Here is a 56,915-nt window from a genome sequence, read left to right as displayed (position 1 = left end):
CGAGGACAACGAGGTCACCGGCGTGATCGACTGGTCAGAGGCGAGCCGGGGCGACGGCCTGTTCGACCTGGCCATCCTGACGCTCGGGCACGAGGAGCACCTGGACGACGTCGTTGCCGGCTACGGCGCCGCCGTCAACCTCGAGGTGGTCCGCGCGTGGTGGTCGTTGCGGAGCCTGCTGGCGATCCGCTGGCTCGTCGAGCACGGCTTCGACCCGGCCGCGCCGGGCTGCGAGGTCGACGTGCTGCGTGCCGCTACTCGACGGCGTACGGCGTGAAGAGCGCCTCGCGGTCCATCCACGACTCGTCCAGCAGCTCACTCTCCAGCTCGCCCTGGACAGCCGCGAGGAGAAGGTCGGTGCTGAGCTGGTCGCACCTCTCCCACAGATCGCCGTTCCGGTCCGAGACCCGGATCGGGTACGAACCGGCAGCCGCCTCGGGTGAGACCTCCCAGTAGAGCGTGACCCCCGAGCCGGTCGAGGCCCAGGGCAGCAGCCGGACACCGGGGTCGAGATCGTCCGGTGGTTCCACGACCTCGTCCTCGAACAGGTCCTGGAGCTGTTCCCACTCCAGCCCTGACCGCTCGAGATCAACGTGCTTGAGACCAGGGCCGGGCACCGGAACGAAGAGCCTCAGGTAGTCCAGCCAGAGTCCGCCACCACCTGCGTCGAGGAGCTCACGGTAGTCCTGAGGCACGGCCGCCCCGAGCTGGCGCTCGACCTGTTCCCAGTCGAGCGGGCCGGCCGGCGGCGTGAGAGGTGCCATCTCGATCAGTTGCTGAGCGCTTGTCACGTAGTTGCGTTCCTCCGGGTCGTTGGTCGAGGCCACGCTCGAGGTCGTCGAGCCACACGCACTGAGGAGCGTCCTTCGCCGTCCAGCCCCTGCCCGTCGACGACGATCACGTCCGGCATCCGCAGCCCGCGCCACCGGTCCAGGTCCGGCTCCGCCCCGGTGAGCTCCGTGACCAGCACCGTCCATGCGGTCCCGTGCCCCACCAGCACCACGTCCCGACCGGCCTGCTCGGCGAGGATGCGCCGGACGACGGCGCCCACCCGCGCCCGCGTGCGGGTCAGCGGCTCCCAGCCGTCGTGCACGACGTCGTCGGGCCGGGCGAACGCCTCCGCGACGGCCGCCGGGAAGTCCTCGACCCGGCCGGCCGCGCGCTCGTGCTCGCGCAGCTCCTGCACGATGTCGACGGGCCGGCCCGCCAACAGCTCCGCGGTGCGGGCGGCCTTGGGCTCGGGCGAGGTGAACCACGCCGCGTCTTCGGGCAGCCTGCCTGCGGCGCCGAACCTGACGATGTCGTCCTCGTGGGCGGGATCCAGCGCCCACTCCGAAGCCGGCACGGAATGGTCAGGGGCGGGGCGCCCGTGGCGCACCAGATACAGGTTCACGACGGCCCCACCCCCTGGGAACCAGTGACGTCGAAGGTCAACCGCGTGCCGTGCGGAAGGTGCGCCGGTAAGCGTCGGGTGCGACGCCCACCGCTCGCTGGAAGTGGCGGCGCAGCGTGGTCGCCGTCCCCATGCCCGCCGCGGACGCAACCGTGTCGATCCCGTCGTCCGTCGTCTCCAGAAGCTCCCGTGCCCGCCCGATCCGCTGCGTGAGCAGCCACTGCAGCGGCGTCGTTCCGGTGACGGCGTGGAAGTTGCGGGCCAGGTGGCGCGAGCTCATGTTCGCTTGGCGGGCGAGGTCCTCGACCGTGAGCGGCTGATCGAGCCGCTGCACGATCCAGGGCAGCAGGCCCGCCAGAGCGTGCCCGTCCCGCGCGGGCACCGGCGTGGCGACGTACTGCGCCTGGCCGCCCGGCCGGTGCGGAGGTACGACCAGGCGACGGGCGACCACGTTGGCGACCGTCGACCCGTGGTCGCGGCGGACGATGTGGAGCGACAGGTCCATCGCCGCAGCCTTGCCGGCTGACGTCAGGACGGTGCCCTCGTCGACGTAGAGCACGCTGGGATCGACCGTCACCCGGGGATAGCGGTTGGCGAGGTCCTGAGCGTGGGCCCAGTGGGTGGTCGCGCGCCGCCCGTCCAGCAGTCCCGCGGCGGCCAGGACGAACGCGCCCGTGCACAGGGACGCGACGCGTGCACCGGCCCGGTGAGCCGCGCGTACGGCCTCGACGAGGTCGTCCGGCGGCGCCTGGTCGACGTCGGCCACCGCGGGCACGATCACCGTCTCTGCCTGCGCAAGCCGGTCGAGCCCAGAGTCCGGCTCGATCATGAAGTGTCCGGCCCGCACGGTGCGCGACCCGCACACGGCGACGTCGTACCAGGGGCCGGGGACGGCGCCCGGCGCGGAACCGAAGACCTCGAAGGCGATGGCCAGCTCGAAGTGGAGCATCCCGTTGGTGGCGGCGATCGCGACGGAGCGTGGTGCGGTCGTCATGTCCGAAAGTGTACGCATCACGTCGTTCTGGACACTGGGCAGCGGCCGGCCCCCGCGACAGGATCGTCCACATGACAACGAACCTGAACGTGGCCGTCTTCGGGGCCTACGGACACACCGGACGCTTTGTGGTCGCCGAGCTGCTGGAGCGGGGATACGCCCCGGTCCTGATCGGCCGCGATCCCGCCAAGCTGTCGGCGCTGTCCTCCGCCCTGCCGGGTCTCGAGAGCCGCTAGGCCTCGGCCGACGACCCAGCCTCGCTCGACCGGGCGCTCGCCGGCGCGGTCGCCGTGATCAACTGCGCTGGGCCGTTCGCGACGACCGCCGCGCCGGTGGTCGAGGCGGCACCCGGGCGCGGATCCCGTACGTGGACGTCGCAGCCGAGATCGAGGCCAACGTCGACACGTTCGAGCACTTCGCGGGGCGCGCCCGCGAAGCGGGCACCGTCGTGGTCCCGGCGATGGCCTTCTTCGGCGGGCTGGGCGACCTGCTCGTGACGGCAGCGGCGGGCTCCTGGACGGCAGTCGACGAGGTGCACGTCGCCTACGGCCTCAGCAGGTGGCACCCGACGGCGGGCACGCTCGCCGCGGGAACGGTCTCGGGCGGCCGTCGCGGCGGTCGCGGGGTCCGTTTCGCCCAAGGGCGGCTGCAGTACCACGACGACGCACGCCCGACCCTCGAGTGGCCGTTCCCCGAACCGCTGGGACCCCAGCAGGTCATCGGCGAGTTCACCATGGCCGACGTCGTGACCGTCCCGAGCCACCTGGCGGTACGTGAGGTGCGTACCTACATGACCACGATCGCCGCCGCGGACCTCGCCGCGCCGAACGCGGCCGCCCCGGCAGCCGTGGACGACCGGGGCCGGTCCGCACAGACCTTCGTCGTCGACGTCGTCGTCCGCTCCGGTGGGGCAGAACGCCGGTTGACCGCGTCCGGCCAGGACATCTACGCCATCAGCGCCCCGCTCGCGGTGGAAGCCGTCGACCGCATCCTCACCGGGCGCGCCCGGACCACCGGTGTCGTCTCGGCTGGCGCGGCCTTCGACGCCCGCGACTTCCTCGGCGCGCTGGCCCCGCACCTCACGGTGGGGCTGCCGCTCGACGCCGGGTGACCGTCAGGGCACCCGGAACGTCACCGTCCGCACCGGGTTGTCGAACTCCGTGGTGCGCATCGAGACCTGCACCTCCCACTCACCCCCTGTCGGCAGCACGACCTCGCCGGCATAGACGCCCGGACCGAGCGAGGCGACCTCCACCTCACCGAGATCCACCTCGGCGGACTTCAGGCTGAGCCGGGGCGCCTCGTAGCCCTCGGCGGGCTCCCCGAGCGCGTCGGTCATGGTGATGGTGAGGGTCGCCGGTCCGACGGCTGGCGGATCCAGGGCGATCCGCGCGGAGATCTGGCCCAGCACCACCGGCTCCCCCGCACTCGACGCCGACTCCTCGACGGAGGTGGCGGCCGTGTCGGTCTCAGGGCTCCGGTCCACCAGGAAGCCGGTGACGACCAGGACCACGATCAGCACACCCGCCTCCGCGAGCGCCGCACGGATCAGCAGCGTGGTGGCCGGGGAGCTCTGGTCCCGGCGACGGGGCGCCGTGCGGAGGCGTGGCAGCAGGGAGCACCTGTTCCAGGCGGCGATGGCGACGGCGACCAGCGCGGCGAGGACCTTGACGAGCAGGAGGTTCCCGTAGCCGGAGCCGACGAGGGCGTCCCAGCTCCCGGCGACCCGCCAGGCCAGGAAGGATCCGGCGAGCACGAGCACGGCCAGCAGGACGGCCGCCCAGGTGGAGAACCTGGCAAGCGCGACGATGCCGGAGTCGCCGCGGGCGAGGTCGCCCAGCACCAGGGCGATCGCGACCAGGCCGCCGAGCCAGAGGGATCCGGCAGCGAGGTGCAGCACGTCCACGCCCATCACCAGCGCCTCGGGCGTGGCGGCCCGCGTGTGGCCGGTGAACGCGGGTGCGGCGACCGCCAGGGCGCAGCCGGCCAGCACCAGGGCGACCCTCGTCCGGCCCGCGGCGGCTGCCCTCGGGAGCGACCCCGCGGCCAGCGCGAGCCCCGCGACCACCGCCGCGGGAACCACGTATTCGGTCGGCGCGAGCGACGACCAGGTGGAGCCGTCGGTGATCGCCGACGCCGGCAGGCCGAGCTGGTAGAGCGCGACCAGCGGCACGGCCGTCACCCAGCCGAGCGCGGCGGCACCGGCCGCGACGCGCGCGACCGGACGGATCCGGGCGCGCGAGCGGTCGGCGGCGCGGTCCCGCGGGAGGAACAGGACGGCGAAGGCGGCCACGCCCGCGGCCAGGAGGAGGCCCACGTAGCCGAGCCCGCGAACCAGGCTGAGACCCAGGGGCGCGTCGGTAGGGGCGTCCGCTCCGTCCGTCGATACGTCGACGACGTCGCTGGGGGCGCCGACCGCGAAGCTCAGCGAGCCACCGATCGGGTGCCCGTCCTCCGACACGAGGCGCCACACGACCACGAGCGTGCCGTCCCCAACCTCCTCGTCGAGGTCGACGAACAGCTGCGACGCGCTCACCGAGGCCGAAGACGCCACCTCGTCCCCTGCCGCGTCGAACACCTTGATACCCGCCGGAACACCGATCACCGACTCGTTGAAGCTGAAGGTGATCCGTTCGGGGGCGGTCTCCAGCACCTCGCCCTGCGCCGGATCCGTGCGCACGAGGGTCGCGTGGGCCGCCGCGCTGCCGGCCGAGCCGAGGAGGAGCACCCAGACGACGGCGACCAGGAGCAGCAGGCCGGTCGTACGCCGCCCCGCATCCCGGTACGTCATCACGTCGAGGCGCGTCACCGGTTCCGGCGGCGCCGCAGCAGGACCGCCCCTCCCGCCAGGATGCCCGCGGCCAGGATGCCTGCCGCACCGTAGGTGATCAGGGGGCCGCGGTCCGCGGCGCCGTCGGCCGCGCTCGCCGGCTCCGGTTCGCGGGAGCTGCTGCCGTCGGCGTCGGCGGCGACCTTGCCGGCGTTGTCACCAGCAGTCACGACGAGGACCGGCGCCGGCCGGTCGAGCTCCTCGTGCCCCGCGCCGTGCTCATCACCCTCCAAATGCTCGGCACCCTCGCCGTGCTCGGCAACCTCGGTCCAGGCCGCCTCACCGTCCTCGCACTTCTGGATCACCGGGAAGACGAGCGTCGCGCCGGTGTCGTCGGGCAGGCGCACGGTGAGCTCGACCTCTGCATGCTCCCCGTCCGGGAGGGGCTCGTCGGTCGTCCAGGTCAGGGCATCGGGAGCCTGGTCGACCGTCCAGCGGTCGGTGCCGGAGGCGGTCACGTCCGCGACGTCCTCGGGCATCCGGACGGAGACCGCGGTCGTCGCCGAGCCCTCGCACCCGTGCGGGATCTCGAGCCGGAGCACGGCGGTGGCGCCCGCGGCGGTGGTCGACGGCGTGATGGTCACGTGGGCCGCCGCCGTCACCGACCCGAGGGTCACGAGGACGGCGGCCGCGAGCCCGGACAGGGTCACGCGTCGGGTGATGGTCGTGCGCTGCATGGGGCTCCCCGCCTGTGGAGATGGCCAGCACACCGAATCAGCATGCCGAACCGCTGTCAAGAATGTGAACCGAAGTCTCGAAATCATGGACGGCGCGGCCATCGCGCCCGTACGGTGGTTCATGTCACCGAATCGAGGTCGCACCCGTGAACACGTGGAGGTGTGCGGAGCGGCCAACCCCCGGAGGGAAAAGATGCCCAACATCACCGTCGAGCTGCTGCGTGGCCGCACCGTCGAGCAGCGTCGCGAGTTCGCCAAGGCCGTGGCCGACAGCGCCGTCGAGATCCTGGGCGCCCGGCGCCAGGACGTCCGCATGGTCTTCAGCGAGATCACCCCCGACATCGTCGCCAACGGCGGTGTGCTGGCCAGCGAGGACGAGAGCCGCGCCGGTGTGGTCGCCGCGCTGGCCGACGACTGACCGGCAGCACCACCGAAGCGGGGCGTGGGCCCGGAGGATCCGTCCTCCGGGCCCACGCCTTTCCTGCTACCGCACCCTGACCGTCACCTTGGTCTCGGCCGCGAGCGCGAGCTCGCTGCCCAGGTAGGACGCGGTCAGCGTCAGGTCACCCTTCTTCGGCCTCGGCACCTCGAAGAGGGCGCGACCGTTCTGCACGGTCCCGAGGAGCGTCTGACCGCCCTGGACCGCGAGCCGCACCTCGCCGGTCACCCGGACGTCGTTCGCCGCGGTGAGCGACACGGTGACCACCGCCTTGTTCCCCGAGGCCTTCGTCGCCGAGATCTCCATGGTCGGCACCACCTTCTCCACCACGACCCGGACTCGCGACGACGACGCCCGGTGATCGGCGTCGCCCCCGTAGCGGAGGGTCAGGTCGTACACCCCCGGCGCCAACGAGGTGGCCGGGAGAACCAGGGTTCCTCGCCCGTCCGCGATCGTGGCCTCCGCGAGTGCCGTCTCGCCGTCGGACAGCTCGACCCGGCCCGTGGCCGTGGCCGGTGAGACCGCCACCGAGACCGTGCCCGCCGTGCCGTAGGTGATCGGCAGCGCCACTCCGGCCACCGCCGTCACCGCGGGCGACCGCACCGTGATGGTCACCGTCGCCGGCGCGGAGCGGTCCTCCCCGTCGTCGGCGCGGTAGGTGAAGACGTCCTTGCCGGAGAACCCGGCGTCGGAGGTGTACGTGAAGGACCCGTCCGCCTCCAGCGTGACCTTGCCGTTGGCGGGCTGGGTCACCCCGGTCGCGGTCAGCACGTTGCCGTCGGCGTCGGTGTCGTTGGCGAGGACGCCTGGCGCCGGGAGCGTGAGCGGCTCGCCGCCCACGGCGGCGTAGGCGTCAGGAACCGCCTCCGGAGCGGTGTTGACCGGCGGCTGCTCCCCCTCCTCCACGGTGAGCGTCACCGTCGTGGCCGCCGATGTCGCGGTCCCGTCGGAGGCCTTGTAGGTGAACGTGTCGGTACCTGCGAACCCGCTGTCTGGCGTGTAGGTGAACGAACCGTCCGCGGCCAGGTCGACCGCACCGTGGGCGGGCTGCGTGAGCCCCGTCGCGGTCAGGTCGTCGCCGTCGGCGTCCGTGTCGTTGGCCAGGACGCCGGGGGCGTCCACGGTCAGCGGCTCGTCCTCGACGGTCCCGTAGGCGTCGGCGGCGCCCACGGGGGCCACGTTGGCCGCCGGGCCGGCATGGAGCTGGGCCACCTGCTCGCCGGTCAGCTCGTACCCGAACATCCGGAAGTCGTCGACCAGGCCGTCCCAGCGGGCGTCCGGCCAGCTCGTGCCGCCGATGAGGTTGGTCGTCGTCTGGCCGCCCACCCCGATGTCACCGATGTTGATGGTGAAGTCCTCGCGGGTGGCCTGCAGCTCGCCGTCGAAGTAGATCTTCCCGACCGAGCCGCTCTGGGTGAACACCACGTGCGTCCACTCGTTCAGCGCCAGGTCGTTGTCCTGGCCCAGGACCAGACGCTCCTGGGCGCTGCCCGGGGTGCCCGGCGCCTTGAACGTCGCGGCGAAGCCGGTGGCTCCGCTGGTCTGGGTGTTGGACTGCAGCAGGAAGAACGTGTCGGTGCTGCTCCCGATCTGGAGCAGCGGCACCCAGGTGGGCAGCGCGTCCGGGCGGGCCCAGACCGAGACGCTGAACTGGTCGTCCATGCCCGCCTCGATGTTGTCGGGCAGCTCGACCTGGTTACCCGTCCCCGCCGCGCCGCCGGGCAGGTTGACCCCCGCACCGAACCTGCCGTCCGGGGTCCAGCCGGCCGATCCGGTGAGCGTCGCAGCGCCCACCGAGCTGTCCAGTCCCTTGTTGGCCGCCGTGGTGCCCTGGCCCTCGTCGAAGGCGTAGTGGATCGGCGTGCCCTCGCCCGGCGGCGGCCGCTCGACCGTGTGCTTGACGGTCTGCGCGGAGTCGCGCCACCCGTCGTCGGCGAGGAAGCGCACCTCCACCTCGTGCTCCCCCGGTGAGAGAGCCACGTCGGTGAACCGCACCGCGCCGTCGGCCACGTCGACCTGACCACCGACACGGGCCGCGTCGACCCACAGCTCGGCGACACCCGAAGGTGCCTCGCCGGCCCCGGCCGCGATGGCGGCGGAGACGGTCACCGGCTCGCCGAACGGAGACGGCGAGGCCGGCTCGACGGTGACCTCGGTGGTCGTGGCGAGCGCGCTGCCGTCGTCGTACAGGGCCGCGATGTCGGCGTCCCCGAGCGCCGAGGTATACACCCGGACGTCGTCCATGAGGCCGTCGTAGGCCGGGTCCGGGAAGCCGTTGCGGCCCAGCCAGTTGTTCGACGTCGGCCCGACGTCGGCCATGTCGATCGTCAGGTCGTCGCGGGACGCGATCGGCTCGCCGTCGAGGTACAGCGTGCCGGTCGCACCCTGCCGGGTGAACGCCACGTGGTTCCACTCGTCGACGGTCACGTCACGGGTCGGTGTGGCGTAGACCCGTTCCTGCAGCGCGGCGCCCTTGGCCTTGAACGTCGCCGCGAGCCCGGTGGCGCCGGCGGCGTTGGTCTGCAGCTGGATCTGGAAGAAGCTGCCCGCTCCTTCGAGCCCGTCCCCGATGTGGAACAGGCCCGCCCAGTCCGACGTCGTCTCCGGCCGCACCCAGAACGAGGTGGTGAAGCTCTCCTCGCCCTGGAGCAGGTTGTCGGGCAGGTCCACCGCGTTCGCGTTGGTCCCGCCGGCGAAGTCGGCGGCGCCCCCGAACACTCCGCTGTCGCTCCAGCCGGTCGTGCCCGTGAGCGTGGCCGCGCCCACCGCATCGTCGGTGCCGGTGTTGGCGGCCCTGGCGCCGGAACCCTCGTCGAGCTCGTAGTGCACGGGGACGTCGGACGCGCCGGGGTCGGAGCCCACGACCACCAGGTCGTCGATCATGACGCCCGCGCCGGAGTCGCCGGCGGTGATGGTCAGGTCCTGCGACCGCGCTCCGGCGACGAAGGTGCCGACGTACTTCCCGAACTTCTGCTGCGACGACACGTCCGGTGCTGCCGTCAGGGTCGTCGACAGGTTGCCGATCGAGAGGTCGGCCGTGCCTGGTGCGGTGCCGGCGGACCGGCTGTCGCGGGCGTAGCGCAACGAGATGCGGTACTCACGGCCCGGGTCGAGACCCTTGACCGTGCGGGTCAGGCTGCCCTCGCTGCCCACGCCGAGGTGATAGCCCGTGGCGCCGAGGCCGCCCTGGCTGGCCGCGGCGGCCCGGACGAGCTGGACCTCGCTGTCGACCTCCCACGGGGACATGCGGCCGTTGCCCGGCTCGACGTCCACGACCGCCGGCGGGTTGGCGGAGCGCCACTCCGCCGGGATGCGCGGGTACTCGAGCTGGTCGACCAGGTGCGGGGAGCGGGCGTCCATCTCGACCGTCGGGTCGATCTGGACGATGTCGGCGACCGACGGTGTGCCGTCCTCGTCGAAGACGAAGAGCATGTAGGCACCGGGCGGGGCGTAGGTGCCGTCGACCGGCGTCTCGATGGTGAGGTCGCCGCCGTCCTGGGCGAACGCCAGGTCCTGGAAGTTCTGGTCGTTGTTGAACCCGTGCGTCACGGAGCCGTTGCGGACCAGCGTGACGCGGGAGACCTCGCCGTCGGCCTGCACGTCGAAGGTGCCGTCGTAGCCGATCTTCTTCGGCACGCCCGTGACCTCCGGGCGCGCCGCCGGCTCGGCGCCGTCGAACAGGTAGGCCGGGGAGTAGAACTCCACGTCCGTGTAGTTGCGCGGCCCCGGGGTGCCGCCGCCGCCCACCATCAGGCGGCCGTCGGGCAGGAGCAGCGCGGTCGAGTGGTACAGGCGGGCGTGCTCGTAGGGCACCTCCACCTCCGTCCACTCGCCGGTGTCGGGGTTCCAGATCTCGGCGGTGGTCACGTAGCCGCCGTTGCCGTTGTTGTCCCGCGAACCGCCGGTGACGATCACGGTGCCGTCGGGCAGCACGGTGGAGGTGGCCCAGTGCCGCTGGTGCTTCATCGGCTCGGTCGCCTCGACCACCGGGGCGTCGGTGCCGCCGGTGATGTCGACGGTGAAGCCGGCACGAGCGCCCTCGGGACCGCCGCCGTTGGCCCACCAGCCGCCGCCGACCTGCAGGATCTTGCCGGGACGGTACATCGTCGCCGTGGACGTGGCACCGACCGGGTTGCCGAGCCCGCCCTGGTTCGCGACGTCCGCGGGCAGGGTGCCCCGGAGGATCACCTCGCCGTCGCCCGACGGGTCGAGCTCGTACATCTGGGTGCCGGTGATGTTGAAGACGTTGCCGTTGCCCGGCGCGACGAACGCGCGCGGGTACCACCAGCGGTTCTCATCGGGTCCGTTGCCGTTGCCGCCGTCACCGTACGCGGCCGCGCTGGTGGCGCCCTCCAGGAGCTTCCAGGAGCTGCCCTGGTCGGGGGTGTAGATCTCCGGGGTCAGGACGCCGGGACCGCCCGGGCCTCCCTTGAGGCTGCCGCCCTGCACCACGACCGAGCCGTCGGGCAGGGTGGTGCCCGTGGGATACCAGCGTGGGAAGTTCATCGGGGCCTCGGTGCGCAGGCCCTGGTTGGTCGTGTAGCTCGTGACGCCGAGCGAGGCGTCGTTGGGCGCGTTGCCGCCCAGGCCGTCGTCACCGCCGACGGTCATCGTGGCCCGCCGGTGCGGCATCTGGACCTGCATCGAGCAGAACAGGTCGGTGTACGTCGAGTTCGTCACGACGCCGTCGCTCACGTTGGCCGTCGTGCGTTCCTCGGCCGGGTCCCAGACGTCGATCTCCATCTGGCCGCCCTGGGTGACGCACGAGTTGCCGCCGAAGTCGTAGGGCGTGCTGTCGGTGCAGCCCGAGGAGACGCTGCCGAACGACTGGACCTTGCCGTCGGACGTCAGCGCCGCGTTGATCGGGACCAGCGGCCAGGGGGTCACGCCGCTCCACGAGCCCTGCTCGGACTTGTCGGGCGGTGAGCAGTCGGCCTCGAGCAGGCCGGCGGAGAAGGCCAGGCCGTTCTTCATCTGGGTCCGGATCGGGGCCTCGGCGTACGCCGAGCCCTCGTGCCCCATCCCCGTGTACCAGGACCGGCCCGCGTCGATCTCCTGGCACCAGGTGATCGGGTGGTTCGTGCCGTTGTTGCCGCCGCCGTACGACGACTCGTCGGCGCCCAGCAGGGTGCGCACGTTCGGGGCCGGGTTGACCAGCCAGTCGTACCACTCGTCGCTGCGGGTGAACTCGTCCGGCAGCCCCTGGGTCAGCGGGTGCGTGGCGTCCTTGACCACCACCCGGCCCGGGCGCACCGCGGGGTTCTCGGGGTGACCCTCGGACATCGCGCCCACGAGCCGGGCGTAGAACGGGTTCACGTCATGCTCGCTCTGCCCCACCGACCAGCCGGTGTAGTGCAGGCCCATGTACCCGCCACCGTCGCGGATGTAACCCTCCAGCGCGGCCCGCTGGGCCACGTCGAACAGCACGCCTCCGGTCTGGGCGAAGACCACGGCGTCCTTGGTCGCGAGGTTCTCCGTCGTGAACGCGGCGGCGTCCTCGGTCTCCTGGATCTCCACGGGCTGGGAGTACTCGGTGCCCAGCTGCGTGGCGAGGTCACGCACGGCCTGACGGGCCTGGACGTGCGAGGCGTGGAAGTTGGGCTTGTAGAACAGCAGGACCCGCAGCACGCCGTCGTCGACGGAACCCACGGCGGTCTGGGCAGCTGAGGACGTGGGGGCGGCCTGCGCGACGCCGCTCGCGAGAGGTACGGCCACCAGGGCGGCGGCCAGCAGCGCCGCCAGGCGGGCGGGTGCTCGGTGGAGGCGGCGCGCGGTGCGCCGCCGGTCAGGTCTGCGTAGCAGGTTCATCGTTGAATCCCTTTTCGCACGTGGTGGTGGGCAGGACGACGGCCCGGGTGGCCGGCCCGCGGGCCGGCCACCCAGTCCGGTCCCTGGGTGCTGCTGTTTCCTGTGGTGCTGCTTCCTGTGGTGCCGGTCTCGGGTCAGCGCAGCTCTGCGATGACCGTCTTGAGCTCCGTGTAGTCGTCCAGGCCGAACGACCCCAGCTCACGGCCCCAGCCGGACTGCTTGAAGCCGCCCCGCGGGAGCGTGACGTCGTCCGCGTGCCAGGTGTTGAGCCAGACCGTGCCGGCTCGCAGCCGTCCCCCGACCCGGTGGGCGGTGCTGAGGTCGCGCGACCACACGCCGGCCGCGAGGCCGTAGACGGTGTTGTTGGCCGCGGCGACCACCTCGTCCTCGGTGTCGAACGGGATGGCGGTGATCACGGGGCCGAAGATCTCGTCGGTCTGGACGGCCATCTGCTCGGTGACGTCGGTGATCAGCGTCGGGGAGAAGAAGTAGCCGCGGTCGGCGGCCGCGTCGGCGCTGCCCGCGGCGAGCGTGGCGCCGTCGGCGACCGCCCCACGGACGTAGCCCATGACCTTCTCGTGCTGCTCCTGCGAGACCAGCGGCCCCATGGTGGTTGCCGGGTCGAACGCGTCGCCCACCGTGATGGCCCGGGCCGCCGCGGCGACGCCCTCGACCACCTGGTCGAACACCTCGCGCTGGACGTACAGGCGCGAGCCGTTGACGCAGCACTGGCCCTCGTTGAAGTAGCCGGCCAGGGCGGCGCCGGCGATCGCAGCGTCGAGGTCGGCGTCGGCGAAGATGATGTTGGGCGCCTTGCCGCCGAGCTCCAGCGACACCTTCTTGAGGTTCTTCGACGCGCCGGCGGCGATCTTCTTGCCGACCTCGGTGCTGCCGGTGAAGGCGACCTTGTCCACGCCGGGGTGGTCGACCAGGGCGGCACCCGCGTCCCCGAACCCGGGCAGGACGTTGACGACACCGGCCGGGACACCCGCCTCCAGCAGCAGCTCGCCGAGGCGGAGCGCGGTGAGCGGCGTCTGCTCGGCCGGCTTGAGCACGACGGTGTTGCCCGCGGTGATGGACGGGACGATCTTGAATGCGGCCATCGTGAGGGGGAAGTTCCACGGCACGATGCCGGCCACGACGCCGATGGCCTCGCGGCGCGTGTAGGCGTGGAAGTCGCGGCCGGGCACCGACATCGGGATCGTCGTGCCCTCCATCTTGGTGGCCCAGCCGGCGAAGTAGCGGAACAGCTCGGCGGCCACGCCGACGTCACCCCGGGCGGACGCGAGGCTCTTGCCGTTGTCCAGGGACTCGAGCTGCGCGAACTCCTCGGTGCGCTCCTCGATCAGGTCGCCGATGCGCCACAGCAGGTGCGAGCGGTCACGCGGGGTCATCCTGGACCAGGGCGAACCGTGCTCAAAGGCGTTGCGGGCGGCGGTGACCGCGCGGTCGGCGTCGACCGCAGAGGCCTGGGCGACCTGGACGAGGACCTCCTCCGTCGCGGGATTCACCGTGGCGAAGGTCTGGCCCTCCTTGGCGTCCACCCACTCGCCGTCGATCAGCAGCTGCTTGGGCGAGGAGAGGAACGAGGAGACGGCGGGCAGGAGCTGCGGATTCTCGGTCATGGAGAGCCTTCCGTGTTGTCGAGGTGCGGGTTCGGGGGTGCTGGTTCGAGGTGCGGGTTCGAGGTCTGGGTCGACGGTCGGTGGTGCGCTGAGGCGAGGTCGGGTCGTGGCTACTTGATGATCAGCACCTTCGACCGGTCGAGGGTGAGCGCGACGGCCGCGACGATGATCGCGCCGTAGAGGATCTGCTCGTAGGCCGACGGCACGCCGACGATCGGCAACCCCACCCGGAGCAGGGTCACCACGAGCGCGCCGGCGAGGCTGCGCCAGAGCGAGCCGTGGCCTCCGGTGATGGCGGTGCCACCCACGACGATGGCCGCGACCGCCGGCAGCAGCAGATTGTCCGCCATCGTGGGGCTGCCGCTGAAGTTCCGGGAGACCAGCATGACGGCAGCCAGGCCGGCGCACGCACCGGAGACCGTGAAGGCGGCGATCTTGACCCGGTCCACCGGCGCGCCGGCCAGCCGGGCCGCCGACTCGGAGTAGCCGGTGGCCCGGATCCAGCTCTCCAGCGGGGTGAGCCGGAGCACCAGGGAGACGGCCGCGACGAGGACCAGCGCGACGACGAACGCCATCGGCACCACGCCGCCGACGTAGAGCGTGAGCCAGTTGGTGGCGTCCCGGTCGACCACCCGGACCGGGCCGGCGTCGGAGATCACCAGGGCGATCGCGCTGAAGATGCTCATCCCGCCCAGCGTGACGATGAACGACGGGATCCGGAACAGCACGTGCGCGACGCCCTGCAGCGCGCCGATGGCGCCCGTGGCCGCGATGATCGCGAACGTGGTGAGCCCGCCCAGGTCGGGCAGCCACAGTGCGAAGAACACGGTCGCCAGTGAGCAGAGCGCGGCGATCGACAGGTCGATGCCACCGCACAGGACCACCAGCGTGGCACCGGCTGCGAGCACGACGAGCGGCGCCGAGGTGCGGACAGCGGCCGTGAGGCTGCTCAGGGTCAGGAAGCCCGGGTCGGCGACGGTCAGCGCCGCCAGCAGCACGACGAGAGCGATGACCGGCATGAACGACGTGAGCCGCTGGCCCACGGTCGGCCGGCCGGGGACGACGGCGTCGGGGGCCGGTGTGGTGAGAACGGGTGCGGACATGGTCAGACCATCTCCTTGACGAGGTCGAGCGGGGTCGGCTTGCCCCCGGCCGGGGCGGCGACCTGCGTGGTCGCCCGGCCGTCGCTCATCACGATGATCCGGTCGGACATGCCTATCGCCTCCTCCAGGCTGTCGGCCAGCAACACCGTGGCGACGCCGCTGTCGGCGAGCTCTCGCATGAGCCGGTACACCTCCGAGCGTGCGCCGACGTCGAGCCCGCGCGTCGGGTGGTCGAGCAGCAGCAGCCGGACGTCGCCGGCCACCAGCCAGCGGGCCAGCACCACCTTCTGCTGGTTCCCGCCGGACAGGCTCTGGATCGCGGTGCCCCGGTGCGGGGTGCGGATCGAGAGCCGCTCGATCCACCGGTCCACGAGCGTCGCCTGCTTCCGGGGTCGCACCAGCGGGCCGGTGCAGCGGGACTGCTGCTTGGTGAGCGTCATGTTGTCCGCTACCGACATCGGGCCGACCATGCCCTCGGTCTTGCGCTCGGCCGGGACGTACCCGACGCCCGCGGCGCAGGCCGCACGCGTGCCGGACAGGTCGAGCTTCTCGCCGTCGAGGACCACCTCGCCGGCGGTGGTGGGCTCGGCGCCGAAGAGCGCCCGGCACACGTCCTCGCGGCCGGATCCGTGGACGCCGACGATGCCGACGATCTCGCCGGCGTGCACGTCGAGGTCGACGTCGCGGAAGCTCTTGCCGGACAGACCGCGCACCACGAGGCGGGGCCTGCTGGCCTCGTCCGGTCGCTCGCCGGCGCCGCCGTGGTAGTGGTCGTCGGACCCGGTGGAGCCGATCATCATGCGGTGCAGGTCGGCCGGGGCCGCGTCCGCGGCGGGCACCTCGCCCACCGACCGGCCGCCGCGCAGCACGGCCACCCGGTCGCAGACGTCGAGCACCTCGTCGAGGCGGTGCGAGACGAACACGACCGAGGCGAACTCGCGCAGCCGGCGCACCTGGGTGAAGAGGGTCTCGATCTCCTTGGACTCCAGCACCGAGGTGGGCTCGTCGAGGATGATCACCGGCGGGTGCGAGGTGCGCTCCTCGATCCGCAGCACCTTGGCGATCTCGACCATCTGCCGGTCGGCGAAGGTCAGGGTGTCGGTGCGGGCGAGGGGGTCGATGTGCGACCCGATCTTGTCGAGCTGCTCCTGCGCGAGCCGGCGCATCGTGCTCCAGCGGTAGATGCCGCGGCGCACGCCCGGGCCCTCGCTGCCGAGCACGATGTTCTCGGCGGCGGTGAGGTTGGGGACGAGCGACTGCTCCTGGAACACCATGCCGATGCCGTGGTCGGCGGCATCGACGACGCTCCTGAGCCGGACCTTCTCGCCGCGCACCCAGATCTCGCCGCCGTCCGGCCGCACCAGGCCGACCAGCGCCTTGAGCAGCGTGGACTTGCCGGCGCCGTTCTCCCCGGCCAGGCCCAGCACCTCGTGCTGACGCACGACCAGGTCGACGCCGTCGAGCGCCTTCACGCCGGGGTAGTGCTTGACCAGAGAGCGCACCTCGAGGGCGGGCGCGGGCGCCGGCACCCGCGGGTCGGGCTGGGTCTGCAGGTTCGTGGTCACTTGGTCACCTGGTTCCTACGACGCTGTGGGAGGACCGCGGCCGCGACGGCCGCGACGACGATGAGCCCCTGGACACCGCCCTGCCAGTACGGGCTCACCCCGACCTGGACGAGGCCGTTGGTGAGCACCGTCACCAGCAGGACGCCGACCACGGAGTGGAGGATGCCGCCGCGGCCGCCCGAGAGCAGGGTGCCACCGACGACGGCGGCCGTGATGGCGGAGAAGTCGTAGCCCCTGCCCGCCTGGACGAGGCCGGCGCCGAGCTGGCTGGTCACCAGCACGCCGGCGAGGCCGTAGAACGCACCGGCCATCGTGAAGACCGCCACCTTGTACGGCGCTACACGCACCCCGGAGAGTCCCAGCACCTCCTCGGCGCCGCCGATCGCGAAGGCGTACCGGCCCAGGCGCGAGTAGCGCTGCACCAGAGCGCCCACGAGCACACAGGCGACGGCGATCCAGGTGAGGTGGGCCAGGCCGAGGAACCGTTCGACCGCCCAGCCCTCCAGCATCGGGTCGGTGACGTTGGGCTGCACGCCCGCGAACATGAGGGTGGCCACGCCGAGACCCACGGCGGAGACGCCGAGGGTGGTCATGAACGACGGCACCTTCAGCACGACCAGGGCGAGCCCGCTCAGGCAGCCGAGCGCGGCACCGAGCAGGACCGCCACGGCGACCCCGAACAGCCCGAAGTCGTTGTCGTTGCGGTTGTTGGCGACCAGGAGGGCGACCGCGATCGCGGAGGCGCCCATGATCCCGGGAGCTGACAGGTCGATCGACCCCATCATCAGCACGAAGCTGATGCCGCAGGTCACGACCGCCAGGACCGCCGCGGCGTCCAGGACGTTCTGCACGTTCGAGACGGTCCGGAAGTCGGGACTGAGAACCGCGAAGACTCCGAAGATGACGACCAGGGCGATCGGCGGTCCGGCGTCGCTGAGCGATATCCCCCGCCGAGGCCGGGGGCGCCCTGCGTGCACGACCTCGCGGTCGGCGTCGGCGGGGGATGTCGTGGTCACGACATCGCGCCCTGCGAACGGCTGAAGAGGTTGTCGCAGGCGAAGTCGGCCTCGTCGGTCTCCGGGGAGACGAAGTCGGCGACGTTGTCCTGCTCGATGAGGAACTGCTCCGCGTACCAGGCGCGGTCCTCAGCGGCGATGTCCTCGACGGCGAGCTCACCGGTGGCGACGCAGTAGCCGATGGCCAGGCCGATGCCGCCCTGCCAGGGGCCGTCGCTGGAGACGGTCGCCGTCATGGTGCCGTCCTCGATCGCCGTGAGCGCGTCCGGCACCGCGTCGATGCCGACCACTGCCACGTCGTCCCGGCCCGCCTGCTGCAGCGCCTCGAGCGCGCCGAGCGCCATGTCGTCGTTGGCGGCCCAGATGCCCTTGACGTCGTCACCGTGCTTGGTGAGCAGCGTCTTGGTCACCTCCAGTGCCTCCGCCCGGGAGAAGTTGGCGGTCTGGTCGTCGAGCAGCTCGACGTCCGGGTTGGCCGCGAGCGACTCCTCGAGACCGGCGAACCGGTCCTTGGCGGCACCGGTGTCCAGGATGCCCTGCAGCGCGATGATGCCGCCCGAACCGCCGACGGCCTCGGCCAGCGCGTCGCCGATCTGCTTGCCCGACTCCACGCCGTCGTACGTGATGTGCGAGAGCCAGGAGTCGTAGTCGGTGACGTTCAGGTCGGCCGGCTTGTTCCACTGGGTGACGAGGTAGGCGCCCGCCTCTTCGGCCCCCTCCACGATGGGCGGGGTGTCGGAGTCGCCGTTGGGCAGGACGTTCATGACCAGGCACTCGGTGTCGCCGGCGAGCAGCTGGCTGATCTGCTCCTGCTGACGGGTCGAGTCGCCGTCATAGGTGAGTCGCTCCTGGGTGAGGCCGACCTGCTCGGCGAAGGCGTCGCCGCCGTCCAGCCACGCCGCCTCGTACGGGTTGGACTCGTTGCGCACCTGGCCCACCAGGGTGACGTCCGCGGGGTCGCAGGCACCGGCTGCGGCTGCGGTGCCACCCCCACCTGCCTCTTCGGTGCATCCCGTGAGCGTGGCGGCCGCCAGGGTGACCCCGATGACGGCGGCTGTGTGTCGAGAGGTGAACTTCATTGTCTTTTCCTCGATCTCGTTCGGTGCCGGAGTCCGGCGGTGGGACTGCTGTGGAGGGACTGAGGTCAGCGGGCCATCCAGCCCCCGTCGACGGCCAGGACGTGGCCGTTGACGTAGTCGGCGGCCGAGGAGCTGAGGAACACGGCAGCACCGGCGATGTCCTCGGCCGTGCCCCATCGCCCGGCCGGGATGCGCTCCAGGATGGAGCGTGCGCGGTCCGCGTCCTCGCGGAGCGCCGTCGTGTTGTCGGTGACCATGTAGCCCGGGGCGATGGCGTTGACCTGGACGCCGCGGGGCCCCCACTCGTTGGCCAGTGCCTTGGTCACCCCGGCGACGCCGTGCTTGCTGGCGGCGTACGACACCACGCGCAGGCCGCCCTGGAAGGACAGCAGGCTGGCGATGCTGACGATCTTGCCGTGGCCTCGTTCGACCATCGGCCGGCCGAGCTGCTGGGTGAGGAAGAAGAGCCCGTTGAGGTTGACGTCGAGCACCCGCTGCCAGGAGTCGCGGCCGACGGCGACGGAGTCCTCGCGGTCGATGATCCCGGCGTTGTTGATCACGATGTCGATCTGACGCGAGCCGTTCAGCTCGGCGCTGACCTGCTCGACCGCGTCGAGGTCGCTCACGTCCAGGTCGACGACGTCCACCTTGACGCCGAGGTCGGCGACCAGGTCGCGGGTCGCCTCCTGGTTGCCGGGCCGGCCGAGCAGGACGACGTCCGCTCCCGAGCGGGCGAGACCCACCGCGATCGCCTGGCCGAGGCCGCGTCCCGCGCCGGTCACCGCCGCGCACCTGCCCTGCAGGTCGAAGGGCGAGCTGTTCACAGGTCCTCCAGCGCCACGGGGCTCAGGTCGGTGTAGGCGTTGTTCTCGCCGGCCATCGCCCAGATGAAGGCGTACGACCCGGTGCCGGCTCCGGCATGGATGGACCAGGGCGGAGAGATGACCGCCTGGCGGTTCCGGAGCACGAGGTGGCGGGTGGCGCCGGGCTGGCCCAGGAAGTGGAAGACGCGGTCCTGCTCGTCGAGGTCGACGTAGCAGTAGATCTCGGTGCGGCGGTCGTGCAGGTGCGGCGGGAAGGTGTTCCAGACGGAGCCGCTCGCGACGACCGTCACCCCGAACTGCAGCACGGAGGTCTCCAGCTCCTGGCCCCAGGCGTAGCGGAAGAGGTTGCGCTCGTTGGCCGCCTCGGCCGAGCCGAGCGCGACCGGCACCACCTCGCTGTGGCTGAGCGCCCGGGTCGGGTACGTCGCGTGGGCCGGTGCGGACACGAAGTAGAAGGCAGCCTCGGCGCCGACGAAGGACACCTCGCTCCCCCGGCCGACGAACAGGCCGTCGAGATGGTCGAGCTCGAACTTCTCGCCGTCGACGACGACGTGCCCCGCGGCGCCGACGTTGATGACGCCGAGCTCGCGGCGCTCGAGGTGCGTCCCGGTTCCCAGCACGTCGGACCAGGCCGGCAGGCCGACCTCGCCGGCGCCGGGCACGGCCCCGCCGACCACCATCCGGTCGTCGTGGGTGTACGTGCCCCGGACCTCACCGTCCACGAAGAGGTCCGTGACGAGGAAGTTCTCTCGCAGGTCCGCAGTAGTGGCCGTCTCCGCCGTGGACGGAGATGTCGAATATCGAACCTGGATCACGCAGTCACCCCTCAGTTTGTGAACTCTGTTCGTCTATGTGAACTTGCCCGACGATAGACGTGACCCGGGTCACTGGTCAAGGGGTCGAAACCTGTCCATGTATGCGAACTCGCGATAGGGTCGATTCACCCCGTGGGTCTGCCCCGGTACCCGCAGAAGGACCAGACCTGCAGAAAGACCAGAGGAGAATGTCCATGCAGCTTCAGAAGGAACTCCCCCGGGAGGCCGCCGGCACCAGCGACACCGGGCCGGTCAAGTCCGCGGCCCGCGCCCTGGACCTGCTGGACGACATCGCGGCCCACGGCCCGGGGACCCAGCTGCAGCTCTCGACCCGCCTGAACATCCCCAAGAGCAGCCTCCACGCGCTGCTGCGGACCATGACCGATCGCGGCTGGCTGCAGACCGACCCGACCGGGAGCGTCTACCAGCTCGGCATCCACTCCCTCGTCGTGAGCTCGGCCTACCTCGACGGCGACCCGGTGCTGGCCCGCGCCACGGCCGTGCTGGACGAGGTGGCCGCCGCCACCGAGGAGACCGTCCATCTCGGACGGCTCGACGGCGCCGACGTCATCTACACCGCCAAGCGCGAGTCGGTGCACCCGCTGCGCATGCACTCCGCCGTCGGACGCCGGCTCCCGGCGTACGCCACGTCGCTGGGGCGCGCCCTGCTCGCCGAGATGCCGGCCGAGTCGCGGCGCGACCTGGTGCCGGAGTCGATCGCCGCGATCACGCCGAAGACCACCACCGACAAGGACTCGGTGCTCGAGATCATCGACCGTGCGGCCTACCAGGGCTACGCCACGGAGAGCGAGGAGTCGTGCCTGGGCGTGCGCTGCTTCGGCGTCGCACTCCCCTTCAGCCACCACTCGGTGGACGCGATGAGCGTCGCGGTGCCGATCAGCCGGCTCGGCGACGGGCGCGAGGACCACATCATCGAGACCCTGCTCAGCGTGAGGGCGCGGCTGGCGGCCGTGCAGGGCAACAGCCTGGTGCGCTGAGCAGGCCGGGAGTCAGCGTGCCAGCCGCTCGACCACGGCGCCGTAGAGCCACGGCGCCCGCGACGCCGCCGGCACGATGGCCCGGCGGACGGGGCTGGAGGCCCAGGCGAGCAGCCCGGTGGTGAGCGTGCGGTAGTCGCGGGTCACCGCCCGCCACGCACGCTCGTACGCGTCGCCGTCGCCGAGGTGCCGGACGGCGGCGTCCGCCTGGGCGAGCCCCACGCGGACCCCCTCGCCGGTCAGTGCGTCGACGTAGCCGGACGCGTCACCCACCAGCCGCACGCGGCCCGCGGAACGCCGCCGCGACCGCCGGCGCAGGGGGCCGGCACCGAGCAGCGAGCCGGTGACCGCGGCACCAGCGAGCCGTGCGCTCAGCTCCGGGAACCGGGAGCGCAGCAGCGCGTCGAACCCCGCCTCGTGCACGGTGCGGGACCCGAGCAGGGCGACGCCGACGGTCTCCGCACCGACCGGCGTCACGTAGGCCTCGACGTCCGGCGACCAGTGCACCTCGACGAGGTCGGTCCACGGCCGCACCTGGAAGTGCCGGCGCAGCCCGTACCGGTCGCCCGTCGGCCGGCCGCCGTGCTGCCCGGACCCCGGTTCGAGCCCCGCCAACCGGCGCACCGTGGAGTGCAGGCCGTCGCACCCCAGCACCCATCCGGCACGCACCGTGACCGAGCCACGTGCTTCTCCCGCCCCGTCCGCGCGCGACGTCCGTGCGACGTCCACCTCGACGCCCGCGGCGTCCTGCCGCAGGCCACAGACTCTCCCGTGCAGGAACGGCGCGCCGACGTCGGTCGCGCGCTCGCGCAGGGCGTCGTGGAGGGTCGTCCGCCGGACGCCGCGACCGGGCCCGGACGTGAAACGGTGATCAGCACATCGGCCGGGCGACCGGTAGCTGATACCGGACAGCTGATGACCGGGTGGGTCGATACCGAGGGCCTGCACGGCCCGGAGCGCACCGGGGAGCAGGCCCTCGCCGCAGGCCTTGTCCAGGGTGCCCGACCGCCGGTCGACGACCAGCACGTCGAGCCCGGCGGCCCGCGCACGTACCGCCGCCGCCAGCCCGACCGGCCCGGCACCCACCACCAGGACGTCCACGTCGGTGGTGCCGGATCCCACGCTGCTCACCGCTCGCCGACCGCGGACATCCGCAGCGCCCGTTCCTCGGCAGGTATCCGGAACCGCGCCAGCAGCACCGCGTTCAGCACCGTGAACACGAGGGCCGTGACCCATGAGGTGTGCACCAGCGGCAGCGCGATGCCCTCGACCACCACCGCCACGTAGTTCGGGTGGCGCATCCACCGGTACGGACCCGCCGACACGAGCGACAGGCCCGGCACCACGATGATGCGGGTGTTCCAGCGGCGCCCCAACGTCGCCACGCACCACCACCGCAAGGCCTGGCTCGCGAGCACCAGGACGAGCATCGGCCAGCCGAGCCACGGCAGGAACGGCCGTTCGGCGAGCACCGCCTCGGCGACGCACGCCACCAGGAGGCCGCTGTGCAGCACCACCATCGCCGGGAAGTGCCCTCGCCCCGACTCGACGCCACCGCGGGCGAAGGACCACCGGGCGTTGCGGGCCGACACGACGAGCTCGGCGAGCCGCTCGAGCGCCGTCGCACCCACCAGGACGACATAGAACACCAGCATGTCAGCGGCCCTCCAGGTTCAGCAGCACCAGCTCGCACGAGACACCCGGGCCGAACGCCATGAGCACGGCGGGCGAGCCCGACGGGGCGTCAGCGCTCGCCAGCGTCCTGGCCAGCACATCGAGCACGGACGCGGACGACAGGTTGCCCGCGCACGCGAGGCTCGCCCGGCTCTCCCGGACCGCGTCCTCAGCCAGCCCGAGCGCATCCCGCACGGCATCGATGACCCGCGGACCACCCGCGTGCACGACCCACGTGGGCACCTCCACCGGGGTCAGGTCGTGCTCCGCGAGCAACCCCTTGACGTCGGCGAGCAGGTGCGCACGCAGCAGGCCCGGCAGGCCGGCGGAGAGCACGATCGCGAACCCGGTGTCACGCACCTCCCAGCCCAGCGCGTCCGTGGTGCCGGGATACAACCGCGAGCGTGTGTCGACCACCGTGGCCGTGCGCCGACGGCCTGCCCGGCGCCCCGGGGTACCGCCCGGGGGCGCCAGCGCCAGCGGGTGCATCGCACCGACGACGACGGCGGCGGCCGCGCCGTCGCCGAACAGGCCGGACGCCACCATGTTGGCCGGGGAGTCGTCCCCGTGCTGCAGGGTCAGCGAGCACAGCTCGACGGACACCAGGAGGGACACGTCGCGCGGTCTGCCCAGCAGATGGTCGTGCACGCGCGCCAGCCCGCCGGCGCCACCCGCACAGCCGAGCCCGAAGGACGGCGTGCGCCGCACGTCGCTCCGCAGGCCGAGCCGCTCCGCGAGCAGCACGTCCAGCGACGGAGCTGCGACCCCGGTCACCGACGTGGCGAAGACATGGTCGACGTCCTCCGGTCTGAGGCCCGCCGTGGACAGCGCCCGGCGGCACGCACGCTCGGCCAGCCGGGCCCCCTCCCGGATGAAGACCGCGTTCGTCGCACCCAGGGAGTGCAGGTCCGCGTACTCCTCCAGCGGCAGCACCAGGTGCCGGTGCTCCACACCGGCGCTCGCGTGCAGCCGCCGCAGCAGCGCGGTCCGTGCCGGGTCCGGCGCCACCAGCGGCCCCACGACGTCGGTGACCGCCTCCTGGGCGTACACGTTCGCGGGCAGAACGGGCTCGACCGCCACGACACACGACATCTCAGCATCGTGACGCAGGACCACGCCACCCGCGCGCCGAGGACGCGGCACGACTAGCGTGCCGCCCATGATGTCCGGCAAGGAAGTCCGTCGCCTGGCCCGCGGCCTCGTGCTCGCGAGCCATGCCGCTCCGACCGTCGTCGTGACCGGCCTGTCCGCCGCGCTGGCCGCTGCCCTCGGCTCCGACGGGACGACCGTCGCGCTGGTCACGGCAGCTGTCGGCACCGGTCAGCTCTCCGTCGGGTGGTCCAACGACTGGATCGACGCCGCGCGCGACGCGACCGTCGGCCGCATCGACAAGCCCGTGGTCGCAGGACTCGTCACCGCCCGCGGCCTGCGTGCCGCCGCCCTGGCGGCGCTCGCCGTGTGCGTCGCCGCGTCGCTCGCGCTCGGTCTCGCGCCGGGCGCCGCGCATCTCGTGGCGGTCGGCGGAGCCTGGGCGTACAACGCGCGGCTCAAGGCGACCGTGTGGTCGTGGCTGCCCTACGCGCTCTCCTTCGGGCTGCTGGCGGTCTTCGTCGTCCTCGCCGCGCCGGGTCCGCGCGTACCCGCCGGCTGGGCGGTCGCCGCGGCAGCGCTGCTGGGTACGGGAGCACACGTCGCGAACACGCTGCCGGACCTGGAGGACGACGCCGCGACAGGCGTCCGGGGCCTGCCGCACCGGCTCGGCCGCCGCGCATGCGGCGTGCTGGCCCCGTGCCTCCTGCTCGCCGCGGTCGGCCTGGTCGTCACCGGCCCGGGCGGCCCTCCGGCTCCGGCCGCCTGGTTCGGCGGCGCGGTCGCTGCCTGCCTGGCTCTTGCCGCGGGTGCCACGGCGCTCGCGCGGCCGCGCAGCCGCGCGCCGTTCGGTCTCAGCATGGGGGTCGCCGTGGTGTGCGTGGTGCTGCTTGCCCTGGCCGCGTCCGACATCGCGGTGGTCCCCTGAACACCGGCCCGGACCCCACGGGCGTCGTCGGCGCGCTGGCGACCGCGGCCGATCGTGGGCAGGCTGGACGGGACCCGATGGAGGAGCTGCTGGTGGACAGGTCGGTGGTGGGCCGGATGGTGGGCCGGGTGCCGCGCCCATGGTGAGGACGGTCGACGCGGTGGTCGTCGGCGCCGGTCCCAACGGGCTGGTCGCCGCGAACGCGCTCGTCGACGCCGGCTGGGACGTGCTGGTGCTCGAGGAGCAGGACGCCGTCGGCGGAGCGGTGCGCACGGCCGAGACCGAGGCGCCGGGCTTCCGCACCGACCTGTTCAGCGCGTTCTACCCGCTCGCGGCCGGCTCGCCGGTGATCCGGGGCCTGCACCTGGAGGAGCACGGGCTGGCCTGGTCGCGGGCACCGTCCGTCCTGGCCCACGTCCTCGACGACGGAGGGTCCGTCGTGCTGCGCACCGAGCCCGAGGACACCGCCGCGGGACTCGAAGAGCTCGGTCCGGGCGACGGCGACGCCTGGCTCCGCATGTTCGCCGGCTGGGAGCGAGTACGCGACCCGCTGCTCGACGCCCTCTTCAGCCCGCTGCCCGCCGCCCGCCCGGCCCTGCGGCTGCTGAGCCGGCTCGGTGTCGGCGGAACGCTCGACCTCGGCCGCCTCGGCGTCCTGCCGGTGCGCCGGCTCGCGGACGAGACGTTCCGGGGCGAGGGTGGCGGGCTGCTCCTCACCGGTAACGCGATGCACTCCGACGTCCCACCCGACGCCGCGGGCAGCGGCCTCTTCGGCTGGCTACTGACGATGCTGGGCCAGGACGTCGGTTTTCCCGTGCCCGTGGGCGGTGCCGGATCGCTCGCCGACGCGCTCGCCGCACGAGTTCGCGCCGGCGGGGGTGACGTCGTCACCGGGACGCGCGTCGAACGCGTGCTCGTCGCACGCAACCGAGCGGTCGGTGTCCGGACGGCCCGCGGCGAGCTCGTCCGTGCCCGGCGTGCGGTGCTCGCCGACGTGAGCGCCCCGGCCCTGTACCGGGACCTCGTCGGCACGGAACACCTGCCGCCCCGCCTCGTGCGCGACCTCGGCCGGTTCCAGTGGGACCACCCGACGTTCAAGATCAACTGGGCGCTCGACCGCCCCCTCGCGTGGGCGGCCGGTGCGGCGCACGGGGCCGGGACCGTCCATCTCGGCGTGGACCGCCGAGGCTTCGTCGATGTCGCAGCGGCCCTGTCCAAGGGGGAGGTCCCCGCGCGCCCGTTCCTCGTCCTCGGGCAGATGACGACCTCGGACCCGACGCGGTCTCCCCGCGGCACGGAGTCCGCGTGGGCCTACACCCACGTGCCGCACGGCGTGCGCTGGACCGAGGACGCCGTCGCCGGTCAGGCTCAGCGCATGGAGGACGCCCTCGACCGCGTCGCCCCCGGCTTTCGCGGCACGGTGGTCGGCCGCTCCGTCCAGAGCCCGGCGGATCTCCAGGCGGCGGACGCCAACCTCGTCGACGGCGCGATCAACGGCGGCACGTCGGCGGTCCATCAGCAGCTCGTCTTCCGGCCCACGCCCGGGCTCGGCCGACCTGAGACGCCGGTCGAACGGCTCTACCTCGCGAGCGCGGCGGCTCACCCGGGCGGTGGTGTGCACGGCGCCTGCGGGTGGAACGCCGCACGCGTCGCCCTGGCCGCGTCCAGCCGTTGGGGCACGCTCCCCCGGGCGCTCGTACGCAGCGCCTGGGGACGGCTGCTGCGGGACCCGTGAGCGCGCACGGCACCACGGTCGGCACCACCACGGTCGGCACCGTCGCCGGGACCTGCTCGGGTCAGCCCGGACGCCCCTGCTCGGGTGCTTGTCGCTCGGCGATGAGCAAGAGCCGGCGCAGCGTCTCGATGTTCCGGGGGGCGATCACCGCGCTACGGGCCGGCCTGGGCAGGATCTTGCCGGGGCCCTTGTCGGCGTCCTCCGTGACGCGGATCCTGCAGCCGGCTCCCGACGGCGTCGGCTCCACCTCGATCAGCACGCGCGCCTCGCCCGCCGGCCAGCCCCTCGCCTGCAGCTCGATCGACCGCTGCGGGTCCCAGGCACGCACGACCGTCTCGTCGTCGAGCAGGGCGGGCCACATACCGACCGAGTGGAGGATGCGGGCGCCCGGCTCCGGCCATGCCGGGTCGACGGCCCGGATGCGTGCCGTGCCGACCACCCAGCTCGAGTACGACCAGCCGTCGGCGAGCACACCCAGGACCGCGTCGGGAGTGCATCGGGCGGCCCGCGTGACGGTCACCATGCTCTGACCTTAACGAGGTCGCGGGCACTGGCAACCCGCAGGCCGACGGCGTCCGCGCGGGTGTCTCGATCGCGCGTCCTCGTCTACCGTCGAGGTGAGGCCGACGACGCCGCCCACGGAAGGGGAACCCGATGCCCGCCGCCGCTCCGACCGGACGCTCCCCGGGCGATCCTGCCAGCCCTCCGGACGACACGGACCGACGGACCGTGCTGTCCGGGTTCCTGTTCGGGTGCGGCATCGCGGCGTCGATGATCGACCTGCTCGTCTTCCACCTGGGTCTGCAGTGGCACCACTTCTACGACCTGTCGACGACGGAGGTGGCGCTGGCCGCCGACGGCGTGCTCCACGCGGTCGGCTGGTTCATCACCGTATGGTCGCTGTTCCTGCTGGCCGACGTCCGCCGTCGGGCCGAGGTGGTGTGGCGACGGTGGACCGGGGCGGTACTCGCGGGCGTGGGCGCCTTCCAGCTCTTCGACGGCGTGATCGACCACAAGGTCCTGGGGATCCACCAGATCCGGTACGGGGTGGACCTGCTGCCCTACGACGCGGTGTGGATCGGCTCGGCCCTCGTGATCCTGGTCGCCGGTGTGCTCGTGCTGCGCCATGCCCGGCCGGTGCCCGCCGGCGGCTGAGCGCGGTGACGGACCACCACCACAGCCAGGACCTCGGCACCACGCCGTGGGACGTGCTCACGGTCCTGGTCCTGGCCGCTGCCGCGGCCGGCTACGCGGTCGCGCTCGTGGCGTCGCGACGGCGCAGCCCGTGGCCCACGCACCGGACGGCGCTGTGGTACCTCGGACTGGCCTGCGCGGCGGCTGCCCTGGGCCCGGTGGCCTCCGCCGCGCGGACGAGCTTCACCGCGCACATGCTCGGGCACGTCCTGCTCGGCATGCTCGCGCCGCTGCTGCTCGTGCTCGCAGCTCCGGTCACGCTGCTCCTGCGCGCGCTGCCCGTCGACCGGGCCCGGACCGTCACCGGGATCCTGCGCAGCCCGTGGGCTCGCGTCGTGTCGCACCCGGTGACCGCGAGCCTGCTGAACGCCGGCGGCCTCTGGCTGCTGTACACCACGGAGCTGTTCCATCACGCCCACGCGTCGGCGCTCCTCGGCCTCGCGGTGCACGCTCACGTGCTCCTGGCCGGCGGTCTCTTCACCGCGTCGCTCGTCGGGCCCGACTCTCGCCTGCACCCCGTGTCCCTGCGCGTGCGCGCCGCTGTCCTCGTCGTCTTCGTCGCCACGCACTCGGTGCTCGCCAAGTGGCTCTATGCCCATCCACCGCCCGGGGTCGGCACGCAGGACGGGCGAGCAGGCGCCCAGCTCATGTACTACGGCGGCGACATGGTCGACGTCACGCTCATGGTGCTGCTGGCCGCCGACTGGTACCGCGTGACCGGCCGCAGGAGCGGCGTGCGTGCGGGGTCGATCGTGCCTACGGTCGGGGAGACGACCTCGAGACGGGGCGCGGATCGGACCGAAGGGGCGACCGATGACCGAGCACGTGCGCCAGCACCCACCGGCGAGGCCGCCCGCCGCCCTCGTCACCGGCGGATCCAGCGGCATCGGCTTCGCGATCGCCCGTGAGCTCGCACAGCGGGGCCACGACGTCCTCGTCGTCGCCGAGCGGGACGTGGACGGGGCCGTGCGCCGGCTGGGCCAGCACACCGCTGCCCGTGTGACGGGCCTGGAGGTCGACCTCGCCTCGCCGGCCGGCGTCGTGGAGGCCGCTGCCCGCGCCCGCGACCTCCACCTGCGAATGTTCGTGCTCAACGCCGGCGTCGGGGTCCACGGGCCGTTCCTGCACACCCCGCTGGAGGACGAGCTGCGGCTCGTCGACCTCAACGTGCGTTCCGTGGTGCACCTCGCGCACCTCGTCCTGCCCGACCTGGTCGCCGCCCGCTCGGGGCGGATCCTGCTCACGTCGTCGATCGCCGCCACGATGCCTGCCCCTCGGTTCAGCACCTACGCGGCCTCGAAGGCGTTCCTGCGCTCGTTCGGCTGGTCCCTGCGCGGCGAGCTCACCGGCACCGGGGTCACGGTGACGACGGTCCTGCCGTCAGGGACCCGGACGCCGTTCTTCCGCGCGGCCGAGATGGAGGACACGCACATCGGGCGAGCCCCCAAGTCCACGCCCGCGGTGGTGGCCCGCCAGGCGGTCGACGGGCTCCTCGCCGGCCGGGCCGAGGTCGTCCCCGGCCTGCAGGCCAAGGCGATGGTCGCGATCGCCTCGGTACTCCCCCAGCGCGCACGGACGGCGTTCCACGGCTGGTTCTACGTGCCGGGCGCACCACCGCCCTGAGCTCGGGTCCGATCGTCAGGTTCCGTTCGACTCCACGTCATCCCCGCGCCAGCAAGCCCCGCCACGATGCACCCGTGGAAAACAAGCTCTCCCGCCGGTCCCTGCTCCAGGCAGCAGCGGCCGTCCCCATCCTGTCCGCAGCCTCCGCGACCACCGGTGCGACGGCCGCGTCCGCAGCACCGGTGTCCGCCACGGCGAACGGCGGCCGGCCGGACACCGCCGACCCGCGGTTCACGTTCGCCGTCCTGCCCGACACGCAGTACCTCCTGGACGACGGCGGCTCCGACGCCGAGCCGGTGCGCGCCACGCTGCGCCACCTCGTGCGGGAGCAGGCGCGGGACAACATCGTCTTCATGGCCCACCTCGGCGACGTGACCGAGCACGGCACGGCGACCGAGATGCGGGCCGCGAGCCGCGCCTTCGACGCCGCCGGCCGGCTGTCGTACAGCGTGCTGGCCGGCAACCACGACGTCAGCGGCGACGACCAGCGGGGTGACACGCCGTACCTGCGCACCTTCGGACCGCAGCGGTTCTCCCGGATGAAGACGTACGGCGGCTCCTCCCCCGACGGCTACAACAGCTACCACGTCATCCAGGGCGGCGGGCGGAAGTGGCTGGTGCTCGCGCTGGACTGGCGGGCGTCCGACGCCGGGCTCGCGTGGGCCCAGGACGTGCTCGACGAGCACCCGCTCCCCGCCATCCTGACCACCCACGACCTCGTCTGGGCCGAGGACGACGGCAAGGCGCACCTGTCCACCAACGGACAGCGACTCTGGGACCGCCTGATCCGGCGCAACGACCAGATCTTCCTCGCGCTCGGCGGGCACTACTGGCCCTCCGGCCGCACCACGATGACCAACGACGCCGGCAACCCGGTGCACCTGCACATCACGAACTACCAGGAGCGCTACTACGGCGGCGCGGGGATGGTCCGGTACTACTCGTTCGACCTGGCACGCGGCGTGATCGACGTCGAGACCTTCTCGCCCTGGCTGCTGGGCAAGGACGACCGCACGCCGCTGGAGGCGGAGCACGTCGAGCTCAGCGGCGACGTCGACCGGTTCACCGTCGACATCGACTTCGACGAGCGCTTCGCCGCGTTCGCGCCGCCGGTGCTGCCGGCACCGCTCCCGCCGTCCGCGGTGATGCCGCGCGGCACCGTCGCGTACTGGCGGTTCGACGAGACCGGGCTCGCCACCACGGTGGCCGACGGCGCCCCGGTCGCGCCGGGCACCGTCGCGCGCGACCTCACCGGCAACGGCAACGACCTCACCTCCGAGCTGCTGCACGCGAGCGCCCCGGCGGCGCTGACCTGGTCGGCCGAGCACCACGACGCCCAGCCGGCCCGCGCGAGCCTGCGGTTCGACGGTGGCAAGGGTCCCGATCGCGGTGCGGTGCTGCGGACCGGTCCGGACGCGCCGGTCAACAGCGCGACGTTCGAATCCGGCTACACGATCGAGACGTTCCTCAAGCTGCCGGAGCCGTTCGACGGTGACCACGCCTGGATGGGCATCCTCAGCTGGGAGGGTCGGGCGGGCGACGCGGGCAAGCACAGCGGATGGTCCGACGACGAGCCGACGTGCAGCCTGAACCTGTCGGGCGAGCGGTTCCTGCAGTTCGTCGTCTACCCCGTACCGGTCGACGCCGACCCGACGTCGTGGAGCCACGCGATCCCGGTCGGCCGGTGGATGCACGTCGCGCTCGTCAACGACGGCCGGCACACGGTGATGTATGTCGACGGCTCGAAGATCGTGCGCAACGCCGCCGAGGAGTCACGGGGCATCTCGACGCTCGGCAAGCCGTTCGCCATCGGCGGCACCCAGTCCGCCGAGCGGTACGGGCAGGGGTTTTACGGCTGGATCGGGGACACGAGGATCGTCTCCCGCGCGCTGCGGCCGGACCAGTTCCTCACGGCCAGGGGCCGCTGAGGCCCGCCTCGGACGCGTGCGCGGCGAAGGCCACGACGCCGACCTCGTCCAGGTCGGCGTCGTGGCCTTGACCGCAGGTCAGCCCCGGTCGAGCTGCTTCTCGGGCGTCCCTCCGTCGGCTGCGCCCTCCTGGAGCTTCCCGTCGGCGCGGAGCTCCCAGAACGTCGCGCCCTCGATGCCGACCTTCCGGGGGTCGAACTGCGGGTCCAGGCCCTGCCGCTTCTGCTCGCGGTAGTCCTTGAGCGCCTTCATGGCGGGGCCCTGGAGGAACAGGATGCCGACGATGTTCAGCCAGGCCATCGAGCCGACACCGATGTCGCCGAGGCCCCAGGCCGAGCCGGCGGTCGTCACGGCGCCGTACGCCACCGAGACCAGCACCAGTGCCTGCAGCACCCGCTGCATGCCCCGCGCCGCGAGACGGTTCTTCATCTTGCGGGTGAGGTAGTTCAGGTTCGTCTCGGCCATGTAGTAGTACGCCACGATCGTGGTGAACACGAAGAACGACAGGGCGATGGCGATGAACGTCGGCCCGGCACCCGGGAACACCGAGTCCAGGCCCTGCTGCACGAAGCCAGGGCCGGGCTCGACGTCGGTGCTCAGACCGCCGTGTCCCTCGTGGATCACGTCGCTCGGCCACGTCTCGCCCGAGAACGTGTTGAACATGCCGGTCGAGATGATGATGAACGCGGTCGCGGAGCAGACGAAGAGCGTGTCGACGTACACCGCGAAGGACTGCGCGAAGCCCTGCTTGGCCGGGTGCGATACCTCGGCGGCGGCAGCGGCGTGCGGCCCCGTGCCCTGGCCGGCCTCGTTGGAGTAGATGCCGCGCTGCACCCCCCACTTGACGGCAAGACCGAGGATCGCCCCGAACACCGGCTGGGCGCCGAAGGCGCTGCCGAAGATCAGCGAGAACACGCGGGGGATGTCGGTGAAGTTCAGGAAGAACACGACCAGCGCGATGATGACGTAGAGCAGGGCCATCGTGGGGACCACGACCACCGTGAAGTGCGCGATGCGCTTGACCCCGCCGATGACGATGAAGGCCAGCAGGATCACCAGGCCGATGGCCGTGACCCAGGTGGGGACACCCCAGGCGTTGTTGATCGCGGAGGCCATGCCGTTGGCCTGCACGCCCGGCAGGAAGAAGCTCATCGCGAGGATGGTGACGACCGCGAAGAGGATCCCGTAGGCCAGCGACAGGCCACGGGCCTTGTGCTGGTACGCCTTCTCGAAGTAGTAGGCCGGGCCACCGCGGTACTCACCGGTGTCCGGGTCCTTCTCCTTGTAGATCTGGCCGAGGGTGCTCTCGACGAACGAGGTGGCGGCGCCGAGGAACGCGGAGGTCCACATCCAGAACACCGCACCAGGGCCGCCGAAGGCGATCGCCGTGGCGACGCCGCCGATGTTGCCCATCCCCACGCGACCGGCGAGCGACATCATCAGCGACTGGAAGGAGGAGGTGCCGTCCTCGGACTCCTTGCCCTTCTTGAGCTGGCTGAGCATGTCGGGGAGGTGCCGGACCTGGAGGAAGCCGGTGCGGAGGGAGAAGTACAGACCGGCGAGCAGACAGAGGGCGATCAGGGGGATCGACCAGATCAGCTCGTTCGCAGCGACGATGCGATCGGCGAAACTCATAGTGACTCCTGGAAGGGGACGTTCGGACACACGCACGGACCAGCAATGGCGGCACACTAGCGGGTGACCTGGTGTGGAGGTGAATTCGGGGCGCGTTCCGATCGTGACTCTCCCGGCCGATCACGAGACGATGGATGCATGCCCTCACCCGTCCGCCCCGGCCTCACGGTCACCCCCGCGCTGACCATCCCCCGGGCCGAGCTCACGGAGCGCTTCTCTCGCGCCTCCGGCCCGGGCGGCCAGGGCGTGAACACCACCGACTCGCGCGTCGAGCTGTCCTGGGACATCGGCCGGTCGGCCGTCCTGAGCGATGCGCAGCGCCAGCGCGTCATGAGCCGGCTCGCGGACCGCCTCGCCGGCGGCGTCCTCACCGTCGTCGCCTCGGAGAACCGGGAGCAGCGGCGCAACCGGGACGCCGCAGCCCGGCGCCTGACGGCTCTGGTGGCCGAGGCGCTGGCCCCTCCCCCGCGGGCCCGCCGCGCCACACGCGCCACCCGAGGTTCGAAGGAGCGGCGGCTGACCGCCAAGAAGCAGCGTTCCGCGACCAAGCAGCTGCGCTCGTCGAAGCCCCGGCGCGAGGACTGACGGCCCGCGGGCCCGGGAGTGCTTCCCGAACCATCACCCGCTCCCGCGACGAGGAGAGCTAGGATCCGGACGCCATGCCTCGCACCGAACACTCCGCGCTCACCGCGGCCCTGACGAACGCCCTGCCCGACGGCACCGTCCTCACCGACGACGCGGCGCTCGAGCCCTATGCCCACGACGACGCCGAGTGGGCGGACTACGCGACGCCCGTCGCCGTCGTGCTGGCGACGAGCCTCGATGACGTCGTCGCAACCGTACGGATCGCCGCCGCGCACGACGCGCCGGTGGTGCCGCGGGGTGCCGGGACAGGCTTGTCCGGCGGGGCGAACGCGATGGCGGGCTCCGTCGTGCTCTCCCTCGAACGCATGACCCGGATCCGTGAGGTCAACGCCGCGGAGCGCTACGCCGTGGTCGAGGCGGGCGTGCTCAACGACAACCTGCGCAGTCGGGTGGCCGAGGACGGGCTCTGGTACCCGCCGGACCCGGCGAGCCAGGCGATCTCGACGATCGGCGGCAACGTCGCGACCAACGCGGGCGGGCTGTGCTGCGTCAAGTACGGCGTCACCCGCGACTACGTGCTGGGCATGACCGCGGTGCTCGCCGACGGCTCGGTCGCCCGCCTCGGCCGGACCACGGCGAAGGGCGTCACGGGTTACGACCTCACCGGGCTCATGGTCGGCTCCGAGGGCACGCTGGGCATCATCGTCGACGTGACGCTGAAGCTCCGCCCGCTCGGCGGCCGAGAGGACCGGGCGATAGTGGGCTGGTTCCCGTCGCTCGCGGACGCCGGCACAGCCGTGGCCGCCGTCTCGGCCGCCGGCATCGTGCCCGCCGCCCTGGAGCTCATCGACAGCACCTGTCTGCGCGCCGTCGCCGACTGGCAGGAGTGGACGCTCCCCGAGGGGGCGGCGGCCCTGCTGCTGGCGAAGGTCGACGAGCCCGGCGCAGCCGGAGAGGCCTTGGCGGAGCGGGTCGCCGCGTTCTTCGAGACGGCGGGCGGTACCCACGTGGAACGCGCCTTCGCGCCCGACGAGGTGGACCGGCTCTTCCTCGCCCGCCGGCTCGCGTACCCCGCGCTCGAACGGCTCGGCCCCGTGCTCACGGAGGACGTCTGCGTCCCGCGCGGCGCCGTACCGGAGATGCTCGGCCGCATCGAGGCCATCGCCCAGGAGGCCGACGTCGTGATCGCCAACATCGCGCACGCCGGCGACGGCAACCTGCACCCGCTCATCATCGCGCCGGAGGGCGACGACGAGGCGAGGTCCCGCGCGAAGACGGCGTTCGACCGCATCGTCGACGAGTGCCGGTCGCTCGGCGGCACGGTCACCGGCGAGCACGGCGTCGGGCTCCTCAAGCTGCCGGGCGCGGCAGCGGAGCTCAGCCCCGTGGCCCTCGCGATGCACCGGGCGATCAAAAGCGCGCTGGACCCGCGCGGGCTGCTCAACCCCGGCAAGGCGTTCCCCGGGCAGCCGTTCCCGAGCTAGGTCGTCGCGGGCGCTTCGTCAAGAACAGCGCGTCCCGCCCGAACCGGCCCATCTCCTGGCACACTTCCGTCGCTCACGGGCAGGTCCATCGCTCACGGTCAGGCACGAGACCTCGACTCACTCGATGTACCGGCCCGTCACCTCGACCCGGTAGACGGCGTCGGCCGGGATATCGTCGAAGAAGTCGACATCGACCTCCACCTTCTTGCCGGGCTTGATGTTCTCGATGAACACCGTCCCCGTCCCGTAGGAGCTCTTGCCGTCCTTGCTCTCGGCGACGACCGAGGCGCTGTACGTGAAATTCCGCCCGCCGCTGTTGGTCACGGTGACCGGGACCGAGAGGATGCCGAGCTGGTCGGTCTCGGCCGCGCCGACCGTGAAGTCCTTCCTCAGGTCCGCGAAGCCGACGTCCTCGACCTTCGTGATGATCAGCACCGGAACCCTCGAGACGCCGCCGAGCTGGGTCTCGAGCTCGAGCGAGCCGCTCACCTCCGCATGGATCTTCAGCACGTCGTCCTCCTGCACACCGCCGAGCAGCGGCTCCTCACCGATGAAGACCGAGCCGGACCGCAGCTCGCCGGAGTGGCCAGGCTGGTCGATCCCGGCGATCGCCAGGAATCGGTCGGAACCCGTGCTGCTGTCGAACCGCATGACCTCGGCGAACACCACGACCTTGTCGCCCTCAGCCCGGTCGGGGTGCTTGGCGATGGCGTCCCACTGCCGCGCGTCGACCTGGGCGAAGTCCTTCGGGTCGAACACCGGGGCGTCGGCCGTACCGCCGCTGCCCCCCTCCGTCGCGGACGAGCTGCTCTCCTGCGACATCGTCTCCGCCAGGTCGGTCAGGGCACTGGACGCGGTCACCACGAGGACGGCGCCGAGCGCCGCGCCGACCACCGACAGCACGATGCCCGTGATAGCCGCTCCGCGCCCGACCGGCGGGTCGGTGCGGCGCGACCGGACGAGACCGACGATGCCGAGCACGACGCCGATGATGGCGGGGACGAACAGCACGCTCAGGACCAGCGAGACGATCCCGAGCACGAGGCTCGCGGTCGCCTGGGGGTTGGTCGGGCCCTGCGGCCCGGCGGCGGGCGCGTACGGCCCGTGCGACGGCGCCTGCTGGTGATACGGAGGCTGCTGGTGATACGGCTGCTGGTGATACGGGGGCTGCTGGTAGGACGGCGGCTGCTGGTACGGCGCCGTGGGCGGCGGCTGGTAGGGCGGCGGGGCCGGCGCCGCGAAACTCGGGTCCTGCGTCGGACGGTCCTGCGTCGGTTCGGGCGCGCTCACGATATGAGCGTAGATGTCCCGCCCGGCCCGGCGCCCGAAAAGAGACGGTATGGAGCCGCACCGTCCGGGTGAAACTCAGCGCCCGGCACTCTCGGACACCGGGACCTCGGCGAGGTCACACAGCACCGGGTCGCTCGCGACGCACCACTGCGGGCTCGCGACACAGGGATGGTCCGCGACATCCGTGAGCTCGGCACACAGGAGGTACGCACCACCCCCGTGCTCGGCGGTGTCGATCACGCTGCGCGCGATCTCGCCCATCGCGTCCAGGCCGATCGTGGACGGATCGCCGGCGGGTACGAGGACCCGGCGCGACATGCTGGTCATGACCTCGCACAACGCCTGGTCTGCCGCTGTGAAGGACACCGGGCGAGCCCAGTGGTCACTCGGTACCCCGAAGGACATCAGGTCGTGCGTCACCGCTTGCCGCGAGTCGCGGCGTGAGATGTCAGGCTGGAGGGATGGCGAACCGTCTTGCGACCGCGACCAGCCCCTACCTCCTGCAGCATGCCGACAACCCGGTGGACTGGCAGGAGTGGGGGGACGAGGCGTTCGCGGAGGCTCGGCGCCGTGACGTCCCCGTCCTGCTCTCCGTCGGGTACGCCGCCTGCCACTGGTGCCACGTCATGGCGCACGAGTCGTTCGAGGACGACGAGGTGGCGGCGGCAGTCAACGCCCGCTTCGTCGCGGTCAAGGTCGACCGGGAGGAGCGGCCCGACGTCGACGCCGTCTACATGAGCGCGACGACCGCGCTCACCGGACAGGGCGGCTGGCCCATGACCTGCTTCCTGACCCCGGAGGGCGACCCGTTCTACTGCGGCACCTACTACCCGCGGGAGCACTTCCTGGCGCTGCTCGACGGTGTCACCGAGGCGTGGACGGAACGCCGCGACGCCGTCGGGCAGCAGGCGGTGGCGATCACCGAGGCGGTGACGAGGGCGTCGTCGCGGCTGGTTCCGGACCGGCTCGACGACGCCGCCCTCGCCGCCGCGGCGCGACGCCTGGCCCACGACGCCGACCCGCTGCACGGCGGGTTCGGCGGCGCGCCCAAGTTCCCGCCGTCGATGACGCTCGAACATCTGCTGCGGCACCACGCCCGGACCGGCGACGCCGAGGCGCTGCGCCTCGTCGAGCGGACGTGCGAGGCCATGGCCCGCGGCGGCATCTACGACCAGCTCGCGGGCGGCTTCGCGCGCTACGCGGTGGACGCCGCCTGGGTGGTGCCGCACTTCGAGAAGATGCTGTACGACAACGCCCAGCTCCTGCGGGTCTACCTCCACCTGTACCGCGCGACCGGCTCGCCGCTCGCCGAACGCGTCGCCCGCGAGACCGCCGGTTTCCTCGTGGCCGGCCTGCGCACGCCCGAGGGCGGTTTCGCCTCCGCGCTCGACGCCGACACCGACGGCGTCGAAGGGCTCACCTACGCCTGGACCCCCGAGCAGCTCGTCGAGGTCCTGGGTCCCGACGACGGCGCCCGTGCCGCGGAGGCCCTGTCCGTGACCCCGGAGGGGACGTTCGAGGAGGGTTCCTCGACCCTCCAGCTGCGGCAGGACCCCGACCCGGACTGGTGGGCCGGCGCGCGGGCGCGGCTGGCCGAGGCCCGGTCCGCACGCCCCCAGCCCGCCCGCGACGACAAGGTGGTCACCGCGTGGAACGGCCTGGCGATCGCCGCCCTCGCCGAGGCCGGCGTGCTGCTCGACGTCCCGGCCCACATCTCCGCGGCGCGCGAGTGCGCCGACCTGATCCTCGGCCTCCACCTCGTTGACGGACGCCTGCGGCGCGCGTCCCGCGGCGGTGTCGTCGGGGCCGCGTCCGGTGTCGCCGCGGACCACGGCGACCTCGCCGAAGGGCTGCTCGCCCTGCACCAGGCGACCGGCGAGACACGGTGGCTCGAGGCCGCGGGTGACCTGCTCGACGTCGCGCTGGCCCGGTTCGCCGACGGCGACGGCGGCTTTTTCGACGTCGCCGACGACGCCGAACAGCTCGTGAGCCGGCCGAAGGACGCCACCGACGGACCCGAGCCCGCCGGCCAGTCGTCGCTCGCCGGTGCGCTGTGCACCTTCGCGGCCCTGACCGGCTCGTCCGGGCACCGCACGGCAGCCGAGACAGCGGTGGCCGCCGCCGGCGGGCTGGCCCGGCAGGCGCCACGGTTCGCCGGGTGGACGCTGGCGGTCGCGGAGGCGCTCGCCACCGGCCCGCTGCAGGTCGCCGTCGTCGGGCCCGACGACGAGGCGCGCGCCGCACTTGCACACGTGGCCCGGGGCGCCGTGTCTCCCGGACTGGTGGTCGCCGTCGGCGAGCCGGACGCACCGGGCGTGCCCCTGCTCGCCGACCGCCCGCTCGTCGACGGGCAGGCGGCGGCCTACGTGTGCCGGGGGTTCGTGTGCGACCGCCCGGTGACGACCACCGAGAGCCTCGCGGCGGCGCTCAGGGTCTGACGGGGCAACCAGCGCAGCGTGACGAGACCCAGCGCGAGGTGGAGCGCGCCGGCCACGGCTCCCCTGACGTGCAGCCCGGCGACGAAGGCCGACTTGGCGTCTGCGCTCGCGCCCGGTCAGGCAGCTCGCTCCCGGTGCCGTCGGACGCCCGCGCGGTTGGCGCAGCGCACGGAGCAGTACCGCTGCCGCCCGTTGCGCGTCACGTCCACCACCACGTTGGTGCAGGGCTCCGACGCGCACCGCCCCAGCCGGTGCATCCCGCGAGTGACCAGGTGGAGCGAGGTACCCACGCTGATCACGGCGCGCAGGACCGAGGACAGCACCTGGTTGTCGTCCCGGTAGTGGAGGTGCCAGCCCTCGCCGTCGTGGTCCGTGAGACGCGGGTAGGCCGCGACCGCTGCCATCTGCGCGTTCAGCAGCGCGGCACGGGCCGCGGGACCGGTCGCGTCCACGACGCGCAGCCAGTCGTCGATGACGAGGCGCGAGCGCGCGTGGTCCTCGGGCTCCTCCTGGAACTCCATCGCCATGCCGAACTCACGCGTCCGCGCCTCGATCCCCGCACGGTCGGCCGGCCACTCGTTGGCGAGCGAAGCGGCGAGCAGGACCGCGTACTCCCCGTAAGGGTTGAGATGCATAAGGCCATTACAGCATCGTGGGAGGCATGACGACGACCGACACCCGTCCCGCACCGCACACCAGCACCCAGGAGGCCGGGCACGAGCACGCGTGGGCGACGACATCACGCCACGCGACCTCCGCAGGTCTCGTGCTCTACGTCAGGTGCACGACGTGCGGCGACCACCGGGTGGACCTCCAGGGGCACCGTGAGACGCCGCCCGCACCGCTGAGCCGGGTGGTCGGCGGCGGGTCCGCGGCGGAGCGCTGACGACGACGGCTTCGTGTCAGTGGCTCGTGCAAGCATCGGGTATGGACTTCATCCAGCACCTCCGTCCGGACGGGCTCGTCACCAGCCCTGCGTTCAGCCACGTCGCCGTCGTGCCGCCCGGGGCGACCACCATCTACGTCGGCGGCCAGAACTCCGTCGATGCCGACGGCGCGCTGGTCGGCGCCGACGACGTCGCGGCGCAGTCGGTGCGCGCCCTGGAGAACGCCGGAGTCGCGCTCGCCGCGGCCGGCGCGACCTTCGCCGACGTCGTGCAGTGGACCGTGCTCTTCGTCGACGGTGTCGACCTCGCTGCCGCCTACGGCGCGATCGCTCCCCTGCTGGCGTCCGACGAACCACCCCTGGTGCTCGGTGCGCGGGTCGCCGGGCTGGGCGTGCCGGGCGCACTCATCGAGGTGAGCGCGATCGCCGCGGTGCTGCGCTGACGCCATCCCGCTCGGGCCGCTCGGACTGCGCAGACCGCTGCCCGAGCGATTGTCCGGCGGCCCTGGCGCGGTGGGCGGCGACCCGCTCGCGGGTGGCGCACCGCCGTGAGCAGTACCGCTGGTCCGGCCCGTTGCCGACGGCGAGGAAGACCTGATCGCACCCGGTCGCGGCGCAGACCCCGCCCGGCAGCTCCTGCCGGTCCCAGATCAGCACGGCCATGGCCAGGCAGGCCGACGCCAGGAACCACTCGCCGATCGGACCGTCGTCGTCACGATCCAGGTGGAGATGCCATGCCGCGCCATCATGAGCGGTGAGCCGCAGGCGCTGCGTGTGCCGGGCGAGCAGCTGGTTGAGCAGCACCGTCGCCGTCCCGAGGTCGTCGGCGTCGAAGACCGGCCGGAGCTTCTGGGCCGCACGCCGTAGCGGTTCGACGTCGTCCTCGGTGATGGTCAGCGACTCGTTCTCGCCGTGGGCGAGCAGGACCTCGCGGAGGGCTTCCGCTGTCGGGTCAGCGGCCAGTACGTTGATCATCGCCGCGGTCCGCCGTGCGGCGGCACGAGGAGAGAGCCGGACGGGCCAGTCGGCATGCGGTGGGACCATCGTCGAAATGTAACGCTCATGGACCGGTCTTGCGTTACGACGCCACGGTGCAGCTCCCCGCCGATGGTCGGTCGAGGGCAGAGCGTCGGTCAGCGGCTGAGCTCGATCAGGGCGAGCAACGCCTGGCCGTAGGCATCGACCGGTTCCTCGGCGGCGAACACACGAGGCTGCCCGAGGAGCTCGACATCGACCTCGTACCTGCCGTCGACGCGGCGCAGCGCGCGGAAGCTCGAGCGCAGGAGCGCACGCAGCTGGTCCTCGCGCGGCAGCCAGAGGGTGTCCTCGATCGCTACCGAGTCGAGCGCCCACTCGGTGGTTCCGTTGAAGCCGAGGATCGTGCCGGTCGGGAACTCGTGCGCCTCGATGGTCATCGTGCTCACGGTGAACACGTCACCCGCGAGCTCCGGCGCGGCGATACGGAACTGGTCGCCGTCGACCGGCGTCCAGACCAGGCCGGCGTCGCGCAGCTTCACGGCAAGCTCGGTGGAGATCATCGACCCATTGTGGAACATGCGACGGGTGCGCCAGGAGCGGCCACCGCCGGCACAGCCCGCGCACGAGGGCTGTGCCGGAGCGGCACTCCGTCGGTCAGAACCGCTCCAGCTCGGGCGAGGCGGTGCTGGCCTGGCGCTGCGGCCACAGCGCGATGGCGAGGCCGATCACGACGCTGCCGATGTGCAGCACGTTGTCAGCGGCGTTGATGTTGAGGATGTTGATGTCCGGGTTGTTGACGGCGAACAGGCCGAAGACGAACGTCGCGCCGTAGCCGGCGACGAGCAGCCACCCGAACGTCCGGGCACGGCCGGACACCGACCACATGGCGAGGCCGAGCAGCCCGATCAGGATGTGCACGATGTTGTGCAGGGGGTTGACGGCGAAGCCGAGCAGCGTCTGGTCGTGGTTGTGCTCGGCGAAGCCGTCGAACCCGGTCACGAAGAACCCGGCGGCCCCCACCAGGAGGTACACCACGCCGATCGTGAGGGCGATCAGCTGGTGCGGTGCTCGGGTCGAAGGCGTGGACTGGGACATGGCAGTTCTCCATTCGTGTCGTGCAACGGTCTCGTGCAGTGGGTTCGGAGCCAAGGCGCGACCGGATTGGACCGAAAAGGGTTGGTGCCGCCGTCCCCTCGGACGGCGGCACCAACCTTCTGCTCCCGTGCCGGACGCCTTCTGCTCCAGCGCCGGACGACGCGTTACCGCCTACTGCCCGGTGAACACGAACGGCGAACCAGGCTCCTTCTCGATGTCCCCGTCACGGGAGTTGGTGACCGTCACGTTCGACAGGATGGCGTTGCCGCGGGCGCCGCCCATCGCGAGGATGCCGGACCCGTTGTTGGACTTGTCGATCCGCACGTTCGTGATCCGGACGTCGGGCATGTTGCCGCCGCCGTTCTTGAACTGGATGCCGTCGTAGGTGGAGTCGATGATGTCGGTGTCACGGATGGTGACGCCGACGATGTCGTGCGTCTGCGGGAAGATCGTGATCGCCCCGAACTCCTGGTCCTCGTTCCAGAACGCCCCGCCGGTGCGGTAGAGGCCGTTGTTGGCGATGAGCGTCGTCCCGGAGAACGGCAGGGGGTCGTGGTCGGTCGCGAGCATGATGCCGGGGTAGTTCATGGTGTCGGAGATCAGGTTGTTCTCGATGGAGTTGTCGTAGCCGCCGTAGATGGCGATCCCGTTGGCGCGCCACGGGAGCTGGACGGTGTTGTTGCGGAACGCGTTGTCGTGGCCGATGTCGACGTTGCGGTCCTTGACGTAGGGGTTGGCCCAGACAGCGAGCGCGTCGTCGCCGGTGTTGCGGAACGTGGAGTTGAAGACCGTCGAGTTGCGCGTGCCGTTGCTGAAGTTGATGCCGTCGGCGTAGGTGTTGCGGATGCGCACGCCGGAGAACTCGAGGCCGTCACCGGGTCCCCAGAGCTCGGGGATGTTCGTGTAGTCGCGCCCGACCCACACGCCGACGTTCGCGTGCTCGATCCAGACGTTGGTGATCTTGGTGTCCTTGCCGAACCGGCCGTTGAGGCCGACGCCGCCCTCCTCCTGCCCGTTGTTGCCACGGATGTCGCCCGAGCCGAAGATCGCGATGTCGGAGATCTGGACGTTGTCGTCGATGTCGAACCCGAAGTTGCCCTCGTGCGGGTGGTTGATGACGCCCGGCGCGAGGTGCGGCTTGATGAGGCTGTAGAGCTGCGAGTGCCACATGCCCGCGCCGCGGATGGTGACGTCGCTGATCCCTACCTGGTTGTGCATGCCGCGGTCGAGCGGGTCGTCGGTGAGGATCTTCTTCTCCTGGCGCCACTGCCCCGCCGGGATCCACACGCACTCGATCTCGCCCTTCTGGTCGGCGGTGACGGCGGCCTGGATGGCCTCGGTGTCCTCGCGCCCGTCGTTCGGCACCGCGCCGTACTCGGTGATCGAGGTGCACCGCGCGGGCTTGGCCGCGGGCGGTGCGACCTGCTCGAGCTCCACCAGGTCGATGACGTAGAACGCGGCGTCGTCGCCGGCGTCGCGCTGGAGCTTGAACACGGTGCCTGCGGGGAACGACCGGCTCAGCAGCGCGTGCGACTCGTCGAAGAGGCGGCGGGCGTCACCGCCCGGGGTGTTGGTCAGGCCCTCGGGCTGGTCGGTGTTCCCGTACAGCCACGAGTGCTTGGAGGACAGCGTCAGCTTCTGCACGAACTCGCCGTTCGCATAGAGGCTGATCGTCTTGTCCTGGCCTCCGCCGCCGGGGGCGTCGGGGATCGAGTTGCGCACGACGATGGAGTTGGTCGGGTTCGTGGAGGTGAGCTCGACGTACTGACCGGTGCTGGTGAGCCGCACGGACCGGCGGCCCGAGGACTCGGTGGCGAAGTTGGTGTGCCCGAACGTGCGCAGCGGGTCGGTCTCGAGGAGCGCGCCCGTGTACCGGCCGTCCTCCGCCTCGTAGGTCGTGTACGGGACGGCGGCACCGCGGCCGACGGTGACCGTGAGCGTCTTCGAGTTGTTGTCCTCGTTGGTCTCGGCGACGACGTCGGTGGCGTCGGCCGTCGCGGTCGCCGTGGCGCCGCCGTCGGTCGCGGTCCAGGTGCCGGACGGCGTGACGGTGACCGTCCCGCCCGCGGGGACTGCCGGCGTCGTGCCGTTCAGGGTGCTCGAACCGGCCACGACGCGCGTCACCGAGCCGGCCGCGGCCGGCTCGGTGCCCCGGTTACGGACCTGGACGCTGAACGACACCGCCGAGCCGACGGCGGGGTTGGCCGGGTTCGAGGACACGGAGACGACCTCGAGATCCGGCCCGGGCGCCTCGCGCACCACGAGCTTCGCCGCCGCCGTGAACGCGTTGTCCGTCTCGTCCTGCTCGGCGACGGTGTTCGCCGGGTCGACGACGGCGCCGACGGTGTACTCCCCGGCCGGACGGGTGCCCGCGGCGACCTCCACCGGGGCGCTCGCGCCGGGCTGCAGTGCCCCGACGTCCGCCGAGCCCACGGTGGTGCCGCCGAGCTTCGCGTCGAGCGAGGTGCCCGCCGACGCCTTGTCACCGGTGTTCTTCACGGTCGCCGTCAGCTTCACGGGCGTCGTCGCCGTGGGCGACGCCGGGGATGTGGTGACCGCTGTGACGACGAGGTTCGGGTTGGGCGCCGGAGCGCCGTAGACCTCGAGCTCGGCGACCTGGCCGTTGCCCGCGCCGGTGTTGCCGGTGAAGCGCAGGCGCACGTCGGTGACGGTCCCGGTCACGGGGACGTTCACGAGGTTGCCGCTCCCGGGCGCGAACGCGTACCCGGCGGACGCCTTGAGCTCCTGCCAGGCGCCCGTGCCGGAGCGTCCCCAGACGGAGAACGTCTGCGTCCGCGGGCTCCACGCGCCGTCGGGGTTCACCCGCACGCGCAGGCTGCTGACCTGCGTGGGTGCCGCGAGGGAGACGTCGAGCGTCGACGGGTACTGCCCGCCCGCGCCCTCCCAGTACGTGCCGGTCTGCCCGTCGACGGCGTTCGCCGCGACGTACGACCACTCGGTCGACGACGCCGCGGCCGGCCGGTCCTTCGCGTAGTTGGTGCCGGTCGGGTCGGTCGGCGGGTCGGTGGGCGGGTTTGTCGGGTCGCCGCCGCCGGTCGGGACGCCCCACACCTGCAGCTCGGACACCTGGCCGTTGCCCGCTCCGGTGTTGGCGCTGAAGGCGAGACGGAGCTCGTCGACCGTCGAACCGACCTCCGAGCCGAGCGCGATCTCGACCTTGTTGCCGGTCGCGGGGTCGAAGCGGTGGGCCGCCGAGGCCTTCAGCGTCCGGAACGACGACTCACCGTCGGACCGGCCGAGCACGCTGAACGTCTGTGTGCGCGGCGCCCAGACGGAGGCCGGCGGCACCGTGACCACCACCCGCTCGACGTCGGCCGCCGCGCCGAGGTCGACGGTGAGGTGGGCCGGGTACTGGCCGCCGGCTCCCTCCCAGTAGGAGCTCGCGTTCCCGTCGTTCGCGTTGCCCGCGACGTACGTCTGCGTCACCGACGAGGCGGCGATGGGTTTGCCGAGCGCGAGGTTGGTGGCTTCCGCCGCGGCGTACGCGACGGCGCCCAGGCCGAGCGGCGCGACCAGCGCCAGCGCGGCACCCGCCACGACCGTGTGCTTCCAGGGGATTCTCATGAACGTCCTCGTTCTCCCGCCAGGGCGGGCTCGTCCAGCCGCGGGGCAGCGTTGCCCGGCGAGAGTAGAAAGTTGCAGAACTCGCACTGCTTTGTGCTCGCTGTCTGTCAATTTCTTGCGGCGTGCTGTACGGACGTTACGAGAAGCGGGCAGGAGGAGTCAAGAGTCCGGCGGACCGTATCGGGGCAGGCCGATGCCCTGACCGTCAGCGGCGGTAACGCAGCCAGACCACCGCGTCGTCGAAGGTCTCGGCACCCATCAGACGCAGGGCCGACGCCGGCGGCTGGTGCGTGCCGAACCAGAGGTGCCCGTCCGCGGCCTCGGCGAGGCACGGATGGACGAGCAGGCTGATCTCGTCGACGAGCCCGGCCCGTAGCATCGCCCCGGTCAGGGCCCCGCCGCTGTCCACGCGGACCACCTTCGCGCCGCGCTCCCCCAGCGCATCGAGCGCGGCCCCGAGGTCGACCCGGTTCTCACCCACGACCAGCTCGTCGACGGCGCCGGGATCGTCCGGGGCGGCGGCGAGGACGGTTTCTCCGGGGTTGGTTTCGGCGGGACTGGTCTGGGTGGGACTGGTCTGGGTGGGACTGGTCTCGGCGGCCAGGGGTCCGCCGTCGGCCCCGCCTGCCCTGGACCGGAGGGCCACCACCGCGGACCAGTGCCCGGCGTCCCGCAGTGCCCGCCAGGCCCGGACGCGGCGCCGGCTGTCGACGACGGCAAGCAGGGGTCCGCCGTCGGCCGGGCCGGGACCCGGCTGCGCCGCCAGTGCCTCTTCCTGCGCGAGGATCGTGTCCGCCCCGGCCAGGGTGACGTCCTCGTGCCAGGTCCGGGCCAGCTCGTAGAACCGGCCGACGTCGGGCGCGAAGCCGGTGGTAGCGCCGTCGACCGACACCGCGACGTGCACCACCACGTGCGGGCGGACGACGCGGTCGGCCACGACGGCACCTCGGAGCTCGGCCACGGCCGTCACTCCCCTTCTGGACGTCGACTACTCGTTCAGAGGATCATCTCGCTCAGACCAGCAACACGGTCCGCCGGCGCCGGGTCAGCCGGAGGGCTCGCAGAAGCGCAGGACGTTACCGAACGGGTCGGTCACCTCGATCGTCGGCCCGCCGGGAGCGTCACGGTCGATTCCGGGCCGGAGACGCGCGTGCGGCCGAACCGACAGCTCCGCGTGCAGCGCATCGGCGCTCGCCACCGGGACCCAGACCACCGTGCCCGGTGTCCCGTCGCCGTGGTGCTCGGACAGGTCCAGCACCGCCTCGCCACGGCGCGCCCGGAGGTACAGAGGCATGCCCGGTTCGAAGCGGTGCTCCCACTCGACGTCGAACCCGAGGTAGTCCACGTAGAACTCTCGTGCGCGCGCCTCGTCCTGGACACGGAGCACGGGGACCGCGGTGCCGAAGCCTGCCGACCCCGGACCGGGAGGCTGCCCGGACCGCCCCGGCGGCATCCGTCCCGGCGGCAGCTGCGCCGGCAGTCGAGCGGACGCGGTGTTCCAGTCGGCAAAGCCGAGCTGAGCCGCGACGATCTCCAGCGCGCGGCTGTGACTGATGGTGAAGCCGGTGTCGGCGAGCGTGCGGCGCAGTGTCCGGGCGGCCGTCTTGGCGTCGCGAGATGTCAGGTCCACGAGTACATCGCTATCCCGGTGCCGTGAGCGTGGTCGGTGCCCGCACTGCCGTCCGTGGCACCGTGGTAGGCACGAGAACCCTGACCGGACGTCTTCGTCGATGCATTCACCAGACCGATCGTCTCGGCGCGGGCGGCGGGCTCATCGAGTGCCGGGGTAGAGGCTAGCAAGCCGGCGCACGGTTCACGTGTGCGCCCGTGAGCCGCCGTATTCGCCGAACTCGACCATGACCGCAGCCCTCGACGGACGGCCGGCGGCGCGCGGGGTCTCGGCTGGCTCCGCGGCGGCCTCTCGGCCGGTGCTCCGGGCCGGCCGACCGACGCCAACCGAGACCTTCAAGGGTTATCCACAGATTTCATTTTGGCCGTGCGATGCGTACGGACGTTCGAGATAATAGATGCAGCGAGGACGTGAGAACTAGAGGCGACGAAGGGGGTGGGGGTCCGGTGGATCAGTCGATGAACGGCGTGCCAGCCGGTGGCCTGCCCAGTGCCGAGTCGATCGAGGAGACGCTGGCCCGGTTCGAGAATGTGATGGACGAGCTCGCGGTCCTGACCGATCCGGAGGTGTTGGACGGGTGGGACACCCCGACCGTGGGCCGGCTGATGGAGGCACACACCCGGATCCGCCGGATGATCGGCCGCCTCGACGGAGTCCGGTACACCCTGCTGTCGAGGATCGAAGCGGACGGGTCCTGGCGCTCAGGCGGGATGGCCCGCGCGTTCACCACCTGGCTGCGGATCCGAGAAGGCATCTCGGCGACGACAGCGGGCAAGGACATGACGATGGCCCGCCGCCTCGCGACCGCGCTGCCCGGGACCCGGGAAGGCCTGGTCGCGGGAACCCTCGGTGCGGACCATGCCCGTGTGATGACCAAGGTCGCCCCCACCAGCGAGACCCGCACCGACGCGTTGGCCTGGCTGATCGACACCCGCACGGGTGAGCGGACCACCCCGGAGGCGTTCGTGCAGACCGTGCCCGTGGACTTCCCCGACCCGGTCGAGGACCCCGACGGTGAGCACACCCGTCAGCTCATCACGCGAGTGTTGGAGGACGCGGTCACCGAGGGCACGCTGGTCACGGGTGAGGGCCTGGTCCTGCGCGAGGCCGGTTCGTTGAACGCGGACCAGTTCCGGATCGTGGCACGCCGGTTCGCGACGATCACCGACCCCGACACCGACGACACCGACGACGACAAAGCAGCCCTGGGCGAGTTCCTCGACCTGGCCAAAACCTTCGGCGGCTACCACCTCGCAGGCTTCCTGACCGACGAACACAGCCTCCTGGTCACCGCGGCGATCAACGCAATCCTCGGCGCCCCCTCAGCGGAAGACACCCGCACGTCGACACAACGCCGCGCACAGGGTCTGGCAGATGTGGCCCGGGTGGTGTTGGACACCAACCAGGCCTCTCCGGGGGCGGCGATCCCACCCCACCTGAATGTCACGGTGTCCTGGACCGAGCTGGTCGCCCAGGCCACCCGCACCCGCGAAGGCCTGTGCCTGACCTGCGGCCAAACCGCACCAGGCCGCACGAAGGGCACAGGAGCACCGAGCACAAGCACAGATGCAGGTGCAGGTGCAACGGGCACGGGTCTGGCTCCGACGAACGCAGACCCGCCAGCCGCAGGCCCAGCAACTAGAGGCCCAGTGGGCGCCCTGACGGTGTCCGGACTGCTGTCCGGTGGTGGCCCCGTGTTCACCGAGACCGGTGACCGCGCCCCACGAGCACTGCTGCGCCGTCTGGCCTGCGACAGTGCGGTCACCCGGGTCGTGTTCGGACCCGACGGCGCCGTCCTGGACGTCGGCCGGGCGCAGAGGACGGTGAGCGGGCAGATGCGGCGAGCGGTGATCGCCAGAGACCGGCACTGCGTCTTCCCCGGGTGTGATCAACCACCATCACGGTGCGAGGTGCACCACGCGATCACTCACTGGGCTCACGGCGGGGACACCTCCGTGTCCAACAGTGCGTTGTTGTGCTGGTACCACCACCAGCTCGTCGACACCCGAGGCATCACCATGCACTGGACGGGCAAACCCACCACCACGGGCACCACCACAGCCGACAGCACCACCGGCACCACCACGAGCGCCACCGTGCCCGGCGCCCTGATCGAGACCGGGTGGGCCTTCACCGACGCCCGCGGACACCGCATCACCCTGCCCGAACCCATCGAAGTCGAACGCCGGAAAGCCAGTGAAACCGGCGAGTCGGCCGGAAGCCTCTCCGCTACGGGCGGCACCCGATCACCGGACCCACCGCCGCCGTCCGCTGAGGCGGCCTGACCTGGGACCAGTCAGGCCGCCTCGCACCGCTGATTCCCTCACGAGCACCCGCCAGGAGCACAGTCATCATCACCACCAGGCCCGTGAAGCCGCGCATCGCCAGCGCTCAAGTACCAGTGCCAGTGCCAGTGCCAGTGCCGGCAGCGCACCAGGACGACGGCAACGGCACCGCGATGCCCGCGAGCGCCGCCGACACCGGAGCCGGCACCGGCACGACGGCTGTCCGCCCTCCCCGGCCCGCAGCACAGCAGAAGACGCTGTCTTTCTCACCGCCGGTGCCCCTCGTGGTCACCGGTTCCGCCTCCGCCGGCACGGGTTCGTCATCCATGCAGTGTCGGCTGGTAGACGAGCTCCTGGATGTCGCCGTCGAGCGTCAGGTGGTCGATCAGCTCGAGGTCGAAGTCCGCGGCACCCTGGAAGATCGGCTCCAGGCCGGTCCTGCCGGTGATCACCGGGAAGAGGGTCACCTGGACCCGGTCGACCAGACCGGCGGCCATCAGCGCCCGGTTCATCGAGAGGCTGCCGTGCGAGCGCAACGGTACCTCCGACTCCTCCTTGAGCCGGGCGACGACGTCGACGGCGTCGCCGCTCACGAGTGTCGCGTCCGGCCAGTCGAGGGGGCTCTCCAGCGTGCTCGACACCACCGTTGTCGGCAGGTTCCGCATCCGGGTGACCCACGGGTCGCGCACGTCGGAGTCCTCGGAGCTCTCAGAGCCCTCGGCCAGCATCTGCGCGAACGCCCGGTACGTGTTCGCGCCGAGGACCATCCGCTGGTCCCGCGAGTAGAGGGCGAGACGATGCTCGAGAAGCTCCGGGCCCTGCTTGCCCCAGTAGCCCGTCCAGTCACCGCCGGCGGCACCGAAGCCGTCGAGGCTCGAGAACACGTCGAACGTGTAGGTAGTGGTCATGATGGTCTCCTGGGAAGCCTGATCGGGAAGCCTGATCGGTACGTCGATACAGACCGGGGACCACGGCGAATCTCATCGCCGTCGGACGGTACGAGGGGAGACAGCGTGACGAACGAGCTGACGACCGGACCGGGCGGCCTCGCCGGCCGCGGCCAGCTGCTGCGGCTCGGGGCACCGCGCGACACCGCCGCGGTACGGCACCTGGTGACGTTCCTCGTGGCGAGCGTGGTGACCGTGCTCGGAACCCGCGCCTACCTGGCCGCCATGGACTACCCGCAGATCGGCGGCGGCGGGCTGCACCTCGCGCACGTCCTGTGGGGAGGGCTGCTCATGGCGCTGGCGATGATGCTGCTGCTGTCCTACGTGGGCCCGGTGCCGCGGTCGCTCGGCGCGGTGCTCGGCGGGGTCGGCTTCGGGCTGTTCATCGACGAGGTCGGCAAGTTCGTGACCGCGGACAACGACTACTTCTACGCGCCGACCGCGGCGATCATCTACTTCGTCACGGTGGTGCTCGTCCTGATCGTCGAAGGGTTGCACGGCCGCCGGGCGCACCATCCTGCCGAGTACCTCGCCGTGGCGGCGGACCGGCTCACCGCCGGGCTGGCCGGCGGGTTCACGCCGACCGCCCGTGCGGAGGCACGCGAGCTCGCCGCCAAGGGCTCGGGCCAGCCCGGCGCAGACCTGGTCGCCGAGCTGGTCGAGGCAGTGCCCGACGACGACACCGATGTGCCCGACCCGGTCCGGGGCGGCGTCGACCGCGTCGTGCGGTGGCTGGACGCGCTGGTGGACCGGGTCTGGGCCGCGTGGCTGCTGATCTGCGTGCTCCTGGCCGTGGGCGCGGCCGAGGCGCTGGTAGGCATCCGCGTGCTGCGCGGGCTGGTACCCGGGCTGCCCCAGTGGACCGGTGTCGCGATCCTCGCGGCTGTCACCGCGTCCGTCGTGTTGCTGGCCGTCGGCATCACGGTCGGGCGCCGCAATCATCTGCGCGGCGCCGTCTGGATGCGCCGCGCGGTGCTCGTCAGCCTGCTGTTCACGCAGCTGCTCGTGTTCCGCGCGGTGCAGTGGACGGCGGCGTTCGGCCTGATCCTGGACGTGCTGGCCTTCGCAGCGCTCGAAGTGGCACTCCGCGAGGAGCGGATGGCGAAGGCCCGGCGGAGCTGACCGCCGCTCAGGCCCGCGAACGCGCCAGCAGCCACACGAAGTAGGGCGCCCCGAGCAGGGCGACCGCCAGCCCGGCCGGGAGCTGGGCCGGTGCGATGACCGTCCGTCCCAGGGTGTCCGCCAGGCCGAGCAGCACCGCACCGAGGAGCATCGCCACCGGCAGCACCCGCGCATGCCGGCCGCCCACCAGAGCCCGCGCCGCGTGCGGAGCGACCAGACCCACGAACCCCACGACGCCGACGGCCGTCACGCTCGTCGCGGCCAGCACCGCCGCCACCGCGAGCACGAGCAGCCTGCTGCGCTCCAGGCGGACGCCCACCAGGCGCGGCGTGTCGTCATCGAGCGCGAGCAGGTCCAGCTCGCGCCGCACCACCACGGCGAGGGGGACCGCGAGTGCCAGCACGATCACGACGGGCAGGACCTGGGAGAAGTCACGCCCGTAGGTGGTGCCCGACAGCCAGGTGTAGATGCGCGGCGTGTTCCACGGGTCGGAGTTCAGCAGCAGGAAGGTGGTCAGCGCGGTGGTCAGGTACCCCAGGCCGATACCGATGAGCACGAGCCGGTCGGCGTGGAGCCCGCCCCGCCAGGCGAGCAGGTAGACGATCCCGAAGGCGACGAGGCCCCCGATGACGGCGGCCACGAGCATGGCGCCGGTGCTCGCCGCGATCCCGTTGCCCCAGGCGGTCCCGGCCACGGCGGTCACCACGACGACGGCGCCCAGGCCTGCGCCACCGGTGATCCCGAGGATGCCGGGCTCGGCCAGCGGGTTGCGGGCCGTGGCCTGCACCATCGTCCCGGCGAGGGCGAGTGCCGCCCCGGCGACGATCGCGGCCAGCACGCGCGGCGCGCGCTCGTCGAGGGCGAACCGGACCACAGCCGGGCCCTCGTCCTGCAGCCACAGCGCGATGTCTCCGGTGCGGAGCCAGGTGGACCCGGCGAGCAGGCCGAGCAGCGCGACGCCGACCGCGAGGGCGACGCAGATGCTCAGCACGACGGCGAACCGGCGGGCGCTGCGGGGCCCGGTGGTGGCGGCCGGCGGGGTCCGGGACGGCCCGGCGTCGCGCAGGCGCCGCGCGAGCAGGACCATGATGAGGGCGCCGGCGAGCGTCGTCGCGACGCCGGTGGGTACGGCGAGCGCCTCCTCGGCACCCAGCAGGGCGCGGACGACGGCGTCGGCCAGCACGACGACGAAGGCACCGAGCAGGCCCGCGGCCGGCAGCAGGATCGTGTGCCGGTGCAGCGCGGGGACCACCCGGGCGAGCAGCCTCGCGACGACGGGCGCGGCGAGGCCGACGAAGCCGATCGGCCCCGCGAGGGTCACGGCCGTGGCCGTCAGCAGCACGGCGAGCAGCACGCCGACGGCGCGGGTCGAGCGCACGGGGACGCCCAGCGCGCCGGCCGTGTCGTCGCCGAGGCCGAGCACGTCGAGGCGCCGGGAGAGCAGCAGGCCGGCCGCGGTGGCGAGGAGGACGACGGGCAGCGCGCGCCAGAACGCCGTCAGGTTGAGCTGGCTCAGCGAGCCGCTCCCCCAGGCGAACAGCCCGGTGGTCTCGGCCTGGAACAGGATGAGCAGCGCGGACGCCGCGGCCTGCAGCGCCAGTGCGACGGCGGACCCGGCGAGCACCAGGCGCGTGGTGGACGACCCGCCACCTCCGGCCAGCCCGAGCACGAGCCCGGCGGCGGCGATGCCGCCGGCGAAGGCCACGGCGCCCGAGGCCCACAGCGGTACGGCCAGCCCGAAGGCGGCCACGACGACGACCGCCAGGTAGGAGCCGGCGGTCACCGCCAGCGTGTCCGGCGAGGCCAGCGCGTTGCGGGCGATCGACTGGAACAGCGCGCCGGCCACGCCCAGGGCGAACCCGACGGCCACGCCGGCCGCGAGGCGCGGCAACCGGGAGCCGACGAGGATGTCGCGGACCGCCCCGGCGTCGTCAGCGCTCTGCCCACCGAGCTGCCCGCCAGCCAGGCGCAGCAGGTCGCCCACACCGACGCCGGACGTGCCCTGCGTCAGGTGCCAGGCGCCGACGAGGAGCACGGCCAGCGCGAGCACCACCAGGGTGACGGCGCCCGACGCCCAGGCGGCGGGGCGCGACGCCGGCGCCTGCGGCGAGCTGTCCGTCGTGGACGACGACTGGATGACCGTCATCGCGTCACTTCGTGAAGACGTCGACGTAGGCGTCGACGACCTGCTGCGCGGACCGCGGGCCGCCGAACGTCCAGATGCGCTCCGGGAACGCGTGCGACCGGTCCTCGGTGACGGCGGGCAGGCTCGCCCAGACGTCGTTCTTGTCCAGCTCGGTGGTCCAGTCGCCGTCGGGGTCCGGGGTGCCGGTGTACAGGAGGGTCGCGTCGCCGACCGCCGTCATGCCCTCGATGTCGGACTGGCCCAGGCCGTAGGCCGGGTCGACCTCGCCGGTCCAGGCGTTGGTCAGACCGATCTCCTCGCCCAGCTCACCGATCAGGGAGCCCTGGCCGAAGGGGCGCAGGGTGACGTTGCCGCCGTCGATCCAGCCGTCGAAGTACACGAAGTCGGTGTGCTCGGGCGCGGCCTCGCTGATCGCCGCCTCGGCGTCGGCCAGGTGCTGCTCGAACTCCTCGGTGACGGCCGCGGCCCGCTCGGTGCGGCCGGTGGCCTGCGCGACGAGGTCGAACGTGGTGAGCATGTTCGCGATCGGGTCCGCCGCGTCGGCGCCCTTGGTGGCCAGTACCGGCACGTCGTAGGCCTCGAGCTTGGCGATGATCTCGTCGTCGGGCGTGTAGGCCTCGATGACGACGAGGTCCGGCTCGGTGGCGTACAGGGCGTCGAGGTTCGGCTCGCCGCGCGTACCGACGTCGGTCACGCCGTCCGGCAGCTCCTCGGCGCTGTCCCAGGTGCGATAACCCTCGACGTCGGCGACGGCCACCGGGTTCACGCACAGGCTGAGGAGGTCCTCGGTCTGCTGCCACTCGAGCACCGCCACACGCTCGGCGGGCTCGTCGAGCTCGACGGTGCGGCCGAACGAGTCGGTCAGCGAGACCGGCCCGGTCTCGGTGGTGACGTCGGCGCAGTCGCCCGAGGCGGCCGCGTCCGGGGCCGACGACGCGGCAGCTCCGGGGTCGGTGGTGCCGCAGGCCGCCAGGGTCAGCGGGAGGAGCAGTGCGGCGCCCACCAGGGACGCGGTTGTGCGCAGGGACATGGGTCTCTCCTTGATCTTCGTGACACGTCGAGTTTCGTGACACGTGACGAGGTTCTGCCGGGTACGTCTGAAAGGTGCCGGCGCGGCGGGCGCCGACGGCGTCGGTGCGGGCTCTCCAGGTCAGCGCGTCCGGCCGTGGTGGCGACCGCGCGGGTGCACGCGGACCCGTCCGGTGCCGGGGTCGGTGGTGACGTCGATCGGCAGGCCGTAGGCGAGCGACAGGTGCTCCGCCGTGAGCACCTGGGCAGGTGCCCCTGCGGCGAGCACGCGGCCGCCGTGCAGCAGGACGACGGAGTCCGCGACGGACGCGGCGTGGTCCAGGTCGTGCAGCACGATGCCGACGGCGGTGCCGTGCTCCTCGGCCAGGTCGCGCACGAGGTCGAGGGTCTCGACCTGGTAGCGCAGGTCGAGGTGGTTGGTGGGCTCGTCCAGCAGCACGACGCCGGTTTCCTGCGCCAGGCAGGTGGCCAGCCAGACGCGCTGCACCTCGCCGCCGGAGAGCTGGTCGACGCCCCGGCGGGCCATGGCGGTCACGCCGGTGATGTCCATCGCGCGGTCGATGGCGGTGTGGTCGGCGTCGGTCAGCGGCGTGAACCGGCGGCGGTGCGGGTGCCTGCCGAACGCCACGACGTCGCGCACCTCGAGGCCCGCCGGGTGCGGGCGGGACTGGGCCAGCAGCGTGACGCGGCGCGCGAACTCGCGAGCGGACAGCGGTGCGGCGTCGACGGCGTCGTCGGGCGTGGGCCCCAGGCTGACGGTCCCCTGCTGCACCGGGTGCAGGCGGGCGAGCGAGCGCAGCACCGTGGACTTGCCGGACCCGTTCGGGCCGACGAGCGCCGTCACGATGCCGGGCGTCAGGTGCACGGCGACACCGTGCACGACGGTGGTGCGCTGGTAGCCCAGCACAAGATCGTCACCACGGAGGGCAGTTGGAGTCACGCAGGTAAGCCTAACCTTACGTTGGCACACCTTCGACACCCTCTCAGCACGCGAGAAGGTGCGGGTGAAAGGGCATCCCGCTCTACCAGGTGCCGGCCCAGACCGTGCCGGGCGCGGGCCCGATGTCAGTGACCACGGCTACGTTTGCGGCCATGGCTCTCCTGCGCACCAAGACCCCACCCCGCCCGCTCACGCCGGGAGACGTCGTCGTGACCTGGCACGCCGACCTCGGTGAGTGGGCCGCGGCGCAGGTCACCGGCCTGGATGCGGACGAGGAGCTGGCAGACGTGCTCGACCTCGACTGGTCCAGCCCGAACCGGCCGGAGGCTCTCGCCGACCTGGGCGTCCTCCGTCCGCTGTCCCGACAGGCCGGCAGCTGGAACGGACAGCGCAGCCACTGCCACTACCCCTGGGTGCTGCCGCGCGGCTGCACGGTGATCGGTACGGCTACGCCGCTGGTCGCCAGCTCCTCCCAGAGCTACGGGCTGAGGTGGGGTGTCGGCGACGCGCTCCACTGGGAACGGCGCGCCGCGAGCGGCCGGACGGACTGGGAGGACGATCCGGCTCAGGTGTCGATCGAGGGGCCCGAGCTCCAAATCCCGGCCGATGTCGACGCGTCGACCGTCCGGCGCCTGTCCGTCAGCGGTGTCGAACGTCTCGACGCCGCGGCCCTTGCCGCCACCTTCCCGAACCTGACCGAGCTCCGGCTCTACGGCGAGCTCGACGAGATGACCGGTGCCTCAGCCCTCGACCAGCTCGCCGGCCTGCGCACGCTCTCGGTCACCGGCTACTTCGGGATGACCGCCGCCGATCACATCACCCCGTCAGGCACGCCAGAGCTGGAGCATGTCGACCTGCACGACATCCCGCACGAGTACGCCGCGGCGATGCGCCGGGTCTGGCGGCCGGAGGCCGCGAACGGCACGTACCTGAGCGTGACGGGCGCGCGCAGACCGGGCTGGGTCGCCAAGAACCGCGACAACCCGCTACGGGACTGGGACGGGCGCGCGGGCGTCAGCAAGCGCGCCTACACGAGATCGGTGGCGCAGCTCCGGAACACCCGCCGACAGGTCCTTGCCGCGCTGGACGGTTCCCCCGCCGACCGGACGGCGGTCCTGGAGCGCATCGGCTCGGAGTACGGCGAGGCCTTCAACGCCATCAACGAGGCCGCGGGCGAGGACCTCATCATGACCGAGGAGCGCGAGGAGCTGTACGACGCCCTCGTCGGGGTGCTCGTCGCCGCGGCCGCCGAACGGGGACTCGACGCCACCGCCGAGCGGCAGGCGCTGCTCGACGGCGTCGACGCGACCCGCGACTGGTAGCCCTGCCCGTGCCTGCCCGCCCGGCGAACCGGGCGGCCAGGCAGAGGCTCACGCCGTGAGGACCCGCGCCCCCTGCTGCGCCAGGACGCTGAGCTCTGCCGCCTTGAACGCGTGCTCCTGCGTCATCGCGGTCTCCGTGCGCTCGAGGCAGTCGAGGATGAGCTGGCCGAAGAAGGGGAAG

General features: G+C 72.2%; 51 protein-coding genes (2 of these 51 running past the window's edge). 19 read left to right on the top strand and 32 right to left on the bottom strand.

What is annotated here, in order from left to right; all coding sequences use genetic code 11:
• A protein-coding gene (locus LUM46_RS10985) for a phosphotransferase family protein (RefSeq protein ID WP_274993925.1) crosses the window boundary here: on the top strand, positions 1-277 show its 3' portion. It extends 488 nt beyond the left edge of the window; the window shows 277 of its 765 coding nt (coding positions 489-765); the start codon falls outside the window, past its left edge; it ends in the stop codon at positions 275-277.
• On the opposite strand, the gene LUM46_RS10980 is transcribed toward LUM46_RS10985, so the two are convergent.
• From LUM46_RS10980 to LUM46_RS10970, 3 genes are read right to left on the bottom strand one after another with little or no spacing between them, the layout of a single operon-like run.
• Entirely contained in the window at positions 255-764 is a 510-nt protein-coding gene (locus LUM46_RS10980) for an SMI1/KNR4 family protein (protein ID WP_274993923.1), read from the bottom strand. The two genes, LUM46_RS10985 and LUM46_RS10980, sit on opposite strands and share 23 nt — an antisense overlap.
• 23 nt (positions 765-787) lie before the next feature.
• Positions 788-1,393, bottom strand: a complete 606-nt coding sequence (locus LUM46_RS10975) for a histidine phosphatase family protein (protein WP_274993922.1) — start codon at positions 1,391-1,393, stop codon at positions 788-790.
• Between the two features lie 37 nt (positions 1,394-1,430).
• A complete protein-coding gene (locus LUM46_RS10970) occupies positions 1,431-2,387 on the bottom strand; it encodes a helix-turn-helix domain-containing protein (protein ID WP_274993921.1) in 957 nt (318 codons plus the stop codon).
• 71 nt (positions 2,388-2,458) lie between these two features.
• On the opposite strand from LUM46_RS10970, the gene LUM46_RS10965 reads away from it, so the two are divergent.
• Entirely contained in the window at positions 2,459-2,623 is a 165-nt protein-coding gene (locus LUM46_RS10965; RefSeq protein ID WP_274993920.1) for a hypothetical protein, read from the top strand.
• 131 nt (positions 2,624-2,754) lie between these two features.
• Positions 2,755-3,498 carry a saccharopine dehydrogenase family protein gene (locus LUM46_RS10960; RefSeq protein ID WP_274993919.1) on the top strand — a complete coding sequence of 248 codons (744 nt, stop codon included), beginning with the start codon at positions 2,755-2,757 and terminating at the stop codon, positions 3,496-3,498.
• A gap of 3 nt (positions 3,499-3,501) precedes the next feature.
• On the opposite strand, the gene LUM46_RS10955 is transcribed toward LUM46_RS10960, so the two are convergent.
• Together LUM46_RS10955 and LUM46_RS10950 are read right to left on the bottom strand one after the other, a co-directional pair.
• Positions 3,502-5,196 (bottom strand): copper resistance CopC/CopD family protein, encoded by a 1,695-nt coding sequence (locus tag LUM46_RS10955; RefSeq protein WP_274993918.1) that lies wholly within the window; start codon positions 5,194-5,196, stop codon positions 3,502-3,504.
• Complete coding sequence (locus LUM46_RS10950; RefSeq protein WP_274993917.1) at positions 5,193-5,894, bottom strand: YcnI family copper-binding membrane protein; 702 nt, start codon at positions 5,892-5,894, stop codon at positions 5,193-5,195. The genes LUM46_RS10955 and LUM46_RS10950 overlap by 4 nt, the downstream gene beginning before the upstream one ends.
• Before the next feature lie 193 nt (positions 5,895-6,087).
• Between LUM46_RS10950 and LUM46_RS10945 the strand changes: the two genes are divergently transcribed.
• On the top strand, positions 6,088-6,312 hold the full coding sequence (locus tag LUM46_RS10945; RefSeq protein ID WP_274993916.1) for a tautomerase family protein: 225 nt from the start codon (positions 6,088-6,090) through the stop codon (positions 6,310-6,312).
• Between the two features lie 66 nt (positions 6,313-6,378).
• On the opposite strand, the gene LUM46_RS10940 is transcribed toward LUM46_RS10945, so the two are convergent.
• The 8 genes from LUM46_RS10940 to kduI all read right to left on the bottom strand — a co-directional run bounded on the left by LUM46_RS10940 (position 6,379) and on the right by kduI (position 20,168).
• Positions 6,379-12,141, bottom strand: coding sequence for a LamG-like jellyroll fold domain-containing protein (locus LUM46_RS10940; protein ID WP_274993914.1), 5,763 nt, complete (start codon positions 12,139-12,141; stop codon positions 6,379-6,381).
• Positions 12,142-12,275: 134 nt separating this feature from the next.
• Positions 12,276-13,766, bottom strand: a complete 1,491-nt coding sequence (locus LUM46_RS10935; protein ID WP_274993913.1) for an aldehyde dehydrogenase family protein — start codon at positions 13,764-13,766, stop codon at positions 12,276-12,278.
• Between the two features lie 110 nt (positions 13,767-13,876).
• The gene (locus LUM46_RS10930) at positions 13,877-14,869 is read right to left on the bottom strand and encodes an ABC transporter permease (protein ID WP_274993911.1); all 993 of its coding nucleotides are present in this window, start codon (positions 14,867-14,869) and stop codon (positions 13,877-13,879) included.
• 2 nt (positions 14,870-14,871) lie between these two features.
• A complete protein-coding gene (locus LUM46_RS10925; protein ID WP_274993910.1) occupies positions 14,872-16,434 on the bottom strand; it encodes a sugar ABC transporter ATP-binding protein in 1,563 nt (520 codons plus the stop codon).
• On the bottom strand, positions 16,431-17,450 hold the full coding sequence (locus LUM46_RS10920) for an ABC transporter permease (RefSeq protein ID WP_274993909.1): 1,020 nt from the start codon (positions 17,448-17,450) through the stop codon (positions 16,431-16,433). Before LUM46_RS10920 ends, LUM46_RS10925 begins: the two co-directional genes overlap by 4 nt.
• A complete protein-coding gene (locus LUM46_RS10915; protein WP_274993907.1) occupies positions 17,447-18,529 on the bottom strand; it encodes a sugar ABC transporter substrate-binding protein in 1,083 nt (360 codons plus the stop codon). The genes LUM46_RS10920 and LUM46_RS10915 overlap by 4 nt, the downstream gene beginning before the upstream one ends.
• A gap of 65 nt (positions 18,530-18,594) precedes the next feature.
• Positions 18,595-19,353, bottom strand: a complete 759-nt coding sequence (kduD, locus tag LUM46_RS10910) for a 2-dehydro-3-deoxy-D-gluconate 5-dehydrogenase KduD (RefSeq protein WP_274993906.1) — start codon at positions 19,351-19,353, stop codon at positions 18,595-18,597.
• On the bottom strand, positions 19,350-20,168 hold the full coding sequence (gene kduI, locus LUM46_RS10905; protein WP_274993904.1) for a 5-dehydro-4-deoxy-D-glucuronate isomerase: 819 nt from the start codon (positions 20,166-20,168) through the stop codon (positions 19,350-19,352). Before kduI ends, kduD begins: the two co-directional genes overlap by 4 nt.
• Before the next feature lie 194 nt (positions 20,169-20,362).
• On the opposite strand from kduI, the gene LUM46_RS10900 reads away from it, so the two are divergent.
• Positions 20,363-21,166 (top strand): IclR family transcriptional regulator, encoded by an 804-nt coding sequence (locus LUM46_RS10900; protein WP_274993903.1) that lies wholly within the window; start codon positions 20,363-20,365, stop codon positions 21,164-21,166.
• A gap of 12 nt (positions 21,167-21,178) precedes the next feature.
• Here the strand turns inward: LUM46_RS10900 and LUM46_RS10895 are convergent, their stop codons facing one another.
• Genes LUM46_RS10895 through LUM46_RS10885 form a run of 3 tightly spaced genes read right to left on the bottom strand, consistent with a single transcriptional unit; the run spans position 21,179 to position 23,932 of the window.
• A complete protein-coding gene (locus tag LUM46_RS10895) occupies positions 21,179-22,288 on the bottom strand; it encodes an NAD(P)/FAD-dependent oxidoreductase (RefSeq protein ID WP_374726978.1) in 1,110 nt (369 codons plus the stop codon).
• 5 nt (positions 22,289-22,293) lie between these two features.
• Entirely contained in the window at positions 22,294-22,821 is a 528-nt protein-coding gene (locus LUM46_RS10890; RefSeq protein WP_274993901.1) for an isoprenylcysteine carboxyl methyltransferase family protein, read from the bottom strand.
• Between the two features lies 1 nt (position 22,822).
• Positions 22,823-23,932, bottom strand: a complete 1,110-nt coding sequence (locus LUM46_RS10885; protein ID WP_274993900.1) for a type III polyketide synthase — start codon at positions 23,930-23,932, stop codon at positions 22,823-22,825.
• Positions 23,933-23,999: 67 nt separating this feature from the next.
• Between LUM46_RS10885 and LUM46_RS10880 the strand changes: the two genes are divergently transcribed.
• Together LUM46_RS10880 and LUM46_RS10875 are read left to right on the top strand one after the other, a co-directional pair.
• Positions 24,000-24,857 carry a UbiA family prenyltransferase gene (locus LUM46_RS10880; RefSeq protein WP_274993899.1) on the top strand — a complete coding sequence of 286 codons (858 nt, stop codon included), beginning with the start codon at positions 24,000-24,002 and terminating at the stop codon, positions 24,855-24,857.
• A 139-nt stretch (positions 24,858-24,996) separates the two neighbouring features.
• Positions 24,997-26,592 (top strand): phytoene desaturase family protein, encoded by a 1,596-nt coding sequence (locus LUM46_RS10875; protein ID WP_274993898.1) that lies wholly within the window; start codon positions 24,997-24,999, stop codon positions 26,590-26,592.
• A gap of 61 nt (positions 26,593-26,653) precedes the next feature.
• Here the strand turns inward: LUM46_RS10875 and LUM46_RS10870 are convergent, their stop codons facing one another.
• Positions 26,654-27,115 carry an SRPBCC family protein gene (locus LUM46_RS10870; RefSeq protein ID WP_274993897.1) on the bottom strand — a complete coding sequence of 154 codons (462 nt, stop codon included), beginning with the start codon at positions 27,113-27,115 and terminating at the stop codon, positions 26,654-26,656.
• Between the two features lie 131 nt (positions 27,116-27,246).
• On the opposite strand from LUM46_RS10870, the gene LUM46_RS10865 reads away from it, so the two are divergent.
• The 4 genes from LUM46_RS10865 (at position 27,247) to LUM46_RS10850 (ending at position 31,337) form a co-directional block, all read left to right on the top strand.
• Positions 27,247-27,747, top strand: a complete 501-nt coding sequence (locus LUM46_RS10865; protein ID WP_274993896.1) for a DUF2243 domain-containing protein — start codon at positions 27,247-27,249, stop codon at positions 27,745-27,747.
• A gap of 5 nt (positions 27,748-27,752) precedes the next feature.
• Positions 27,753-28,694: a cytochrome c oxidase assembly protein gene (locus LUM46_RS10860; protein ID WP_310243123.1), complete on the top strand. Its 942-nt coding sequence runs from the start codon at positions 27,753-27,755 to the stop codon at positions 28,692-28,694.
• Positions 28,600-29,409 (top strand): SDR family NAD(P)-dependent oxidoreductase, encoded by an 810-nt coding sequence (locus LUM46_RS10855; RefSeq protein ID WP_274993895.1) that lies wholly within the window; start codon positions 28,600-28,602, stop codon positions 29,407-29,409. The genes LUM46_RS10860 and LUM46_RS10855 overlap by 95 nt, the downstream gene beginning before the upstream one ends.
• 74 nt (positions 29,410-29,483) lie before the next feature.
• The gene (locus LUM46_RS10850; RefSeq protein ID WP_274993894.1) at positions 29,484-31,337 is read left to right on the top strand and encodes a LamG-like jellyroll fold domain-containing protein; all 1,854 of its coding nucleotides are present in this window, start codon (positions 29,484-29,486) and stop codon (positions 31,335-31,337) included.
• A gap of 78 nt (positions 31,338-31,415) precedes the next feature.
• Here LUM46_RS10850 and LUM46_RS10845 read toward each other — a convergent pair whose 3' ends face one another.
• Complete coding sequence (locus LUM46_RS10845) at positions 31,416-32,972, bottom strand: alanine/glycine:cation symporter family protein (RefSeq protein ID WP_274993893.1); 1,557 nt, start codon at positions 32,970-32,972, stop codon at positions 31,416-31,418.
• A gap of 138 nt (positions 32,973-33,110) precedes the next feature.
• Here LUM46_RS10845 and arfB point away from each other — a divergent pair, with 138 nt between their 5' ends.
• Together arfB and LUM46_RS10835 are read left to right on the top strand one after the other, a co-directional pair.
• Positions 33,111-33,557 carry an alternative ribosome rescue aminoacyl-tRNA hydrolase ArfB gene (arfB, locus tag LUM46_RS10840; protein ID WP_274993892.1) on the top strand — a complete coding sequence of 149 codons (447 nt, stop codon included), beginning with the start codon at positions 33,111-33,113 and terminating at the stop codon, positions 33,555-33,557.
• A 74-nt stretch (positions 33,558-33,631) separates the two neighbouring features.
• Positions 33,632-35,041: an FAD-binding oxidoreductase gene (locus LUM46_RS10835; protein ID WP_274993891.1), complete on the top strand. Its 1,410-nt coding sequence runs from the start codon at positions 33,632-33,634 to the stop codon at positions 35,039-35,041.
• A 117-nt stretch (positions 35,042-35,158) separates the two neighbouring features.
• On the opposite strand, the gene LUM46_RS10830 is transcribed toward LUM46_RS10835, so the two are convergent.
• Both LUM46_RS10830 and LUM46_RS10825 read right to left on the bottom strand, forming a co-directional pair.
• A complete protein-coding gene (locus tag LUM46_RS10830) occupies positions 35,159-36,331 on the bottom strand; it encodes a DUF4190 domain-containing protein (protein WP_274993890.1) in 1,173 nt (390 codons plus the stop codon).
• 75 nt (positions 36,332-36,406) lie between these two features.
• Positions 36,407-36,697 carry a hypothetical protein gene (locus tag LUM46_RS10825; protein WP_274993889.1) on the bottom strand — a complete coding sequence of 97 codons (291 nt, stop codon included), beginning with the start codon at positions 36,695-36,697 and terminating at the stop codon, positions 36,407-36,409.
• A 95-nt stretch (positions 36,698-36,792) separates the two neighbouring features.
• On the opposite strand from LUM46_RS10825, the gene LUM46_RS10820 reads away from it, so the two are divergent.
• Complete coding sequence (locus LUM46_RS10820; RefSeq protein WP_274993888.1) at positions 36,793-38,769, top strand: thioredoxin domain-containing protein; 1,977 nt, start codon at positions 36,793-36,795, stop codon at positions 38,767-38,769.
• A gap of 116 nt (positions 38,770-38,885) precedes the next feature.
• On the opposite strand, the gene LUM46_RS10815 is transcribed toward LUM46_RS10820, so the two are convergent.
• The gene (locus LUM46_RS10815) at positions 38,886-39,404 is read right to left on the bottom strand and encodes a CGNR zinc finger domain-containing protein (RefSeq protein ID WP_274993887.1); all 519 of its coding nucleotides are present in this window, start codon (positions 39,402-39,404) and stop codon (positions 38,886-38,888) included.
• A 26-nt stretch (positions 39,405-39,430) separates the two neighbouring features.
• Here LUM46_RS10815 and LUM46_RS10810 point away from each other — a divergent pair, with 26 nt between their 5' ends.
• Both LUM46_RS10810 and LUM46_RS10805 read left to right on the top strand, forming a co-directional pair.
• On the top strand, positions 39,431-39,655 hold the full coding sequence (locus tag LUM46_RS10810) for a hypothetical protein (protein WP_274993886.1): 225 nt from the start codon (positions 39,431-39,433) through the stop codon (positions 39,653-39,655).
• 41 nt (positions 39,656-39,696) lie between these two features.
• Positions 39,697-40,098: a RidA family protein gene (locus tag LUM46_RS10805; protein ID WP_274993885.1), complete on the top strand. Its 402-nt coding sequence runs from the start codon at positions 39,697-39,699 to the stop codon at positions 40,096-40,098.
• Here LUM46_RS10805 and LUM46_RS10800 read toward each other — a convergent pair.
• The 6 genes from LUM46_RS10800 to LUM46_RS10775 all read right to left on the bottom strand — a co-directional run bounded on the left by LUM46_RS10800 (position 40,061) and on the right by LUM46_RS10775 (position 46,943).
• A complete protein-coding gene (locus LUM46_RS10800; RefSeq protein WP_274993884.1) occupies positions 40,061-40,699 on the bottom strand; it encodes a CGNR zinc finger domain-containing protein in 639 nt (212 codons plus the stop codon). The genes LUM46_RS10805 and LUM46_RS10800 overlap by 38 nt on opposite strands.
• An 89-nt stretch (positions 40,700-40,788) precedes the next feature.
• Positions 40,789-41,193, bottom strand: a complete 405-nt coding sequence (locus tag LUM46_RS10795) for a pilus assembly protein CpaE (protein ID WP_274993882.1) — start codon at positions 41,191-41,193, stop codon at positions 40,789-40,791.
• A 94-nt stretch (positions 41,194-41,287) separates the two neighbouring features.
• Positions 41,288-41,728 carry a DUF4383 domain-containing protein gene (locus LUM46_RS10790; RefSeq protein WP_274993881.1) on the bottom strand — a complete coding sequence of 147 codons (441 nt, stop codon included), beginning with the start codon at positions 41,726-41,728 and terminating at the stop codon, positions 41,288-41,290.
• 171 nt (positions 41,729-41,899) lie between these two features.
• Entirely contained in the window at positions 41,900-45,313 is a 3,414-nt protein-coding gene (locus LUM46_RS10785; RefSeq protein ID WP_274993879.1) for a CARDB domain-containing protein, read from the bottom strand.
• A gap of 205 nt (positions 45,314-45,518) precedes the next feature.
• A complete protein-coding gene (locus LUM46_RS10780; protein ID WP_274993878.1) occupies positions 45,519-46,274 on the bottom strand; it encodes a dihydrofolate reductase family protein in 756 nt (251 codons plus the stop codon).
• 84 nt (positions 46,275-46,358) lie between these two features.
• Entirely contained in the window at positions 46,359-46,943 is a 585-nt protein-coding gene (locus LUM46_RS10775) for a glyoxalase superfamily protein (protein ID WP_274993877.1), read from the bottom strand.
• 458 nt (positions 46,944-47,401) lie between these two features.
• On the opposite strand from LUM46_RS10775, the gene LUM46_RS10770 reads away from it, so the two are divergent.
• Complete coding sequence (locus LUM46_RS10770; protein WP_274993876.1) at positions 47,402-49,228, top strand: HNH endonuclease signature motif containing protein; 1,827 nt, start codon at positions 47,402-47,404, stop codon at positions 49,226-49,228.
• Between the two features lie 320 nt (positions 49,229-49,548).
• On the opposite strand, the gene LUM46_RS10765 is transcribed toward LUM46_RS10770, so the two are convergent.
• Positions 49,549-50,136 carry a dihydrofolate reductase family protein gene (locus LUM46_RS10765; RefSeq protein ID WP_274993875.1) on the bottom strand — a complete coding sequence of 196 codons (588 nt, stop codon included), beginning with the start codon at positions 50,134-50,136 and terminating at the stop codon, positions 49,549-49,551.
• A 105-nt stretch (positions 50,137-50,241) separates the two neighbouring features.
• Between LUM46_RS10765 and LUM46_RS10760 the strand changes: the two genes are divergently transcribed.
• On the top strand, positions 50,242-51,297 hold the full coding sequence (locus tag LUM46_RS10760; RefSeq protein WP_274993874.1) for a hypothetical protein: 1,056 nt from the start codon (positions 50,242-50,244) through the stop codon (positions 51,295-51,297).
• A 7-nt stretch (positions 51,298-51,304) separates the two neighbouring features.
• Here the strand turns inward: LUM46_RS10760 and LUM46_RS10755 are convergent, their stop codons facing one another.
• The 3 genes from LUM46_RS10755 to LUM46_RS10745 form a co-directional block, all read right to left on the bottom strand.
• Positions 51,305-53,443, bottom strand: a complete 2,139-nt coding sequence (locus LUM46_RS10755) for an iron ABC transporter permease (protein ID WP_274993873.1) — start codon at positions 53,441-53,443, stop codon at positions 51,305-51,307.
• A 4-nt stretch (positions 53,444-53,447) separates the two neighbouring features.
• Entirely contained in the window at positions 53,448-54,473 is a 1,026-nt protein-coding gene (locus tag LUM46_RS10750) for an iron-siderophore ABC transporter substrate-binding protein (protein WP_274993872.1), read from the bottom strand.
• 120 nt (positions 54,474-54,593) lie between these two features.
• Positions 54,594-55,412: an ABC transporter ATP-binding protein gene (locus LUM46_RS10745; protein WP_274993870.1), complete on the bottom strand. Its 819-nt coding sequence runs from the start codon at positions 55,410-55,412 to the stop codon at positions 54,594-54,596.
• 152 nt (positions 55,413-55,564) lie between these two features.
• Between LUM46_RS10745 and LUM46_RS10740 the strand changes: the two genes are divergently transcribed.
• A complete protein-coding gene (locus tag LUM46_RS10740) occupies positions 55,565-56,734 on the top strand; it encodes a hypothetical protein (protein WP_274993869.1) in 1,170 nt (389 codons plus the stop codon).
• Between the two features lie 48 nt (positions 56,735-56,782).
• Here the strand turns inward: LUM46_RS10740 and LUM46_RS10735 are convergent, their stop codons facing one another.
• Positions 56,783-56,915, bottom strand: partial view of a Gfo/Idh/MocA family protein gene (locus LUM46_RS10735; RefSeq protein WP_274993867.1) — the end only. It continues 941 nt past the right edge of the window; the window shows 133 of its 1,074 coding nt (coding positions 942-1,074); its start codon lies beyond the right edge, outside the window; the stop codon is at positions 56,783-56,785.

Source organism: Promicromonospora iranensis, from assembly GCF_028994805.1.
Classification (GTDB): Bacteria; Actinomycetota; Actinomycetes; order Actinomycetales; family Cellulomonadaceae; genus Promicromonospora; species Promicromonospora iranensis.
The sequence above is the reverse complement of the archived record's forward strand: the minus strand, read 5'-3'. Positions and strand labels throughout refer to the sequence as shown.

Excerpts from the sequence above, each read along its gene's own strand:
- LUM46_RS10810 (WP_274993886.1), top strand. The coding sequence starts at position 39,431 with ATGACGACGACCGACACCCGTCCCGCACCGCACACCAGCACCCAGGAG.
- LUM46_RS10765 (WP_274993875.1), bottom strand. The coding sequence starts at position 50,136 with ATGACCACTACCTACACGTTCGACGTGTTCTCGAGCCTCGACGGCTTC.
- LUM46_RS10880 (WP_274993899.1), top strand. The coding sequence starts at position 24,000 with ATGATGTCCGGCAAGGAAGTCCGTCGCCTGGCCCGCGGCCTCGTGCTC.
- LUM46_RS10815 (WP_274993887.1), bottom strand. The coding sequence starts at position 39,404 with ATGCATCTCAACCCTTACGGGGAGTACGCGGTCCTGCTCGCCGCTTCG.
- LUM46_RS10755 (WP_274993873.1), bottom strand. The coding sequence starts at position 53,443 with ATGACGGTCATCCAGTCGTCGTCCACGACGGACAGCTCGCCGCAGGCG.
- LUM46_RS10980 (WP_274993923.1), bottom strand. The coding sequence starts at position 764 with ATGGCACCTCTCACGCCGCCGGCCGGCCCGCTCGACTGGGAACAGGTC.
- LUM46_RS10965 (WP_274993920.1), top strand. The coding sequence starts at position 2,459 with ATGACAACGAACCTGAACGTGGCCGTCTTCGGGGCCTACGGACACACC.
- LUM46_RS10875 (WP_274993898.1), top strand. The coding sequence starts at position 24,997 with ATGGTGAGGACGGTCGACGCGGTGGTCGTCGGCGCCGGTCCCAACGGG.
- LUM46_RS10865 (WP_274993896.1), top strand. The coding sequence starts at position 27,247 with ATGCCCGCCGCCGCTCCGACCGGACGCTCCCCGGGCGATCCTGCCAGC.
- LUM46_RS10845 (WP_274993893.1), bottom strand. The coding sequence starts at position 32,972 with ATGAGTTTCGCCGATCGCATCGTCGCTGCGAACGAGCTGATCTGGTCG.
- LUM46_RS10870 (WP_274993897.1), bottom strand. The coding sequence starts at position 27,115 with ATGGTGACCGTCACGCGGGCCGCCCGATGCACTCCCGACGCGGTCCTG.
- LUM46_RS10835 (WP_274993891.1), top strand. The coding sequence starts at position 33,632 with ATGCCTCGCACCGAACACTCCGCGCTCACCGCGGCCCTGACGAACGCC.
- LUM46_RS10900 (WP_274993903.1), top strand. The coding sequence starts at position 20,363 with ATGCAGCTTCAGAAGGAACTCCCCCGGGAGGCCGCCGGCACCAGCGAC.
- LUM46_RS10795 (WP_274993882.1), bottom strand. The coding sequence starts at position 41,193 with ATGATCTCCACCGAGCTTGCCGTGAAGCTGCGCGACGCCGGCCTGGTC.
- LUM46_RS10885 (WP_274993900.1), bottom strand. The coding sequence starts at position 23,932 with ATGTCGTGTGTCGTGGCGGTCGAGCCCGTTCTGCCCGCGAACGTGTAC.
- LUM46_RS10805 (WP_274993885.1), top strand. The coding sequence starts at position 39,697 with ATGGACTTCATCCAGCACCTCCGTCCGGACGGGCTCGTCACCAGCCCT.
- LUM46_RS10970 (WP_274993921.1), bottom strand. The coding sequence starts at position 2,387 with ATGACGACCGCACCACGCTCCGTCGCGATCGCCGCCACCAACGGGATG.
- LUM46_RS10820 (WP_274993888.1), top strand. The coding sequence starts at position 36,793 with ATGGCGAACCGTCTTGCGACCGCGACCAGCCCCTACCTCCTGCAGCAT.
- LUM46_RS10930 (WP_274993911.1), bottom strand. The coding sequence starts at position 14,869 with ATGTCCGCACCCGTTCTCACCACACCGGCCCCCGACGCCGTCGTCCCC.
- LUM46_RS10940 (WP_274993914.1), bottom strand. The coding sequence starts at position 12,141 with ATGAACCTGCTACGCAGACCTGACCGGCGGCGCACCGCGCGCCGCCTC.
- arfB (WP_274993892.1), top strand. The coding sequence starts at position 33,111 with ATGCCCTCACCCGTCCGCCCCGGCCTCACGGTCACCCCCGCGCTGACC.
- LUM46_RS10770 (WP_274993876.1), top strand. The coding sequence starts at position 47,402 with ATGAACGGCGTGCCAGCCGGTGGCCTGCCCAGTGCCGAGTCGATCGAG.
- LUM46_RS10790 (WP_274993881.1), bottom strand. The coding sequence starts at position 41,728 with ATGTCCCAGTCCACGCCTTCGACCCGAGCACCGCACCAGCTGATCGCC.
- LUM46_RS10950 (WP_274993917.1), bottom strand. The coding sequence starts at position 5,894 with ATGCAGCGCACGACCATCACCCGACGCGTGACCCTGTCCGGGCTCGCG.
- LUM46_RS10800 (WP_274993884.1), bottom strand. The coding sequence starts at position 40,699 with ATGGTCCCACCGCATGCCGACTGGCCCGTCCGGCTCTCTCCTCGTGCC.
- LUM46_RS10945 (WP_274993916.1), top strand. The coding sequence starts at position 6,088 with ATGCCCAACATCACCGTCGAGCTGCTGCGTGGCCGCACCGTCGAGCAG.
- LUM46_RS10785 (WP_274993879.1), bottom strand. The coding sequence starts at position 45,313 with ATGAGAATCCCCTGGAAGCACACGGTCGTGGCGGGTGCCGCGCTGGCG.
- LUM46_RS10935 (WP_274993913.1), bottom strand. The coding sequence starts at position 13,766 with ATGACCGAGAATCCGCAGCTCCTGCCCGCCGTCTCCTCGTTCCTCTCC.
- LUM46_RS10855 (WP_274993895.1), top strand. The coding sequence starts at position 28,600 with ATGACCGAGCACGTGCGCCAGCACCCACCGGCGAGGCCGCCCGCCGCC.
- LUM46_RS10890 (WP_274993901.1), bottom strand. The coding sequence starts at position 22,821 with ATGCTGGTGTTCTATGTCGTCCTGGTGGGTGCGACGGCGCTCGAGCGG.
- LUM46_RS10740 (WP_274993869.1), top strand. The coding sequence starts at position 55,565 with ATGGCTCTCCTGCGCACCAAGACCCCACCCCGCCCGCTCACGCCGGGA.
- LUM46_RS10750 (WP_274993872.1), bottom strand. The coding sequence starts at position 54,473 with ATGTCCCTGCGCACAACCGCGTCCCTGGTGGGCGCCGCACTGCTCCTC.
- LUM46_RS10915 (WP_274993907.1), bottom strand. The coding sequence starts at position 18,529 with ATGAAGTTCACCTCTCGACACACAGCCGCCGTCATCGGGGTCACCCTG.